Genomic DNA, 56,189 nt, shown 5'->3' on the forward strand with positions numbered 1-56,189 from the left:
AGCACCATCGCATAGGCGGCGCGCTCGCCGCCGATCCGGCCGAGCAGGGTGAGGTACGCGCCGAAGCCCACCACCGACCCGAAGACCGCGAGGTAGAGCAGTGAGCCGGTGTACTTCAGGGTGGGTTGGAACAGCGCGCCGTGCCCGGAGAAGGCCGCGAACGGGGCCATCAGCAGCGCCCCGTACGCCATGGCGTAGCCGGTGCCCTGCACCACCGGGATGCCCGCCGCCTGGGTCTTGCCGGAGACCACGTTGCCCAGGCAGAAGACCAGGGTGCCGATCGCGGACAGGACGATGCCCTGGCCCGAGCCGGAGGACAGGCCGAAGTTCTGGAACTCCGGCCAGAACACCGTGACGATCCCCAGCAGTCCGACGGCCCCGCCGACCAGCATCTTCGCGGCGATCGTGCGCCGGAAGAAGACCCGGGCGAAGACCATGTTCACCAGCAGCGACATGGCGAAGACGATCGAGACCAGTCCGGTGGCCAGATACTGCTCGGCGAAGTAGAAGCAGACGAAGTTGGTGGAGAACATCAGCCCGCCCATCAGGACGAACTGTCCGTGCACCCGCAGCGGATAGCGCAACGGCAGTCCGCGCAGCCTGGCCCAGGCCAGCAGGATCACGGCGGCCAGCGCGAAGCGGTACGCGATCGACGCCGTGGGGTGCACATCCCCCAACTGGCCTTTGATCGCCAGCCAGGTGGAGCCCCAGATCAGCACCGTCACCACGTACAGGACGGCGTTCATCCGCAGCTCCCTTCCAGCAGCCCGACCAGCCGGCGGGCGCCCTCGGCCACCTGATCCGGCGTCAGATAGCTGAGGGAGAGGCGCATCTGGTGACGTCCGCCGTCACCGTCGGGATAGAAGTAGCTCATCGGTGTCCAGATCACTCCGTGTTCGCGGGCGGACTCTTCCAGCAAGGCATTGTCCGCCGGAACCGGCAGGGTCAGGGTCAGGAAGAAGCCGCCCGCCGGCACGTTCCAGCTGATTCCGGCCGCCTCCCGCCGCTCGCGGGGGAGCAGCCGGTCGAGGCTGTCGAGCAGGGTCCGCAGGTTGGACCGGTAGAAGTCCGCGGCGGGCTTGTTGGCCTCCCGCAGCCGGAAGTCGTGGCTGAGCAGCATGCCGCCGATGACCGCCTGGCTGAGCGCCGGGGTGTTCACCGTCACCATGCCCTTGATCTTCGACAGTTCGTCGGCCAGCAACGTGCGACTGCCGTCCGGGGCCTGCACCTGCTGGTCGGCGATCACGTAGCCGACCCGGGCGCCGGGGAAGCAGGTCTTGGCGAACGAACCGAGGTAGACCACCCGCCGCCGCTCGTCCAGGGCCTTGAGCGTGGGCAGGCCGGTGCCGTTCGGGGTGAAGAACCCGTACGGGTTGTCCTCCAGGACGAGCAGGTCCTCGGCCTCCGCCAGTTCCAGCAGCCGGCGGCGCGCGGCGACCGGCAGGCAGGTGCCGGTCGGGTTGGAGAAGTCCGGCACCACGTAGAACGCCCGCGGCCGCTTCCCGGCGGCGCGCAGCTCGGCGACCGTCCGCCGCAGGATGGCCGGATCGCATCCCTCCGGGCCCTCGGGGACGTGGACCGTCTCGATGTCCAGCAGCCGGGCCGCGCCGGTGATGCCGACGTAGCAGGGCGAGGAGACCAGCAGGACGTCGGACGGGTCGGCGAACAGGGCGCGCAGGACGAGGAACATGCCCTCCTGCGCGCCCACCGTGACCACCAGGGACGCCGGGTCGGCGGTGATGCCCTCGTCGTTGTGCAGGGCGCGGGCGACCAGTTCGTGGATCTGCCCGTTGGTGCGCCCGTACTGGAACAGCAGGGTGCGGACCTGGTCCGGGGTGCAGCCCCGCTCCTCGGTGAGGTACCGCTGGTAGGCGGTGAGGTAGTCGCCGATCCGCTCGACCTCGAAGAGCCCTTCGTAGGGGCGGCCGGGGCCGAAGGAGATCGCCTCCGGGTAGCGGGAGGTGACCTCGTTGAGGAAGTTCATCACCTCCATCAGCGGATCGGCGAGCGAGCCGTGCAGGGTCCCGGCCGGCAGCACGGTGGTGGGGGGATCCTGGCTCACCTGGCGTCCTCCCACAGGACCGGGCAGAAGTCGGGGTCGGTGTAGTCGGGGTTGCCGGCCGCGTCCCGGCGGACCAGGACGTCGTTGTTGTAGACCACCAGGTCGCCGGTGGACAGCTCGTAGGGGCGCCACTGGTTGGTGCGGTCCTGGAGGTGGAGGGAGATGGCGCGGCGGGGCCGGTCGCTGACGTTGTGCCCGCTGCCGTGGTAGGTGCGGCAGTGGTGGAAGCTGATGTGCCCCTTGGGGATGGTGACGGGCACCTTGCGGACCTCCGCGCCGTTGAACGCGGCGTTCTCCGCCAGCATCTCGTCCAGTTCGGACCGGTCGCGGTCGGCGAAGTGGCGGCTGGTGGAGTCGTCGCCGCCGATCTCCTTCCAGCGGTGGCTGCCGTCCACCATCGTGATGGTGCCCATCTCCTCACCGCAGTCGTGGAAGGGGACGAACGCGGTGAGCATCTCGTCGGAGGAGCAGGTCTGCCAGTAGTGCCGGTCGAAGTGCCAGGGCACGATGTTGCGCGTGTCGTCCGCACGCGGGGGCTTGTGGATCAGGGTGCTGTTCCACAGGCGTATCTGGCTGGTCCGCGAGATCCGGGCGGCGACCGCCGCGATGATCGGCTTGGCCAGGATGGAGCGGATGGTGTCGTCCTCGTAGAAGATGTAGTCGTTGTGCCGGTGCACATCGCCCTTCTCCGGCTCCCAGTACGCCAGCCGCGGCGGCCGGGTCGGCAGGGTGCGGTCCCGGTGGCCGGTGTAGAAGCGGTCGGCCGCGGAGTCCAGCAGGTCGACCTCTTCGTCGGTGAGCAGCTTGTTCGACAGGTACCAGCCGTGCTCCTGGAAGAACTCCACCTCCTCGTCGGTGGGCAGGAGCTCCCGCTCGGCGGCGGTCAGCGGGAAACGGGTGTCGTCGGTGGTCATGCCGGGTCCTTCGTCTCGGTGGTGTGGGGAGGTGCGGTGATGGTCAGGTGGTGCGGCCGGTCCCCGCAGGGGTGCAGCAGATCGCGGGTGACGGCGTCGAGGCGGGGCCGGCCGGTGAGGGCCATCGCCTCCTCCAGTTCCGCGCGGAGGGTGGTCAGCACCCGCTCCACGCCGGTCTCGCCGTCGACGGCCAGACCCCACAGGACGGGCCGGCCGACCAGGACCGCGCGGGCCCCGAGCGCCAGTGCCTTGAGCACGTCCGTCCCGCGCCGGATCCCGCCGTCGACGAGTACCTCGCACCGGTCGCCGGCGGCCGCGACGACCTCCGGCAGGGCTTCCAACGCCGGTACAGCACCGTCGAGTTGGCGTCCCCCGTGGGTGGAGACGACCAGCCCGGCCACGCCCAGTCCGGCCGCCCGGTCGGCGTCCTCCGCGGTGAGCACGCCCTTGAGCACCAGCGGCAGATCGGTCAGCGACCGGAGCCACGCCAGGTCGTCCCAGGTGAACGTGGCGTCGTGGTGCTGGGCGGCGTGTCCGGCGAGCGTGGAGCTGCCGGAGCGGCCCTGGTGCAGCCCGGCTGTGTGGTCCTGGTCGAGATTGGCCGGGCGGATGTGTGGCGGAAGCCGGAAGCCGTTGCGGAGGTCGCGTTCCCGGCGGGCCATCCGCGGGGTGTCGACGGTGATCACCAGGGCCTGGTAGCCGGCGGCTTCGGCCCGGCGCACCAGGGACGCGGTGACCTCCCGGCGGCGCAGCACGTACAGCTGGAGCCACAGTGGTCCGGTGGCGGCCTCGGCGATCTCCTCCAGCGGTGTGCTGGCGAAGGTGCTGGCGATGGTGAGCGCACCCGCCGTGCCGGCCGCGCGGACGGTGGCGGTCTCGCCGTCGGGGTGGACCAGCCGGTGGTAGGCCATCGGCGCGATGCCCACGGGGAAGGCCACCGGCCGGCCGAGCAGGGTGGCGGTCGGGTCGCAGTGGTCCACGTCGACCAGGGCGCGCGGGCGCAGCCGGTAGCGGCCGTAGGCCGCGCGGTCCTCGCGCAGGGTCACCTCGTCGCCGCTGCCGCCGGCGATGTAGTCCCACACCGGCCGGTCCAGCCGGGCGCGGGCCGCGGTCTCGTAGTCCCGCGGGTTCAGCAGCAGGTCGGGCCGGGTGCCGGGGGAGGCGGCCGGCGCGGTCACTCGCCGGTCCTGGCCGCGGCCCCCGCCGGTACGGCGTTCTCGGCGCGCTCCCGTTCGACGGCCTCGTAGAGGGCCTTGATGTTGCCGCTGCCGAAGGTGCGGGCGTCGAGCCGCTGGATCAGCTCGAAGAACACCGTTCGGCGGGCGTACGGGGACCGGGTGAAGACCTGCACCAGCTGGCCCCACTCGTCCCGGTCGGCGAGCAGCCCCAGGTCCTGGAGGACCGCCGGGTCGACGCCCACCTCGATGCCGCGCTCGGCGAGCGAGGCGTAGTAGCCGGCCGGCGTGCCGAGCAACTCCACGCCGGAGCCGCGGAGTTCGCGTGCGGCGGTGACGATGTCGTCGGTGGCGTAGGCGAGGTGCTGCACGCCCGGGCCGTCGAAGCCGTCGAGGAAGTCGTTGAGCTGCCCGCGGTCGCTGACCGGGTCGGGTTCCACCATGGTGAAGGTGATGCCCCGGGTCTCGTCCTGGACGACCTTGGAGGCCATCGCCTGCCCGCCGACGACGATGTACTCGTCGTAGGTGTGCTTCAGGCCCAGCGCCCGGCCGTAGAAGTCGACCATGGTGTCCAGGGAACCGGGCCGCAGGACGAATGCCAGGTGGTCGACGGACCGCAGCAGCCCGCGGTCGGCCGCGCCGTCGTCGACGGGCAGGAACCGCCCCGGCAGGAATGGGACTGACGGATCGTCACGTTGGATGAAGGTGTGCACCAGGTCGTTGGTCGCGGCGATGGTGGCCCGCACGACCCGGCCGCCCGCGTCCTCGAACGTCTCGGGCCCGGAGACCGGGTCGGCCCCCGCGGCCACCGCACGGGCGAAGTCGCCGGCCGCGTCGGTGGACCGCAGGGCCACGTCGCGGACGCCGTCCCCGTGCCGGCGGACGAAGTGCGAGGCGGCGTGGTCGGCGTGCAGGGCCGAGGTCAGCACCAGGCGCACCCCGCCGTGGGCCAGCACGAGCGAGCGGGCGCCGGCCAGCCCGGTGAGCGGTCCGGCCTCGGCCACCACACGGAATCCGTAGGTGCCGCAGTAGTAGTGGGATGCCTGATTGACGTCCCCGACGAAGAACTCGACATGGTCGACGGAATGGGCGGTCACACTGATCCAATCTCTTGTGCGGAAGGGTGGGGAGGCGCACCGGACCGCCCCGCCGGCGGAACGCCGCGCGGGGGGTGGCCGCGAGGTCAGGGCAAGGGGGTCGCCGGTGCCCCCGCCGCCTCGGCGAGGGTGCGGAAGACGTAGCAGGTCGAGGTGGCGCCCGGATCCTGGTGGCCGATGCTGCGCAGTCCGAGATACGCGGCCCGGCCCTTCCTGGCCTGGAGCGGGACGGTGGCGCGCATACCGTCCTCGGCCGCCCGGGCCGCGGCGCGGGCAGAAGCGGGGAAGCCGGCGCCGGACTCCGCGGCGGCCCGGAAGGCGCTGACCGCGGGGGAGCAGGCGTCGATCATGGTCTTGTCGCCGGGCACGGCCGCGCCGAGCCGCTGCACGGTGGCCAACGCGGCGGTGAGGCCGGCCGCGAACTGCCGGGTGTCGACCTCCGGCGCGGTGCCGAGGGCCTCGCCCAGTGTGCGGAAGGCGCCCCCGTACAGGGGTCCGGAGGCGCCACCCACCACGGACAGGAGGGTCTTGCCCGCGGCGGTCAGCGCGGCGCCGGGGGAGGCCGGTGGACGGGACGGGGCGTCGAGCGTGACGCGTACGGCGGCGAATCCGCGGGCCATGTTGACCCCGTGGTCCCCGTCCCCGATGGCCGAGTCGAGTCGGATGAGGTGGTCCTGCTGCTGGTGCATGGCCGTGCTGACGCGCCGCAGCCAGTCGAGGACGACGGCATGGTCGGCCGTGTCCCGGCCGGGCGTTTCCGCACGGCCCAGTAACGTCTCGGGCTCCCCCGCAGGCTCCCGCATGGCAGGCGCTCCTTCGATCCCCCGTGCCGCAGTGCTGAGCGGCCACCGGATTACCATCGCATTACCGAAAGGCGTTCGGCATTACCGAATGCCGATAGGAAGCAAAACGCAGCGACCCTGACCACGTCAAGGTTTTCCCGCACAAGTGATCGCGGGCTTGACGGTGGGTGGGGTCAACGGTGGCCTGCGGCGGGCACGTTGATGAACCGGCGGTGACGTGCCGGCGGGGCGGGGTGGCGCGGCGAGGACGGGTCCTTCGGACCGTGCGGGGTACGGCCAGGTCGCCAGTCGGCGTCAACCGTGAGCGTGCAGGCCCGCGTTGCGCGGTGCGCCGAGGTCCCGCGACAGGCTGCGGGCGACCTCGCGCACCGCAATGGCGTGTTCCGGGCGGACGTTTTAGGCCATCAGGCGTTCCACCGGGCCCACCAGGCCCAGTCCGCCGACCACTTCGCCGGTGCGGTCGAAGACCGGCGCCGCGATCCCCGCGTCGCCGAGCGTCAATTCGTTCTCGTCCACCGCATATCCGGTCGCCCGCGCCCGTTCCAACTGGGCCTCCAACCGCGTCTGATCGTCGAGGCTGAAGCCGGTGACCGGCGGCAACCCGCCCGCCAGGAGCGCGTCCCGGCCGTCGGCCGGCAGGAAGGCCGCGATCGCCTTCCCCAGCGCGCAGGCGTGCCAGGGCAGACTGGCCCCGGTCTCCAGGACCTGCACCGCCCCGCCCGGCCGGAACGCGTGGTGGACCACCAGGACCTGACCGTCCGCCAGAATGCCGGCCCAGACCGCCGCGTCCGCCTGTGCGGCCAGCCGGTCGGCCCAGGTCACCGCGCGGGTCCGCAACTCGTGCGAGTCCAGGTAGGCGTTGCCCAGCGTCACCAGGCCCGGTCCCAGCTGGTACTTGCCGGTCTCGCGGTCCTGTACGACCAGCCCCTCCGCCTCCAGGGTGCGCAGCAGCGCGTGGGCGGTCGGCTTGGCCACGCCGACCCGGTCGGCGAGCTCCGTCACGCCCAAGCGCGGTGTCGCCGTGGCGAGTTCCCGCAGTACGTGGATCGCCCTGTGCACCGCCTGGACCATGAACCACTCCTTGGTCGGTATTGCTGAACGGCGTTCCGAGCCGTAGGGTCCTCGTTCATGACACCGCTGGTGGGCATCGTACTGGTGCCGCGCCGTGCGGAGTTCGCGCCGAGGGCAGGTCCGTGGGCCGTCGCCCGGGCCGCGGAAGAGGCCCGGGGCATCGGCGAGTTCCGACGGGGCGGCCCGCCGCCGGGGCCGTGCGGTACCGGCGCCCCCTTCCGCTCACGCCGGCCGCCGCTCGCGCCACCGCAGCCCATGGACGGCGCCCATAGACCGCGCCAATAGCCGCCATCGGCACTGCGTCATTGCCCCGCGGGCCACCGTCGATCAAGGTGGAGGGCGTCGTCGTCCACCGCCCGTGCCCCGACCAGAATTGCGGACCGTCACCATGACCTCACCGAGCGCCGAGCAGTACTGCCCTCACACCGTCGTCTTCCGCGACATCCGGCCCTTCGGGGGTCCGCCCGTCGACCTCACCGTCGTCGACGGCGTGATCGACGAGGTCCGCGCCGTGGCCGACGGCGGCGCCGCCGGGCCGGGTCCCTGGTCGGCGGTGGCGGAGGAGGTCGACTGCGGTGGCATGCTCGCGCTGCCCTCGCTCGTCGACGCGCACATCCACCCCGACAAGACCTCCTGGGGCGAGCCCTGGTACACCCGCCGCCGCCCCGCCCACGGCATCGCCGACCACGTGCAACAGGACGTCGAGCTCTACCGGTCCCTGCCCACCCCGGTCGGCGTGCGGGCGCACCGGCTCATGGCCCACGCCGCGGCATCCGGCACCCGTGCCATGCGCGCGCACGCCGACGTGGCCCCCGCCTACGGACTCGAAGCCCTCGCCGGCGTCAACGAGGCGCGCGACGCCCTCGCCGGAGTCCTCGACGTCCAGATCGTCGGCTTCCCCCAGCACGGCCTGCGCCAGGCACCGGGGACCGACGCACTCCTGGACGAGGCCGCCCGCGGCGGCCTGCTCGACCTCGTCGGCGGCATCGACCCCGCGGGCTTCGACGACGATCCCGAGCACCTGGACACCGTCTTCGCCCTCGCCGAACGCCACCGCCTCGGGGTGGACATCCACCTGCACGACCGCGGCGAGCGGGGCCTCGCCCCGCTGCGCGAGATCATCGCGCGCACCCGCGCCCTGGACATGGGCGGCCACGTCACCGTCAGCCATGTCTTCTGCATCCCCGGACTGGGCCCGCGCGAGCTCGACGAACTGGCCGGCGAACTGGCCGCGGCGGGCGTGTCGCTGACCACGGTGGCCGCCGACTCCGTGTCGGTCCTGCCGCACCGGCGACTGCGCGCCCACGGGGTGCGGGTCGGCATCGGCTCCGACGGCGTGCGCGACGCCTGGAGTCCCTTCGGCACCGCGGACATGCTGCACCGCGCCCACCTCCTCGGGTACTGCACCGGCGCCCGCCTCGACGAGGAACTCGACGCGTGCTACCTGGCCGCCGCCCACGACGGGGCCGCGCTCGTCGGGCTGCCCACGGTGGACCTCGCGCCCGGTGCGCCCGCCGACTTCCTCCTCGTCGACGGTGAGTGCCTGGCCCAGGCGGTGGTGGACGTGCCGCGTCGGCGGATGGTCGTCCGGGCCGGCCGGGTGGTCGCCCGCGACGGAGCCCTCTGCCGGTGAGCGGACGGATCGGCCCGGTGCCGACGGGGCCGGCCGAGTGTGACGGGTGGCCGGATCGGCTTCCCTAAAGGACTCCACCACCTACCTCATTTTCCTTAACCTTCCCTATTTGCGTTGCCGATAGGGAAGGTTAAGGTATTTTCATGAGTGATCGTCTGTACTCCGTGGAGCAGGTGGCCGAACGGCTGGGCCTGCACGCACGCACCGTCCGCAACTACGTGCGCGACGGGCGGCTCCCCGCGGTCCGCATCGGCAAGCAGTACCGCATCGCGCACGAGGACCTGGAGACCTTCACCGGGCGACCGGTGGACGCGCCCGAGAGCGGAACGGCGGGGCGGCAGCGCCATACCGAGGTGTCGAGCATCGTGGAGATCGAGGACATCGACCCCCGGACGGTCGACCGGCTGACCGTGCTCCTGATGACCGCGACCGCCGGACGCGGACCGGAGGAGCGACCGCTGCGGATCGAGACGGTCCACGACAAGGACCGGGCCCGGATGAAGGTCATCGTCCTGGGCGGACTGGCCGACACGGCCCGGCTGTTCGACTACATGGAGGGGGTACTCGAGTCATGAACACGAGCGAGGGAACGGGCACCGCAACGGCCGCCGGGACGGGCGCGCTCTACAAGTCCCAGGCCGGGGCGGCGGAGGTCCTGCGGCACTACCAGGAGGCACTGGACGCCTGGCCGGTGCCGGCCGAGCGGATGCGGGTGCCGACCCGGCAGGGCGAGACCTTCGTCGTCGTCTCCGGCCCGCCGGACGCGCCGCCCGTGGTCCTGCTGCACGGCTCGGGTGCCAACGTGACGATGTGGCAGGACGACATCGCGTCCTGGTCGCGGCACTTCCGCACCTACGCCGTGGACGTCATCGGCGAGCCCGGTCTGAGCGCGCCGGTCCGGCTCCCGTTGGCCTCGGACGCCCACGCGCGGTGGATGGACGACGTGTGGGAAGGGCTCGGGATCTCCACCGCGGCCGTGGTGGCGACCTCCCTCGGCGGGTGGCTGGCGCTGGACTACGCCGGCCGCCGGCCGGGGCGGGTGACGCGACTGGCGCTGCTGTGCCCGGGCGGCGTGGGGCGGCAGAAGATGGGCGGCGTGGTCAAGTCGGTGCTGCTGCGTGCCTTCGGCCGCAAGGGGGTCGCCCGCTCGGCGCGCTCGCTGGCGGGCCTGGAGGATCCCGCGCTCCAGCCCGTTCTCGACACCGTGATCCGCAACTTCACGCACTTCAAGCCGCGTACCGAGCGGCTGCCCGTCTTCCCCGACGAGGCGCTGCGTGGACTGGGCATGCCGGTACTGGTGATCGCCGGGGACCGGGACGCCATGTTCGACTCCGCGGAGACCGCTCGGCGGGTGCGCGCCTGCGTACCGCAGGCCACGGTGCACCTCCTGCCCGGGGTCGGCCACGCCGTCTTCGGCCAGACCCGGACGATCGAGGAGTTCCTGCGCGCCTGACGACCCCGACACCGGAGCGCCGCGGGCGGTGCCCTCGGATCCGTGCCCGCCCAGGAGGCGGGCACGGTCCGGTGAGCCGCCCCGGAGCGGGCATCCGGTGCCGGACACACCGGCGGTCGGGCATGCGCCCCCTTGCGCCCCCGCGCACCCCGGGGGGCTCTCTGGACGGCCCCCGGGTCGGGCCTTAGCGTCACGCGTCGTGACGAGCATCCCGCAGGCACCTGACATCCTGTCACCAGAGTTCGCGACCGACCCCTACCCGGCGTACCGCGTACTGCGCGAGCACTACCCGCTGCTGCACCACGAGGGCACCGGCAGCTATCTGATCTCCCGATACGAGGACGTCGAACGGGCCTTCCGTGAGCCCGTGTTCACCAGCGACAACTACGACTGGCAACTCGAACCGGTACACGGCGGCCGCACCCTCCCGCAGATGAGCGGCCGCGAACACGCCGTACGCCGGGCCCTGGTGGCCCCCGCCTTCCGCGGCCGGGAACTGCGCGAGACGTTCCTGCCGATCATCGAACGGAACGCCCGCGAGCTGATCGACGCGTTCCGCGGCGCGGAAGAGGTCGAGCTGGTGGGGCAGTTCGCCACCCGCTTCCCGATCAACGTGATCGTCGACATGCTCGGACTGGACCGCGCCGACCACGACCGCTTCCACGGCTGGTACACCGCGGTCATCGGCTTCATCGCCAACCTCGCCCAGGACCCCGGGGTCGCCGCCGACGGCCGCCGCGCGGGAGAGGAGCTCGCCGCCTACCTGCACCCGGTCATCCGGCAACGCCGTGCCGCGCCCGGCGACGACCTGCTCTCCCGGCTGTGCACCGCCGAGGTCGAGGGCATCCGGATGACCGACCAGGACATCACCGCGTTCGTGAGCCTGCTGCTGTCCGCGGGCGGCGAGACCACGGACAAGGCCATCGCCCTGACCGTCCGCAACCTGCTCGCCCACCCCGACCAGCTCGCCGCGGTCCGCGCCGACCGCTCGCTGATACCCGCCGCCTTCGCCGAGACGCTGCGCCACACCCCGCCGATCCAGATGATCATGCGGCAGCCCGCCGCGGACGTCACCCTCAGCGGCGGCACCGTGCCCGCCGGCGCCACCGTCACCTGCCTGATCGGCGCCGCCAACCGCGACCCCCGCCGCTACGCCCGGCCCGACACGTTCGACGTCTTCCGCCCCGACCTCACCCCGGCCAACGCCTTCAGCGCCGCCGCCCAGCACGTCGCCTTCGGCCTCGGCCGGCACTTCTGCGTGGGCGCCCTGCTGGCCAAGGCCGAGGTCGAGACCGGCGTCAACCAACTCCTCGACAGCTTCCCCAACTTGGGGTTCGCGGACGACACCGCACCGGCCGACGCGGGCGTCTTCACCCGCGGACCGCGGCAGCTCCGGCTACGCCTCGGCAGCGCCCGGGGATGAGCGACTCCGGTGGACTCGGGACACCCGCACCGCCCGCCGCCGGGCAGGGTCACGCCCCCGCGGAGTGGCTGCCCGCCCACGGGTCCACCGGGACCACCCCGGTCACCCTGCCCCGCGTGTCCAGCAGCCGCCCCATCAACTTGGTCTGCCGCAGGACGACCGAGCGGTCGCGCAGGACCAGCTGCGGCAGCCGCTCGCCGAGCTGGGTCTCCAGCCGCTGCACGTCCGCCACGGTGTGCAACCACACCGTGAAGAGGAGGTTCTGCGGACCGGTCACCGAGGAGCACAGCCGGACCTCGGGCAGCGTGAGCAGCACCCGGACCGCCTCCGGCAACCGCTCCGCGGGCACGCTCGCCCACAACGTGGCGGACACCGGCCACTCGGTCAGTTCGCGCGCCACCTCGCAGCGCAACGCCAGATCGTGGTCGGCGATCAGCCGGCCGACCCGGCGGCGGACGGTGGGCGCACTCAGCCCGACCGCCCGGCCCAGAGCGACCGCGCTCGCCCGGCCGTCCCGGGACAGCTCGGGCAGCAGCGCCCGGTCGGTGCCGTCGAGGGGCACCGCCGTGCCGGAGCGCGGCGGCGGCGCGGCGGCGGTCCGCAGCTGCTCGCCCTGGCCGGCGGTCAGCACCCGCAGCCGCCACCGGCTGCCCTCGCCGTAGAGGCGGGTGGCGATCCCCGCGCGGGTGGCGGTGACGCCGGGCAGCACCGCGATCGTGCCCAGCAGCAGCGCGGAGAGTTCGCCGAGGCCGGGCACGAAGGCGGTGATCAGCAGGTCGCGGCCGCCGGCCATGTGCTCGACGGTGGCGACCTGCGGGACGGTGGCCAGCGCCTGGGCGACCGCCTCCACGCTGCCGGACCGGCAGTCGATCTCGATGAAGGCGGTGACCACCCGCTCCAGGAGGCGGCGGCCCGGGTAGCCGGTGACCCAGGCCAGCCCGGAGCCCTCCAGACGACTCCAGCGCCGGGCCGCGGTGACCGGGTCGATGCCGAGGACCGGCGCGACGGTCTGCCAGGACGCCCGTGGGGAGATCTGCAACGCATGGACCAGTCGCGCGTCGAGACCGACCAGGACACCGGTTTCCTGCATGAGTGCCGCCTCGCTGTGTCTTTCCTGCATTCCCAAGGTATTCCGTTTGCCCCGCTCACGGCGGTGCGCAGCATGTCCTCCCAGCCGGGCAGGCAGCCCGGCACGGGCGGCCCAGGGAGGTCCCGGGCCCCGTGGGGAAAGAGGTACGCGATGACTCCAGCGGTCGCCGAAAGCGGTACGCAGACCGGAGGGGCGGCCGCGGAGTTCGCTGAGCTGTACCCGGTGACCGTCAACGACCACGCCGAGGCGGAATTCGCCGCGCACACCGTACGGGAGGCCCTCGGCGAGGAGCGCTTCGCCCCGCTGCCGCAGCCGTTGCACGGTTCGGAGGACTTCTCCCGGGTGCTGGCCGAGGCCCCCGGCGCGATGCTCACCCTGGGCGCCCCGCCGGCCGGCGCCGACCCCGAGCACAGCCCCAACAACCACTCCCCGCTGGCCGAGTTCGACGACGCGGTGCTGGCGGACGGCGCGGCGGTCTACGCGGAACTGGCGGCCCGGCGGCTGACGCACACCGGATGAGGTGCGGGCGCCCGGTCCGCGCCGGCGGAGCGTACCGCCGGCGCGGACCGGGCGCACCCGGTGCCGCAGGTCAGCCGTGCGGTGACCTGCGACGGTGGTCAGCCGTCACACACGGGCACCGCTGTCACGGCGTTCCCGGCGGCCGCCGTGCCGGTGCGGCGCACGGCGGGCCGGCCCTCCGGACGCCGTCCCACCGCGCCGCTCCAGCACGACCGCCAGCGGGGTCGCGGTGCACACCGACGAGTACGTGCCGACCGCGATGCCGATCAGCAGGGCCAGCGCGAAGTCGGTCAGCGCCTCGCCGCCCAGCGCGGCGAGCGCGGCGAGGACGAACACCGCTCCCATACCGGTGTTGACGGTGCGTGGCACGGTTTGCAGCACCGCGGTGTTGGCGAGCTCCGGGAACGGGGTGCCGCCCGCGGCGGCCCGCAGTTCGCGTACCCGGTCGAAGACCACCACCGAGTCGTTGACGGAGTACCCGACGACGGTCAGCAGGGCTGCCAGGAAGACCCCGTCGACCGGCTTGCCGAGCCAGGCGAACACCCCGACCAGGACGAGGACGTCGTGCGCCATGGCCACCACGGCGGACAGCGCGAACGTCCACCGGAAGCGCACCGCGAGGTAGGCCAACTGCGCGGCGAGGGCGAGGCCGAGGGCCAGCAGCGCACCGCGGCGCAGTTCGTCCCCCAGGCTCGGGCCGATCAGCTCGTCCCGCACCTTGCGCGCCCCGCCGCCGAGCTCGTCGACGACCCGGCCCGCCGTGGCCAGCTCCCCGGGGGAGAGCCGTTCGGTGCGCACCGTCAGGGTGCGCTCGCCGGAGGTGGTGACCTGCGCCCGGTCGAGCCCCGCGGTGTCGAGCGCGGCGCGGGCCCGCTCGGCGTCGACCGGCCGGGTGGTGGTGTACTCGACCATCCGGCCGCCGGTGAACTCCACGCCGTATTCCAGCCCGCGGACGGCGATGCCGGACGTGGCCAGGAGCAGGGCGACACCGCTCAGCGCCAACCAGCGGCGCCGGTGGCGCATCAGGTCCGGCCGGCGGCGGGAGAGCCAGGACCGGACCCGGCCGGGACCGGCCAGACCGGTCAGCCGCGGGCGCCGTCGGACCGGCCCGAGCGCGACCGCGCACTCCGCCAGTACCCGGGTGACCAGCAGCGCACTGACCATCGACGCGGCCACCCCGATGCACAGGGTGACGCCGAAGCCGCGCACCGGCCCGGACGCGAAGAAGAACAGCAGCACCGCCGCGAGCAGGGTGGTGACGTTGGAATCGGCGATGGCGCTGAACGCGTTGCGGAAGCCGGCCGCCAGGGCGCTGCGCAGGGTCCGCGGGCGGGCGTCCGGCCCCGCCGCGTACTCCTCCCGGGCGCGCTCGAAGGCCAGCACGTTGGCGTCCACGGCCATCCCGATCGCCAGGACGAAACCGGCGAGGCCGGGGAGGGTGAGGGTGGAGCCCAGAGCCAGCAGCGCCGCGTAGGAGATCAGTGCGTAGCAGGCCAGGGCCAGCGTGGCGAGCCCGCCGAGCAGGCGGTAGACGACCGTGAGGAACACGGCTGTCAACGCGATCCCGATGAGGGCCGCCTGAGCACTGGAGGTGATGGCCAGAGCGCCCAGGGTCGGGCCGACGGCGCGCTGTTCGACGAGGTCCACCGGCACCGGCAGCGCCCCGCCATTGATGAGCAGAGCCAACTCCTGCGCCGTGCGCTGGTCGAAGCCGCCGGTGATCCGGGTGGTCCCCCCGGTGATGCCGACCCCGCAGGCCACGGACGTTTCGACCCGCGGCGACGAGATGATCTCGCGGTCCAGGACGATCGCCGCGCGGCGGGCCGGATCGTGCGGTGCGGCGCAGGCCGCCGTGCCGGTCAGCCGGGCCCAGGCCCGCTCGCCGGTACCGTGCAGACTCAGCCCGACGGACCAGCCGCTGCCGTCCTGCGCGTCGAACTCGGCCTCCGCGCGCTGCACTTCGGCACCGGTCAGGGCCGCGGGGCCCAGTCGCAGCGGGGTGCCCGAGTCGTCGGGCAGGACACTGTCGCGGCCACCGGGACCGGCGGGGGCGGACGGGGATCCGGGGGCGGTGCCCAGGACCGGATGGATGGTGAGTTGGGCGGTGCGTCCGAGGACTTCGGCGGCCTCGTCGGGATCGTCGAGGCCGGGCAGTTCCACGACGATGCGGTGTTCACCGGCCCGGGCGAGGTGGGGTTCGCTCACCCCGAGGGCGTCCACGCGGCGGCGGAGCACTTCGAGGGTGCGGTCGGTAGCGTCCCGGTCGGCCTCGGCGGTGGGGGAGTCGCGGGTTTCCAGGACGAGTCGGGTCCCACCGCGCAGGTCGAGACCGAGCCGTACGGGCTGGGTCAGCGCGAGGAACGTGGAGAGGGCAAGGATCGCGAGCGCGAGCAGCGCCCGCACCCTTGTGGCGCGGGTCAAGGTGCCTCCAGCAGGCAGGGGTGGGCCGCGGGTGCGGCCCCGGCGGGTGGATGTGCTCAGGGGCTGGAGGCACGGGCGGGGCCCGGTCCCGGCACCGGCCGGCGTAGTCGAGGGAGTCGGCGGCGACGGCGCCGGGCGGCGCGGAGAGGCTCGCATGGCGCGGCGGGCCCCCGCCGTGGGACGGGGGCAGGGTGCCGGGTCCCGGTGCGGGAGCGGGGAGGTGACGGGTCGTCGGACCGGTCAGGTGGGGGAGGCCGCGGTCCACGGTGTCCTGGGGCGCCGTGTGGTGTACACAGGCCGTCGCGGACGCAGCGGCCGCCGCGGCCGGAGCGCCGGCGAGCCCCGGCACGAGCAGCGCGACCGCGGCGAGGACGGCGAGCAGGATGGATCGGCGCCGAGGCGCCACGTGAGCACACACAGTACGCAAACCCTCCCTTACCGACACTCTGCCATGTCGGCCGCGCCCGCTGCCCGGCAGGGGCCCCGCTCCCCGGCGGCACGGCGCCGCGGACTTCGGCGCTTCGCGACCGCAGGCGCCAACGCACTAAAGTGACAAGGGAGGTTGCGGGGGCCGTAGAGCAACACGAGTGAAGGGTGAGCAGGGCATGGCGGTGCCGGAGGACTGGATGGGGGCTCCGCCCCGACAGCCGGTCGACCTGGACACGGACCGGCCGCACGCCGCCCGCGTCTACGACGTACTGCTCGGCGGCAAGACCAACTACCCCGCCGACCGAGAGGCGGCGGAGCAGACGCTCGCGGCGCTACCCAACGCCGGCGCGATCGCGCGCCAGAACCGGGCCTTCATGCAGCGCGCGGCCCGTCATCTGGTGTCCGAGGCCGGCATCCGGCAGTTCCTGGACATCGGCACGGGCATACCGACCTCCCCCAACCTCCACGAGATCGTCCAGGCGACGGCCCCGCAGGCCCGCGTCGTCTACGCCGACAACGACCCGATCGTGCTGGCGCATTCACGCGCGCTGCACACCAGCCACCCGCACGGCCGGACCGCCTACATCCAGGCGGACCTCTGCCGTCCCGGGGAGATCCTCCGGAACCCGGCCCTGCGGCAGACGCTGGACCTCTCCCAGCCGGTGGCCCTCACCCTGATCGCCGTACTGCACTGGCTCCCGACGGACTGCGATCCCTACGCCGTCGTGCGGGAGTTGATGGGCGAGTTCGCCGCGGGCAGCTTCCTGGCCCTGACCTACGTCACCGCCGACTTCACGCCGCGGGCCCTGCGGGAGGTCTCGGACAACTTCGAGGCCAAGGGCTCCCACGTGAACGCGCGCAGCAAGGGCGAGGTGCTGCGCTTCTTCCACGGCCTGGACCTGGTCGACCCCGGCCTCACGGTGGCGCACCGCTGGCGCCCGGACACCGTGGAAGTGGGCGCCGCCGGCTGGTCCGACGCGGACATCCCGCTCTACGCCGGTCTCGGCCGCAAGAGCTGACCCGCGTCCCCGCCCCGCCGCGACGGCGCGGGGACCGGGCGTCAATCCGTGGCGGGCAGCGCCGCCCAGACGGCCTTGCCGGCCGCGGTCGGCGTGGTCCAGCCCCATGACGAGCTGAGGCAGTCGATGATGTGCAGCCCGCGCCCGCTCTGGGCCAGGTAGTCGGGCTCCCGCAGCACCGGTACATCCGTGCTGTGGTCGCAGACCGTGCACAGCACGAGGTCCCGGCAGCGCAGCAGTCCCATCCAGAGCTGGTGCGGCGCCGCCCCGCGCGGCTGTCCGGCGGGCTTGGCGAGCCCGTACCGCAGGGCGTTGGAGAGCAACTCCGTGACGACCAGTACGGCGTTGTCGACGAGGGGCTTGAGCTGCCAGTCGCTCAGTGTGGCCCCGGTGAACCGGCGTGCCTCCGAGGCCGCCTTGCCGTCCGCCGAGAGGGCGCGGGTGGCGAGTCCGGCGGGCTGGACGGCATGGGCGTCGAGCCGGATGTCGCGCGGTGCCTGCACGAGCCAGCGGCTGAGGGGCTGGGCGGGGAAGAGCGCGGCCGGTCCTGCCGGGTGGGTTGTCATCACGAACTCCGTGGCGCCTCTCGTGCCTTCGTCACGAACGGGGGATCCGCAACCACTATCCCCGGCGGCCGCTGGCGCTGCAAGTGCATCTGCAATTACATTCGAGTCGAACGTAATTGCATCAGTAAGTGCAGCCGCCCGTGCGGAAGCACGTGATGCCTGGTCAGACGGTGTGTGCGGAGCAAGGAGTGACGGGATGCAGCAGTTCGACAACGGCGTGGCCGCGGATCTGATCGAGGGTGCGGTCTGGAGGAAGAGCCGGCGCAGCGCGCCCGGGGGCGACTGCATCGAGGTCGCCGCACTGGCCGACGGCGGTTTCGCGGTCCGCAACTCCCGCGACCCGCACGGGCCGGCGCTGATCTACACCCATGCGGAAATGGCCGCGTTCGTCGGCGGCGCCAAGGACGGCGACTTCGACGCGATGCTGAGCTGAACGGACGCGGTGCGGGCCCGTCGCGCGGCGGGACCGCCCCTGTCGCCGTCGATGGCGCATTTCTGTACCTGACGGCCGGTAAGTGCGACACTGGGGGTATCAACACTGTCGCTCACGGGAGTTGGGATGACCGCGACCAGCCGGCCGGAAGGCGAGCTGTCGATAGCGCGCTACCTGCAGGAACCGCAGGTGGGGCCCACCGCCGCGCGCATCGTGCTGGGAGCCCAGCTCCGGAAGCTGCGTACCGGCGCCGGCATCTCACGCGAGGCCGCGGGCGAGGCCATCCGTGGCTCCCACGCCAAGATCACCCGTCTCGAACGGGGCCAGGTCGGCTTCAAGAGACCCGACCTGGCCGACCTTTTGACCCTCTATCAGGTCATTGACCCGGAACGCCGGGACGACTACTTCGAGCTGGCGGATCAGGCCAACTCCGCCGGCTGGTGGCACGAGTACAGCGACGTCCTTGAAGACTGGTTCGAACTCCACCTCGGCCTGGAGGAAGCCGCCGCGCTGATCCGGACCTACCAGGTGCAGTTCCTGCCCGGCCTGCTCCAGACCGAGGAGTACGCCCACGCCGTCACCCGCATCGGCTACCCCAGCGCGCCGCAGACCAAGGTGGACCGCCTGGTCGCCCTGCGGATGGAACGCCAGCGGCTGCTGACCCGGCCGGACGCCCCGCGGCTGTGGGCGGTGGTCGACGAGGCGGTGCTGCGCCGGCCGTTCGGCGGCACCGAGGTGATGGTCGCCCAGCTGCGCCACCTCCTGGAGGCGGTGCAGATGCCGAACGTGACCCTGCAGATCGCACCCTTCAGCGTGGGGGCCAACGCGGCCGCCGGCGCGCCGTTCAGTATCCTGCGGTTCGCCGAACCCGAGCTGCCCGACAAGGTCTACCTGGAGCAGCTGACCAGCGCCCTGTACCTGGACAAGCAGGAGTCGGTCGACCAGTACACCGCGGTCATGGACCGCCTGTGCACCGAGGCCGACACCCCCAAGGACACCGCCGACTTCCTCGCCTCGCTGATCGACCAGCTCGCCTGACCCGGCCACCGCGGCCCACCCGCGCGCCGAACGCCCGGACGCCGTCGGTGCTTCGGCGGGTCGCGTGGCGTGGGTGCCGGGGCCTCAGCGGGCCCACCAGATCAACGCGGCGCCCAGGACGAGCAGCAGGCACACGCCGAGATTGACCACCTTGTGCGCCAGGAACACCGCGGCGAACTCCCGGATCGTCGCGCTCGGCCAGAAGTACGCGGCGGTGGGGGAGCCCACCACGTGGCCCTGCACGCCGGTCTTCCGGGCCATCAACGCGGCCCGGAAGGCGTGGTAGTTGTTGGTGACCACCACGCACCGGTAGTCCGGATCCGCCTGCTCCATGAGCGCCCGGCTGAACTCCAGATTCTCCTCCGTGGTCCGCGAACGGTCCTCACGCACGATCCGGTCCGCGGGGAACCCGCGCTCGATGAGGTAGTCCGCCATCGCATGGGACTCCGGAAGCTTCTCGTCCGGCCCCTGGCCCCCGGAGGTCAGCAGCAGCGGCGCGGAACCGCGGGCGACCAGCCGCTCGTACACCGAGCGTCCCCGCTCCAGCCGACTGGCCAGCAGCGGCGGCACCTTGGTCCCGCCGATCAGCCCGGACCCGAGCACCACCACATAGTCGGCATTCCGCCGGACCGGCAACCGCCCGTAGAGGAAGGCGTATCCGACGAAGCAGAGGAAGAGGAACGACACGTAGCCGAGCAGGCCGACGGCGGTCGCCGCGATCACCAGCAGGCCGGCCGAGCGCAGCGCCACCGCGGCGATGAGCAACGCGATCACGCCGACGATGCCGAGACCGGCGAGCAGGGACAGCAGGTTGGCCGGGCGGCGGCCCTCCTTGCGCACCATCGTCACACCGTTGGCGATCAGGAAGCCGGCGAGGACCACCGTCCCCAGCGTGGGCAGTACCAACAGCGCCACGCCGGCGACCAGTCCCAGCAGGGCGTGCGACCGCCCGAGGGTGCCGATCACCGCCAAGAGCGTGAAGACCACGGCCAGTCCCAGATGGACGGCGTTGCCGAACCTGCGGCGGTCACGCAGCACGCCGAAACAGAAGAGCAGGAAGAAAAGGACTGCGGGGACGTAGGCCAACATGCCCGCATGGTAGACAACTTGCGCGGGACCTTGATCCATTCTTTACCCGAAGCGGACCGGTTGCCGCCGACTCGTGACACGGTTGCGCACCGGTCCGATGACCTACCGGCGGACGCTCTTCATTACAGTGAAGGCGTCAGATACCGGTGATCCACGGACCAAGTGAGGTAAACGCCAACCATGCCGACCGAAACGTTTGAGTTCCAGGTAGAGGCCCGTCAGCTGCTCCAGTTGATGATCCACTCGATCTACTCGAACAAGGACGTCTTCCTCCGTGAGCTCGTCTCCAACGCCTCCGACGCGCTGGACAAGCTGCGCCTGGCCGCGCTGCGCGACGACTCACTCGACGCTGACGTCTCCGACCTGCACATCGAGCTGGAGATCGACGAGGACGCCCGTACGCTCACGGTGCGGGACAACGGCATCGGGATGTCGTACGACGAGGTCGGGCAGCTCATCGGCACGATCGCCAACTCGGGGACGGCCGAGTTCCTTCGGGAGCTGCGGGAGGCGAAGGACGCGGCCGGCGCGGAGGGCCTGATCGGCCAGTTCGGCGTCGGCTTCTACTCCGGCTTCATGGTGGCGGACGAGGTCACCCTGCTGACGCGGCGCGCGGGCGAGAACAAGGGCACCCGCTGGACGTCTCGCGGCGAAGGCACGTACACCCTGGAGGAGACCGGCGACGTACCGCAGGGCACCTCGATCACGCTGCACCTCAAGCCGGCCGACCCCAACAACCAGCTGCACGACTACACCTCGGTGTGGAAGATCAAGGAGATCGTCAAGCGCTACTCGGACTTCATCACCTGGCCCGTCAGGCTGGTCGGGCAGCCGGCGGGCGAGGACGACGCGCCGGCCGAGCCCGAGACGCTCAACTCGATGAAGGCGCTGTGGGCGCGTTCCCGCGACGAGGTGTCCGAGGACGAGTACCACGAGCTGTACAAGCACATCAGCCATGACTGGCGCGACCCGCTGGAGACCATCCAGCTGCAGGCCGAGGGGACCTTCGAATACCAGGCCCTGCTGTTCGTCCCGTCGCACGCCCCGCACGACCTGTTCACGCAGGACTACAAGCGCGGGGTGCAGCTGTACGTGAAGCGCGTCTTCATCATGGACGACTGCGAGGCGCTGCTGCCGCCGTACCTCCGCTTCGTCAAGGGCGTGGTCGACGCGCAGGACCTCTCGCTTAACGTGTCCCGCGAGATCCTCCAGCAGGACCGGCACATCCGGATGATGCAGCGACGGCTGACGAAGAAGGTGCTGTCGTCGATCAAGAGCATGCTGGCCGACGACGCCGAGGGCTACGCCACGTTCTGGCGGGAGTTCGGCGCGGTGCTGAAGGAGGGGCTGGTCACCGACTCCGACAACCGCGACGCGGTGCTCGCGGTGTCGTCGTTCGCGACCACGCGCGGCGAGGACGAGACGGTCACGCTGGCGCAGTACGTGGAGCGGATGCGGGACGGGCAGGAGGACATCTACTACATCACCGGCCAGTCCCGGCAGAGCATCGACAACTCCCCGCACGTGGAGGCCCTCCGGGAGCGGGGCATCGAGGTGCTCCTGCTCACGGACCCCGTCGACGAGGTGTGGGTCGACGCGGTGGGCGAGTTCGAGGGCAAGCGGCTGCAGTCGATCGTCAAGGGAGAGATCGACCTCGGTGCGCAGGGGGACGAGAAGTCCGAGGGCGAGCGGGAGAAGCAGGCCGAGGAGTACGCGGGCCTGCTCGACTGGATGAAGGAGCAGCTGGACGAGGACGTCAAGCAGGTGCGCCTGTCGTCGCGCCTGACAGTGTCCCCGGCCTGCATCGTCGCGGACGCGGACGATATGACACCGGCGTTGGAGAACATGTACCGGGCCATGGGCCAGGAGGTGCCGCGCACCAAGCGCATCCTCGAACTCAACGCCGACCACCAGCTGGTGAAGGGCCTGAACCAGGCGTACCGGGAACGCGAGGACCGCTCCGACCTCACCGAGACCGCCGAACTGCTGTACTCCTTGGCCGTCTTGGCGGAGGGCGGCCGGCCGGCCGACCCCGCACGCTTCGTGAAGGCGGTGGCGGACCGCCTGGAACGCACCCTGTGATCATCCCCCGCTCCACGACAGGGGAATGAGGGCGTCCGCCAGTAGGTGGCAGTAGTGGTACGGGGTCGACTCCCCGCTCACGGAGCTCCGCACGCGCTTCGTGACCACTCGGGGTGACCCCGCCCCGATGACCTACTGGCGGCCCCTCGATCGCGGGCCGGCCGACCCGCGGGTGACGGCGCCACAGGGCCCGTCGTCGACCGCCCGCCCGACCGCCCGACCGCCCGCCCGACCGCCCGCCTGGCGGACGGCGGGAGCGTGACGGGACACCACCTAGCCCATGCTCTTGGCGCCGTCCAGGGACTCACGGATGATGTCGGCGTGGCCGGCGTGCTGAGCGGTCTCGGCGATGATGTGCATCAGCACCCGGCGGGCCGACCACTGCGCGTCGCCCTCGAACCAAGGGGCCTTCGGCAGCGGCCACGTACGGCCAAGGTCGGGCAGGGTGGCGACCACGTCGTCGGTCCGGCGGGCCACTTCCTCGTAGTCGGCCAGAACGCCGGCGAGGGTCTCACCTTCCAGCAGCCGGAACTGGTCCGCCCGACTGGCCCAGTCGGACTCGGACATCGCCGTGAAGTCCGGCATCACCGACGGGCCGTGCAGGATGAAGTCCACCCAGGCCCGCTCGGCCGCGGTCACATGCTTGATCAGGCCGCCCAGACACAACTCGCCTGCGGTGGTGCGCTGCCCGGCCTGCTCGTCGGTGAGGTCACGGGTGGTGAAGCGCAGGAAGTGCCGGTGCTTGGCCAGACCCTCAAGCCAGTCGGCGCGCTCGCCGGTGACGGCCGTTTCCGCGCCCAGGTCGCGGGTGGTGGTCGACTCGTTTTCGGTCATGGTCTCCGCCTTTCGGTGTTGCCGTTCCGTCGGTGAAGACCACGCTAAGGGCTATCGAGGTCAGGTTGTGTCCTACATCCCCTGCTTCCCCGAGTTCGTGGAAGAAGCGGAGCCGGTCGCCGCGACGGCCAACTCCCGCCGCCCGCACGACCGTCGGCCGCCGCCCGGCCCCGCGCGGCCGTGCGGCGGCTTGACTCTGACATCCGTGTGAGGCTTTAGCGTCCCGATCACCAGCGAGCGCAGCAGCGCCCGCACCACAGGAGAGGGAGCCACCAGCCATGACCCACCACCCCCGCCCACTCGACGAGAAGATCGCCCTGGTCACCGGCGGGAGCCGGGGGATCGGGCGGGCCATCGCCGAACGACTCGGCCGCGACGGGGCCGTGGTCGCCCTGACCTACGCCCGCGACGCCGCCGCGGCGGACGAGGTGGTCGCGACGATCCGCAAGGGCGGCGCCCGGGCGGTCGCACTGCACGCGCCGCTGGGCCACCGGGGCGACGCCGCCGCCCTCTGGTCGGCCTTCGACGAACGGATCACGGAATGCGCCCCCGGGACGGGGACGGGGCCAGTGGTCGACATCATCGTCAACAACGTGGGAATCGCGATGTCGGCCGCCCTTCCCGCACTGACCGAGGACGACTTCGACAAGGTCTTCGCGGTCAACGTCCGCGCCCCGTTCTTCGTCGTACGGGAGGGGCTCAAGCGTCTGCGCGACGGCGGCCGGATCGTCAACATCTCCAGCGGCGCCGGCCGACTGGCCATGCCCGAGGCCATCGCCTACGGCGCCACCAAGGGCGCGCTGGACAACCTCACCCTCAATCTGGCCAAGGAGCTGGGCCCCCGGGGCATCACCGCCAACGCGGTGGCGCCGGGAATCATCGACACCGACGTGAACGCCGCGTGGCTGCGCGGCAACCCGGCCGCGGAGGCGGACGCCGCCGCACGGGCCGCGCTGGGCCGGGTCGGCCGGCCGGACGACGTGGCCGACGTCGTCGCGTTCCTCGCCTCGCACGACGCCCGATGGGTCACCGGCAAGGTGATCGACGCCACCGGCGGCGTCAGGCTGTGAGAGCAGTCGAAGGGCCAGGAGCGGGCTGACGACCCACCGCGTCGTGGGCGCGGGCGGCCGGGCCCGCCCCTGACCGCCCGGCCCCAACGACACACGCCCGCCATCAAGCCGTCACCCAAGACCGGGAATCGGAAGGCAATCCGGCCTGTTTTCAAGGGACATGACTGTTGGAGTTGCCCTCAACCCGATCGACCCCACCAACCAGATCGAGGCGAGCGTGGAGCTCGCCAAGGAGGCCGCGGACGCCGGACTGCGCTCCGCGTGGTTCGGCCAGACGTTCGGCGCGGACTCGCCCCAGCTCGCCGCGATCGTCGGCCGCGAAGTACCGGAACTACAGGTGGGCACGTCCGCCATCCCCGTCTTCGGACGGCACCCGCTGCTGGTCTCCAGCCAGGCCCAGACCGCGCAGGCGGCCACGCACGGCCGCTACCACCTCGGACTCGCGCTCGGCACCAAACTCCTGACCGAGGCGGGCTTCGGTATCCCCTTCGAGCGGCCCATCGCCCGACTGCGTGAATTCCTCACCGCCATCCGGCAGTTGAACGAAACCGGCAGCGCGGACTTCCACGGCGAACTGCTCACCGCCACCACGCCGATTCCGGCCCGGGTGCCCGGCGCGGAACCCGGCGTCCCGCTGCTCGTCGCCGCCATGGGGCCACAGGCACTGCGGGCCAGCGGCGAGCTGGCCGACGGGATCCTGCCCTACCTCGCCGGGCCCCGCGCCCTCGCCGAACACATCGTCCCGGCCGTCACCGCGGCCGCCGAGGCCGCCGGGCGCCCCGCACCCCGGATCGTGGCACTCGTCCACGGCGTGGTCACCGACGACGTCGACGCCGTCCGGGCCACGGTCACCGAGAATCTGGCCTTCTACGAGCAGGTGCCCTCCTACGCGCGGGCCATCGGACTGTCCGGCGGCCGACGGGCCGTCGACGTCGCAGTGATCGGTGACGAGAAGAAGGTCGCCGCCGAGGTGCGGCGCTACCGCGACGCCGGGGCGACCGAGGTGGTGTTCGCCGGGACGGAGGTCGCCGGCGCCGCCGACCGGCGCCGCACCTGGGCACTCCTGGGCGAGCTGGCGGGCTGACCGGACACCCCGCCCGGAGAAAACCGGATGCGCCGGCCGGCGGCCGCCCGTTACGGTGAGCGCATGTCTACGCCCCGAATTTCCTAGCCGAGGACCCGCTTCCACGCCAGAAGTGTGTCCTCGTGCTTTTTCGGAGCGTTAAACCATGATCACCGTTCGTGATGTCGAGCTGCGCGCCGGCGCCCGCCTGCTGCTGTCCGACGTGTCCTTCACCGTCTCCCCCGGCGACCGCATCGGCCTGGTCGGCCGCAACGGGGCGGGCAAGACCACCCTGATGACCACCCTCGCCGGACGGGCCAGACCCGCCGCCGGGAGCATCACCCACACCGGCCCGGTCGTCCACCTCGCCCAGGACTCCCGTGCGGCCGACCCGGCCGGGACCGTCATCGACCGGATCCTCTCCGCCCGCCACCTGGACACCGCCCTGCGCCGGCTCCGCGCGGCCGAGTCCGCCATGGCGGACGCCGACGGCCCCCGCGGGCTGGAACGGGCGATGGCCGCCTACGCCCGCGCGGAGGCTGCCTTCCAGGCCGGCGGCGGCTACGCGGCGGAGGCCGCGGCCGCCCGGGTGGCCGCGGGCCTCGGCCTGCCGGAACGGGCACTGGCGGGGCCGGTCGGAGCGCTCTCCGGCGGCCAGCGGCGCCGGGTCGAACTGGCCCGCATCCTGTTCGCCGGGCACGACGGAACCCTGCTGCTGGACGAGCCCACCAACCACCTCGACGCCGACTCCCTCGGCTGGCTCCGCACCTTCCTCCGGACCCACCAGGGCGGCCTGGTCGTGATCAGCCACGACACCGGCCTGCTCGCGGACGTCGTCAACCGCGTCTTCCACCTCGACGCAACCCGCGCGAGGATCGACCACCACAACACCGGCTGGACCACGTACCTCGCCCAGCGCGAGACGGACGCCCGACGCCGCACCCGCGAACGGGCCAACGCCGAACGCAAGGCCGCGGCGCTGCACGCCCAGGCGGACAAGATGAAGGCCCGCTCGGCCACCGCCGTGATGGCCAAGAGCATGGCCCGCCGCGCCGACCGCATGCTCGCCGACCTGGAACCGGCCCGCCGGACCGAGAAGGTCGCCAGGATCCGGCTTCCCGAGCCGCAACCCTGCGGCCGGATGCCGCTCGGCGCGATCAACCTCGCTAAGTCCTACGGCGACCACGCGGTCCTCACCGGCGTGGACCTCGCCGTGGACCGGGGCACCCGCTTGGTCGTCCTCGGCTTCAACGGCGCCGGGAAGACCACCCTGCTGCGCCTCCTGGCCGGCGCGGAAACCCCGGACGCCGGCCGGGTGGTGCACGGCCAGGGGCTGCGACTCGGCTACTTCGCCCAGGAACACGACACCCTCGACGGTGCCCGCACGGTCCGGGAGAACCTGGCGGCGGCCGCCCCGCACCTGACGGACCAGGACGCCCGGCGCGTACTGGGCGCGTTCCTGTTCACCGGGGACGACGCCGACAAGTCCGCCGGAGTCCTCTCCGGCGGCGAGAAGACCCGCCTGGCCCTGGCCGGGCTGGTCCACTCCGGAGCCAACGTGCTGCTCCTGGACGAGCCGACCAACAACCTCGACCCCGCCTCCCGCGGCGAGGTCCTGGCCGCGGTCGACTCCTATCCCGGCGCGATCGTGATGGTCACCCACGACGAGGGCGCCCTCGACGCGCTGCGCCCCGACCGCGTGCTGCTCCTGCCGGACGCGGACGAGGACCTGTGGAGCGAGGAATACCGGGACCTGGTCGCCCTCGCCTGACCGAGTCGGATTCATCCGGACTCATCCGGACTCACTCGGATTGAACCGGATTAGCTTGGATCAGCCCGAATCAACTCGGAGAGACCCGGATTCATCCGCACTGATCGGGGGTGATCACCAAGGCGGATCAGGATCGGGGCCAGGATCGGGACCAGGGCCAGGATCAGGATCGAATCGGGCCCCGGGCCGCGTCGGCGGTCCGGGGCCCGGGATTCCGTTTCCCTCAGCTCACGGCGTGGGCGTGGGCGTGGTGGTGGGCGCGGCGCCGGGCTTGGCCGTGGCCGCCACCTGACGCGCCTCCTTGGCCACCAGAGTGGCCAGCTTGCCCGGCGTGAGCTGCGTCGTCGGGTCGGCGAGGGTGCGTCCGTTGATCTGGACGACGGGGACCGGCCCCAGGCCCGCGGCGGCGTAGTCGTCCTGCGACTTCTTCACCCATCCCTGGCGCTGGTTGCGGTCCAGGCACAGGTCGAACGTGTCGTGCTGGATCTTCCCGGCCTTCTTCGCGATCTCCTTGAGGAGCTTGCGGTCCTTGAGGCCGTCGGTCTGCGGCGCCGGCTGGCGCTGCCAGAGCTGGTCCATGAACTCGGGGAAGCGCCCCTGGTCCTGGGCGCAGGCGGCCGCGGCGGCGGCTTCCTTCGCGCCGGTCCCCCCGTATTCCTTGTCGCTCTGGGTCACCAGGCGGTACTCGATCTGGGCCTGGCCGGACGCGAGGAGCTGCGCGAACGTCGTGGCGTACTGCTGGGCGAAATCGCGGGAACGGGGGCTCCGCGGGTCCTCGTACACCGTCAGCGTGACCGGCACGGTCGGCTTGACCGGCAGGGCCAGCTTCGTGGCTTCCGACGTGCCCACGGCGCCGGAGGGTGCCTCGAACGCGGTCGCCTCACTGGCCCGGGAGAACTGGCCGACCACGACGGCCGCCCCGCAGACCACGGCGAGGCCGACGGCGGTCACCGTGTAGGTGCGCCACTTGCCGCCGGAGCTCTTTCTCGTTGCGTCGCCGTTGTTCGTGTTCCCTGCGGAGGCCACCATGCGCACCCTTTCACCAGGCAGTTCGATGTGCTTGCCGACGGCGCCGGTCACCTGACCGCGCCGTCCTCAGCCGCCACCGCGGGGAGCGGGCACAGCTGCGGCACGCACAGTGTGGCAGCATCCGCGGACCTCCCCGGGCTCGGGGCCCGCGCGCCGCTCCGGCCGGGACGGCCGGAGGCGCCGCACCCCGGTCAGGGGGCGGGGACGGTGAGCGGACCGGTGTGCGTGAGCCTGTACAGGGCGAGCACGCCGCCGATGCCGGGGAGACACGCGAGGATAACCGACCGGACTGTGTGGAGCGGATCGCGGGCGACGGCTCCGATGGTGAAGAGGTACGCGCAGCCGTGCAGGGGCCCGGCGAGCGAGGCGACGGCCGGCAGGTGGACCGTCGCGAGGTTGGTCAGCAGCACGATCAGTGAGACCAGCTCGACGGTGGCGGCGGTGCGCAGGGCGTGGCGGGGGTGCGGATCGGGCACGTCAGACTCCTGTGGACGAGCCGGGCCGGACGATCATGAGGATGGTCACGGCCGCCCAGAGAAGGTTGAACAGGCCGGTGAGCATGGCCAGTTGAGAGGTTGCGGCACGGCCGGGCCGACCCCGGCGTACACCCGGCAGATGCGGTGCAGCAGCCGTACGGTGCCCAGCGCCTCCGGTCGGCCGGCGGCCCCGATGCCCCGCGCCCCGGCGCGGCGGACGGCGGGCGGGAACATGCCGGCGGCCACGGTGACCGGGCCGACCGCGATGATCGCGGCCAGTACGTGCAGCGAGAGCAGGATCTTCGCCATCGGGTGGCCACCGTCACAGGGCGGGGGCGGGGATGGCATCGGTCGCCGGCCAGACGGTCCCGCGGTGCTCGTACGCGGGGATCCGCTCGACGGCGCACGCCACCCGGGGGCCGGTCTCCCGCTCGACGAGGCGCGGCGCGAGGCCCAGGCCCGAGGCGACCCCGCCGCCGGTGAGTTCACCGGCGCGGTGCCCAGCCTCGTAGGGCGCGACGACGTCCGAGGGATCGAGCCCGTCGAGCAGGACGAACTGGGCGAGCATGCGGTGCCTCTTCTCCGGTCGTGATCACCAGTGCCCGACCCACGCAAGGAAGATCGACCGAGCCCGCACAGCGGCTGGAATGACCACAATCAACGGCTTCCTGCCAGTGCTTCCACACCGCCCGCCGGCAGCATGGCCGCCGTTGACCTCGGACTACGGCGGCTGGCGGGAACCCGTCTATCGTGTGGCCATGCACACGGTGGCCATCCTCGCCCTCGACCATGTGGTGCCGTTCGACCTGGCGGCCCCCCTGGAGATCTTCGGCCGCGCCCGGCTGCCCGACGGGCGCCGCCCCTACCGGACGCGGATCTGCGCCCCCACCCCACAGGTGCGGACCGACGGCTTCGCCCTGCACGTCGAGCGGGGACTGGAAGCGCTGGCGGAGGCCGACACCGTCATCGTGCCCGGCTGCGCGGAGCAGGCCCCCGCCCCGCCCCCGGAGGCACTGCGCGCGCTCCGTGCCGCGGCGGCCGCCGGCACCCGGATCGCCTCGGTCTGCGCCGGCGCCTTCGTCCTGGCCGAAGCGGGGTTGCTGAACGGCCTGCGCGCCACCACCCACTGGGTGGCGGCGGCCGAACTCGCCCGCCGCTACCCGCGCGTCGACGTCCAGCCCGATGTGCTCTACGTCGACAACGGCCAGATCCTCACCTCGGCCGGCGCCGCGGCGAGCATGGACCTGTGCCTGCACATGATCCGCCGCGACCTCGGCTCGGCGGTCGCCGCGGACGCGGCACGGATGTCCGTCATGCCACTGGAACGGGAGGGCGGCCAGGCCCAGTTCATCGTCCACGAGCATCCGCCGGTGCCGCAGGGCTCCACGCTCCAGCCCGTACTGGACTGGATCGAGGACAACCTCGCCCACGAGATCACCCTCAGGGCCATGGCGCACCGCGCCGGTATGAGCGAGCGGACCTTCAGCCGGCGGTTCCGCGAACAGACCGGCACCACCCCGGTGCAATGGGCGCTCCGGGCCCGGGTCCGCCGCGCCCAGTACCTCCTGGAGAACACCGACCACCCGGTCGAACGCATTGCGCACCAGGCCGGATTCGGCTCGCCGACCGCCTTCCGCGAACGGTTCCGCCGAGTGGTCGGCACCACCCCGCACTCCTACCGCACGGCCTTCCAGGGCCGGTCCGCGGCGGGTCAGGACCGGGGCGGCGACCAGACGTAGGGCGTGGTGGTGGTGACGGCGCGGAAGCCCAGTCGATGCAGGATGGGGGAGCTGTCCGCGGAGGCGTCGACCTGGAGGTACCGGACGCCGCGGGCCACGGCGAGTTCGGCGCGGGCGGCGACCAGCGCTCGGTAGATGCCCCGGCTGCGCCAGGCGGGAACCGTCGAGCCACCCCACAGACTGGCGAACTCGGTGCCCTCACGGAACGCCAACCACGCCGCGCAGACCACCTCGCCGCCCGCCTCGGCCACCAAGACGGCGATCTCGTCCGGGTCCGCCGCGATCCGGCCGATCAGGTCCTCGCCGAGCCAGCTCCAGTCCTGTCCCCAGACCGCCGACTCCATGGCGGCGATGCGGTGCATGTCGGCGTCCGCGGTCACCCGCCGCAGGACGACACCGTCCGGCAGGACCGGAGCCGCGGCCAACTCCTCCGCCCGGCCGATGAGCACCGTCTCCGGCTCCTCGGGGACGAAGCCCGCGGCACGCAGCCGGTCGGTGAGGTCCGCCGGCCGGTCGTGCCCGCGGGTCTTCCACTCGACCGCCTCGCCGCGGGCGGCGAAGTAGTCACGCTGGCGGGCGATCAGCCGGTCCAGTTCGGCACCGCGCACGCCGACGTCCGGCGGGGTGCTCACGAAGCCGCGGAACTGGCCGACGATCCGCAGCACCGGACCGTCCTGTTCGTAGGAGACACCCTGGGGAGGGGTCGGCGGTACGCCCCGCATCTGCTCGTCGTAGGCCGCGAGCAAGCCGTCGATGTCCGTCACACACACGACAGTACGGGTGCCGGCAAGCGGTTTTCCGGGCCCGGCCCATGCGACGGGCCCGGCCGTTGCGGCGGCTATCGTCGTCCGCACCCCCTCGTCGGACCGCACTCGGAGAGGCACCACCATGACGCCGACCATGACCATGGAGACCGTGACGGTGCGGGGTCGGCGACTGGCCTACGCGGATGCCGGCGGGCCGGGGGCGCCGGTGCTGGCCCTGCACGGGCACTTCGGCCGGGCCAGGGCGTTCGCCGGACTGGCCGCCGCGCTGGCACCGGAGTTCCGGGTGATCGCACTGGAGCAGCGCGGCCACGGGCTCAGCGCGCACGCCGACGACATGTCCCCGGACGCCTATGTGGCCGACGCCGCCGCGTTCGTGCGGGCGACCGGGCTGGGTCCGCTGGCGCTGCTCGGCCACTCGATGGGCGGCGTCGTGGCCTTCCAGCTGGCCGCGCGCCATCCGGAACTGGTCCGAGCGCTGATCATCGAGGAGGCCGGCGCACTCAACCGCCGGCCCGAGGTGGCCCATCCGGTCCTGGACGTCCGGGACTGGCCGCGCCGCGCACCGACGCTCGGCGCCGCCAGGTGGAGGACCGCGGGATCCCGGACGCCGGCTACTTCCTGGAGAGCGCCGTCGAACGCCCCGACGGCTGGGGGTTCCTCTTCGACCACGAGGCCATGGTGCGGTCGCAGGAAGCACTGATCGGTGACTGGTGGCCCGACTGGCTGGCCACCGGCTGTCCGGCGCTGTTGCTGCACGGCCTGGACAGCTTCGTCCTCCCGACGTCGATGGCACGGGAGATGGCGGAGCGGCGACCGGCCACCACCCTCCGGGAGTTCCCCGGGCGCGGGCACTGGCTGCACGACGACGATCCGGCCGGATTCGCCGCGGCCGTAAGGGAGTTCCTCACCGCGCTGTGAGGGACCGCCGTGGCCGGCCCGGACCTGTCCCGGACCTGTCGAGCCCCGTACGCGGTCGGCCCCGGCGGCGCGGTGCGTCGGCCGAGCGCCGACAGGCACGGGTTTACGGGCCTAGCAGGCCGTCCAGGATGCGGCCGTACAACCACCGCGCCGACCGGGCCACCACCGGGCGGAGGGCGCCGGGAACCCCGTGCGGGCGCACCTCGCCGCGCCAGACGACGCGACAGCCCCCGTCCCCGGGACCCACCTCGATCTCGGCCCACCCGGCCACCGCCCGCCCGCACTTCACCAGCCGGCACCGGCCCGCCGCCACCGGGGCGGCGGATTCCGGCGGTTCCCACCGCACGACCCGCATCACATCGTCGAACGCGAGCGGGCCGAGGGCGGTACGGGCGACGAACGTGGTTCCCACCCGGGTGGGCGGCGGTGTCGTCACGGTGAGCGTGGTCAGCGGAACGTGCGCGGCGTGGGTTTCCCAGTCCGTCAGCCGTCGCCACACGACGTCGGGGGAGAGGAGCGTTGTACGTTCGATCCGGAACACGGCCACCGGCCCATGCTAGACAGCCGGCGCAGCGCCGGACCTCGCAACGCCCAGGGCACGGAGAAGAGCGTCCGAACGACCCGCGCCCCGCTCCCGGAAGGAACCGACACCACCATGCGCACCACCACTACCGCCACCGCCGCAGCCACCACGGAGGTGTCCCGGTGACCGCCGACGACCCCGTACTGCTGCGCACCGAGGGCCGGGCCGGCTACCTCACCCTCAACCGCCCCCGGGCGCTCAACGCCCTCAACCACGCCATGGTGCGCCGGATAGACCAGGCGCTCACCGCCTGGCAGTCCGACCCGGCCGTCGAGACCGTCGTGCTCACCGGCGCGGGGGAGCGCGGCCTGTGCGCGGGCGGCGACATCCGTGCCATCCACGACGACGTCCGAACCGGCGGCGGGTCGGCCTCGGCCGCCTTCTGGCGCGACGAGTACCGGCTCAACGCGCGCATCGCGCACTACCCCAAGCCGTACGTCGCCGTGATGGACGGCATCGTCATGGGCGGCGGGGTCGGCCTGTCCGGACACGGCAGCGTCCGCATCGTCACCGAACGGTCCCGGGTCGCGATGCCCGAGACCGCCATCGGCTTCGTGCCCGACGTCGGCGGGACCCACCTCCTCGCCCGGGCACCCGGCGAACTCGGCACCCACCTGGCACTGACGGGCACTCAGATCGGCGCCGGGGACGCCCTGTTGTGCGGTCTGGCCGACCGCTTCGTGCCCTCCTCCTCCCTGCCCCGGCTGCTCGCGGACCTCGCCCACGTGCCCGCGCACGAGGCCGTCGGCCGGTACGTCGAGCAGGCACCGCTGGGCGAACTCGCCGCGCGGCGCTCGTGGATCGACGCGTGCTACGCCGCCGACACCGTCGAGGAGATCCTCGAACGGCTGCCGGTCGACGACGACCAGGCGGCCAAGGAGGCCGCGGAAGTCCTGTTCAGCAGGTCGCCGACCTCGCTCAAGGTCACCCTGGCCGCGCTGCGCCGGGCCCGCGAACTGGGCTCCCTGGAACGCGTCCTGGACCAGGAGTACCGCGTCTCCTGCGCGGCCCTGGCCGCTCCCGACCTGGTCGAGGGCATCCGGGCCCAGGTGATCGACAAGGACCGCTCCCCGCGGTGGTCCCCGGCGACCCTTGCCGAGGTGACCGACGGCGACGTCGCCCGCTTCTTCGCGCCGCTCGGCGACCGCGAACTCGGGCTCGCCGCCGGCCCCGAGGTCGGGCCGGTGACCGACGGGGGCTGACCGGACGGGGCCGCGGCGGCTCACTCCGCCTCGGCGGGCGGCTCCGCGACCGGGAACAGGATGGGGCTGAGGAGGTACTGCGACCGGCCGGGCGCCGGGCCGTTCGCCAGCAGTGGCGCGATGGCCCGGCGCAACTCGCCGACCATCGTGAGGAGTTCGTCCTCGCTCAGCCATACGGCGTGCTGCCGGTAGCCCACCGGATCCTTCGCGGGGGCCGCGTGCTCCTGGTCGAGATAGGCGTTGAACTCGGCGAGCAGTGCGGTCATGGCGACCGCGAAACCGCGGCGGTGGTCGTCGGACGTCAGCGCGGCGGCGGTCTCCGCGCTGATCGTCGCCCGCTCCTGGTGCAGTCGGTACCGGCGCTCCACGGCACCGCGCACCCGGCGTTCGTCGGCCACCTCCAGGACGTCGCCCGCGGTGAGCAGTTCGAGGTGCCGGTAGACGGTGGCCTTGGAGACGTCGCGGATCCGTGCGCACAGCTGAGCGGTGGTCAGTAGATGCCCGCCGCGCAAGGCGTGCGCGATGCGCAGGCGAACCGGGTGTCCGAGAAGCTCCAGTGGATCCATACCGCTACGTTCGCACGCCGTGCTACCTTTCGCAAAACTTGAGAAAGGTAGGGGGAGTCATGAGCGGGGAATCCGAAGCCACACCGGAGACGATCGCCAAGTACGTTGCGGAGAAGGCGAGTCGGGGGGAGTTCGCGGCGATCGAGGAGCTCTTCGCACCGCCCCTGCGGGCCCAGGTGTCCGCCGAGGTCGTGCGGACCGCCTGGGACGCACACCTCGCCGGCACCGGCCCGGTCACCGCCATCCGGCAGCCCGTCGCCGAACCGGCGGCGACCGGCCCCGTCAGGGTCAGCGTGCCCCTGACCTGCGCCCACGGCGGCCTCACCCTCATCATGTCGATCGACGACGCAGGTTGGCTCAACGGGCTGCGCCTGGCACCGGCGGACTCCGCGTCCTGGACGCCGCCGCCCTACGCCGACCCGGACGCGTTCACCGAGCACGAACTCGCCGTCGGTGCAGGCCCGCTCGCCGTCCCCGGCACCCTCAGCCTCCCCGGCGCCCGCGGCCCCCGCCCGGCCGTGGTGCTGCTCGGCGGCGGCGGACCCTTCGACCGCGACGGGACGGTCGGGCCCAACAAGCCGCTCAAGGACCTGGCCTGGGGACTGGCCGGCCGCGGCGTGGCGGTCCTGCGGTTCGACAAGGTGACCCACACACACGCCGCCGCGGTGGCCGCCAGGCCCGACTTCACCATGACGGACGAGTACGTCCCGCACGCCGTCGCCGCCGTCCGCGCCCTCCGCGCCCACCCGGCCGTGGACCCCGCACGCGTCTTCGTCCTCGGCCACAGCATGGGCGGCAAGGTCGCCCCGCGCGTCGCCGCAGCCGAACCTTCCGTCGCCGGCCTGGTGATCCTCGCCGGCGACACCCAGCCGATGCACCGGGCCGCGGTCCGCGTCGCCCGCCACCTCGCCGCCCTCGCCCCCGACTCCGGCGCCGGGACCCTCGTCGACACCCTCACCCGCCAGGCCGCCCTCGTCGACAGCCCCCGGCTGTCCCCCGACACGCCGGCCGCCGAACTCCCCTTCGGCCACTCCGGCGCCTACTGGCTGGACCTGCGCGCCTACGACCCCGTCGCCACCGCCGCCGCGCTGGACATCCCCATGCTCATCCTCCAGGGCGGACGCGACTACCAGGTCACCGTCGAACACGACCTGGTGCGCTGGCGGACCGGCCTGGCGCACCGCCCGGACGTCACCCTCCGCGTCCACGACGCCGCCGACCACCTCTTCTTCCCCGGCACCGGACCCGTCACCCCCGCCGCGTACGAACGGGCCCAGCACGTCGACCCGGCCGTCGTCACCGACATCGCCGACTGGCTCACCGCGGCGCCCGCCGCGCGTCAGGCCGGTGCGTAACCGCGACTGCGCACGAGTTCCCGGGCGAGGCGGGTGAAGGCGCGCACCGCGGCGCTCCGGTAGGCGTCGGTGCGGCGCAGCAGGGTGACGGTCCGGGTGGGCAGGGCGGGGGCGAGGGGGAGGGGGGTCAGGTGGGGGTGGTCGTGCGTGATGGCGTCGGGGAGCACCGTCGCGAGTGACGTACGCCGGACGATCTCGGTGAGCGCCTGGATGGAGTTGGCCTCCACCGCGATGCGCGGGCTGACGTGCTGCCGGGCGAAGTAGGCGTCGATATGCGTGCGCGTGGCGAAGTCGCCGCTGAGCAGGGCGAGTTGACGGTCCGCGAGGGCGGTCACCGGCAGTGACTCCGGCTGTCCGGCATCGGGCCCGGGGGCGGCGGTCACCAGGCTCAGGGTCTCGGTGAACAAGGCGGCCGCCTCGATCCCGGCCAGGTGGGGGCCCGCGAAGGCGATGCCGAGATCCAGCTCGTCGTCCAGCAGGGCCGTCTCGACGCGGTCCTGCGGCATCTCCCGGACCGCCAGGGTGACACCGGGGTGCCGCGCGTGGAGTTCGGCGGTGAGCGGACCGACGAGGTAGGCGGTGAACGTCGGGGTGAGCCCCAGGCGCAGATGGCCGCGGGAGAGGTCCTGCACGTCGTGGACGGCCCGCTCGGCGGCGGCCAGGTCGCGCAGGGCGTGCCGGGCGTGCCGGGTGTACGCCTCGCCGGCGTCGGTCAGGCGCACCGTGCGGCCGGTGCGGTCCAGCAGCTGCACTCCCACGGTCCGCTCCAGCTGCTTGATCTGCTGGGAGAGGGTCGGCTGGGAGATGTGCAGGTCCTCGGCGGCACGGGTGAAGCTGCCGTGCTCCGCCACGGCGAGCAGGTAGCGCAGATGACGTAGTTCCAGGGCCATGCCACCACTATAGAACCACCCATAGATGTGATCTATAGGAGACATGGCCAGCGGCTCTTGGACTCTATAGCTCCAGGTCGTGCATGGTGGATCTCGCCGGCCGATCCGGACCGGCTCAGCATCGACCGAAGGGAACGACCATGCCTGACCTCGCCGAGCGCGTCGCACGTTTCCAACGCGACGTCCACCCGGCCAAGGCCGAGCTGTTCGGCCACCTGGCCGGCCACCACCAGCCGCACACCCTCTTCATCAGCTGCTCCGACGCCCGCGTCGTCCCGGAACTGATCACGTCGTGCGAACCGGGCGAACTGTTCGTCGTCCGCACCGCCGGCAACCTCGTCCCGGCCTACGACCGCCGGTCCGGCGACGGGGTCACGGCCAGCATCGAGTACGCCGTCGCCGTACTCGGGGTCACGGACATCGTGGTGTGCGGACACTCGGCGTGCGGCGCGATGACCGCCCTCGCCGAAGGCCACGACCTCTCCGGCACTCCCGCGATAGTCCACTGGCTGCACCACGCGGACGCCTCCCGGGCCCGCGCCACGGCCGACGGCGACGTGGCCGACCTGGTACGGCAGAACGTCCGCGCGCAGCTGGCCAACCTGGTCACCCACCCTTCGGTCGCCCGCGCCCGCAGCGAGAACGCGGTCCGCCTGCACGGCTGGGTCTACGACATCGGCACCGGCGCCGTGGAGCAGACCGAAGCGCCACGCGAGGCGACCCCGGGCGACGCATCCCGCGCCGCCTGACCTCCACACCCCACCTTCCCCCTCTCCTCTCCTCCGAAAGGAAACCCCTCCCATGACGGACACCACGCCCCACGCGCAGTTCCACCCCGCCGCCCGCCAGGCCCTCGCCAACGCCGCGGTCGAGGCCAAGACGCGCAAGGACCTCACCTGGCAGCAGATCGCCGACGCCGCCGAACTGTCGGTCGCCTTCGTCACCGCCGCCGTCCTCGGCCAGCACGCCCTGCCGGCCCGCTCCGCCCAGGCCGTCGCCGAACTGCTGGGCCTCGACGACGACGCGGTGATGCTGCTGCAGACCATCCCCACCCGCGGTTCGATCCCCGGCGGCATCCCCACCGACCCGACCATCTACCGCTTCTACGAGATGCTCCAGGTCTACGGCACCACCCTCAAGGCCCTGGTCCACGAGCAGTTCGGCGACGGCATCATCAGCGCCATCAACTTCAAGCTGGACGTGAAGAAGGTCGCCGACCCCGAGGGCGGCGAGCGCGCCGTCATCACCCTGGACGGCAAGTACCTGCCGACCAAGCCCTTCTGACCCCGGCCGGCGCCCCACCCACCCCCACCCTGAGGAGGCCCCTCCCATGGACTTCGCCCAACGCACCATCGACCTGGCCCGTCAGAACGTCGTCGACGGCGGCCGCCCCTTCGCCACCGTCATCGTCAAGGACGGGAGGATCCTGGCCGAAAGCCCCAACAAGGTCGCCCAGACCAACGACCCCACCGCGCACGCCGAAGTCCTCGCCATTCGCGAGGCGTGCACGAAGCTGGGCACCGAGCACCTGACCGGCACCACCATCTACGTCCTCGCCCACCCCTGCCCGATGTGCCTGGGCGCGCTGTACTACTGCTCCCCGGACGAGGTCGTCTTCCTCACCACCCGCGACGCCTACGAGCCGCACTACGTGGACGACCGCAAGTACTTCGAACTCAGCACCTTCTACGACGAGTTCGCCAAGGACTGGGAGCAGCGCCGCCTGCCGATGCGCTACGTGCCGAGCGACGCGGCAGTGGACGTCTACCGCTTCTGGCAGGACAACAACGGCGGCGAGCGCCGGGCAACCGCGGTGCCCGGCCAGTAGGACCGATCCGCCCGCCCGGCTCCACCCGCCCGATGCCCGGCAGCAGGCGCGCTCCCCGGCGCGCCCGAGCTGCCGGGCGTCGGCCCGTGCGCCGCGGCACTCCCCGCACGGACCGGCCGCAGCGCACCGCTACGCGTCGAAGTCCGTGGAGCGGATCAGCTTCTCCCACGACGCGAACTCCGCCCGGGAGGCATCGAGATGTCCGGAGATCGCGTCGGCGGCGTCGTTGCCCAGCGGCAGCCGCAGCGGGGGGTGCTCGGCGTCGAGGGCGGTGAGGAGGGCGGCGGCCTTGGCCGGATCGCCGGGCTGCTTGCCGTCGCTCTCCGAGAGCGACGCCCGGACCGGGCCGACCGTCTCCTCGTAGGCAGGGAGGGCCGCGGACCGATGGAGGGCGCCGGCACCCGCGAACCCGGTGCGGAACGCGCCCGGTTCGACGATCAGCACCTTGATCCCCAGCGGTGCCACCTCGGCCGCGAGGGCTTCCGACAGCCCTTCCAGGGCGAACTTCGACGCGCAGTAGGCGGAGACACCGGCGAACGCGAACCGGCCGCCCATGCTCGTCATCTGCACGATCGCCCCCGACCGGCGGCGGCGCATGTGCGGGAGCACCGCCCGGGTCAGCGCGGCCGGCCCGAACAGGTGCAGGTCCATCACCTCGCGCAGCTCCTGGTCGGTGGTCTCCTCGACCGCCCCGACGATGCCCCGGCCGGCGTTGTTGACCAGCACGTCGATCCGGCCGTGCCGCTCGACGACCTCCTGCACCGCGGCCTCGACGGCGGCGGCGTCGGTGACGTCCAGGGTCTGCGCCGACACCTGCCCCGGGTACGCCGCGACGAGATCGTCCAGCGCCGCGGTGCGCCGGGCCGCGGCCACCACGACGTCACCGGCGGCGACCGCGGCCTCCACGATCGCCCGCCCGAAGCCGCTGCTCGCCCCGGTCACCAGCCATACCCTGCTCATCCCTGTGCTCCCTCGTTCGCCTGGGCTCTTGTGGAACAAGCCTGCCGCCCCGGCCGGTTGCCCGTCCAAGAGTTGCGGTGATAGCCGATGGTTATCACTGCGCGTCGGCGAGGGTTCAGTGGGCCGCGTGCAGGGCGTGGGCCGGCGCGGTGTGCCGGATCAGTTCGTCGACGACGTCCCGGGCGTCGCCCCGGCGCGCGAATGCGGCCCGCTGCCGTTGCGCTCCACCCCCGCCACCCGCACGCTCCCCATCACCGTCGCCGCCCTCCCCACCGGCGAGCCGGGTCACGGCCTCGGTGACCGCCGCCAGTTCCCCGGCCTCCTCAAGGGCCGGGCGGACGTACGCGAAGAGGTCCCGCAGCAGGTGGCCGGCCGGGACGGGGCGGCCGTTGTGCACATCGAGGGCGTGGTCGGTGCAGCCGTCGCGCGCCGCGCGCCAGTACGCCGCACGCAGCAGAGCCGGGCACACGTCCGGGCCCGGTTCCCCGCGCCGGACCTGCTCCAGGGCCTGCACGACCAGGGCGCGGACCAGGACGGCGAGCACCGCCGCCTGCTCGACGCCCACGGGCACGTCCATGGCGCGGATCTCCACGGTGGGCAGGTGCGCGGACGGCCGCACGTCCCACAGCAGCGTGTGGCCGCCGACCACGGCACCGGCGTCCTCCAGGGTCGCGCACAGCTGCTTGTAGTGGTCGGCGGAGCGGAAGTACGGCGGCGGTCCGGCAACCGGCCACTGGCCCCCGGCGGCGGTCCGCCAGCTCGCGTACCCGGTGTCGCGGCCGTCCCGGAACGGGGAGTTCGCCGACAGCGCGACCAGGACCGGCAGCCACGGCCGCAGGTGGTTGCAGACGAGGACGGCGTGGTCGAGGTCGGGCACCTCGACATGGGTGTGCAGGGCGCAGTGCGTGTGGTTCTCGTTGAGGCCCCGGTACGCGGCGAGCCCGGGGCCGTAGGCGGGGTCGTCGCGCAGGGGCGCCGGGCCGCCCGCGCTCAGCACGGGCGTCCCGGTGGCCGCCATCCGCAGCCCCTCCGCGGCGGCCGCCTCGGCCACCGCGGTCCGCATCCGGTCCAGGTGGCCGCGCAGTTCGCCCAGGCCGGCGCAGGGCGGCGTCTTGGCCTCGATCTGGTACTCGGTCAGCTCGCCGGACACCTGGTCGGCCAGGGTTGTCTCCGCGCGCCGCAGGACCCGGGACCCGGCCGGCACCACCTCGCGGGTCTCGGGGTCGACGAGGAAGTACTCCTCCTCCACGCCCACGGTCGGGATCCGTTCGTCACTGCTCATTCCGGTGTCCTTCGTCGCCCGGTCCGGCCCTGCCGCCACGGCCCGTGGGGCACGTCCGGCCGGGCCGGCCCAGGTCTGCCGGGAGGACCGGGGCGTCCGCGGGGCGGGACCGCCCCTGCCGCCGGAACCTCGTCGATCTCCTGGGCCCCATCGTCGGGCCGCGGCGGAGGCCGTGCCACAGCGGTTCACCCGCTCGGGAGGCGCCGGGGTGCCCCGTCAGCCGCCGCCGTTCACACTGGTGGCGCAGTGTCCCGACCGTTCGAACGAACCCGGAGACCCCGATGCCCCACCCGATATCCGCGTCCGACGCAGGCCGTCCGGCGGTGACCGGCAAGGTCCCCGACGATCTGCTCCGGGTCAGTGACCTGGACCCCGAGACCCTGGCCGAACTGCTGGACCTGGCGGCGGCGATGAAGCAGGAACCGCTGGGCTGGGAGCGTGACCTGCGCGGCGGCGCCATCGGCTGCCTCTTCGAGAAGCCGTCCACCCGGACCCGTGTGTCGCTGGCTACCGCCGCGCACCGCCTGGGGATGACGGCCATCGTCCTGAACCGGGACGAGATGCAGCTCGGCCACGGCGAGACCGTCGCCGACACCGCCCGCGTCCTGTCCTCGTACCTCGACGCCGTCACGGTGCGCACCTACGACCACGCCACGGTCGAGCAGATGGCCGAAGCCGCGGCGATCCCGGTCGTCAACGCCCTGTCCGACACCCACCACCCGTGCCAGTCCCTGGCCGACCTCCTCGCGCTGCGGGAGCACTTCGGCAGCCTGGCGGGCCTGACCGCGGCCTTCCTCGGGGACGGCGCGAGCAACACCTGCAACTCGTTCCTCGCGGCCTGTGCGGCGGCCGGTATGCACCTGACCATCGCCAGTCCGCAGGGCTACCCGACCGATCCGGACATCCTCGGCGAGGCCCGTGAGGTGATGGCCCAGACCGGTGGTTCGGTGGCCCTCACCACCGAGCCCGTCGACGCCGTGCGCACCGCGCAGGCCGTCTACGCCGAGGTGTGGGTGCCCATGGACAAGCCCCTCGAACGCGACGAACGCGCCGTGCGCCTGGCTCCCTACCGGGTGGACGACGCCCTGCTGGCCCACGCCCCGCGCGAGGCGGTGGCCCTGCACTGCCTCCCCGCCGTCCGCGGCGAGGAGATCACCTCGGAGGTGCTCGACGGCCCCCGGTCCCTGGTGTGGAACCAGGCGGCCAACCGTCTCCCCACGGCCCAGGCGGTACTCCACACCCTCGTCACCACCAACCGCCGGCGGATCGCCTGACCGTCGGGCCGCGGCGGGGGAGCGCGCCACGACGCGGGTCGATCCCTCAGCGCGCCACGTCGGACGCGTCGGAACCGGACGTGCCGGAGAGCGCGGCGTACTGCGCCACCCCGTTGCCGAGCGACCAGTCGATCGAGTCGTTCTCGGTCAGCAGGACGAACACGTTCCGCGGCTCGGTGCCCGCGTACTCCTGGGCCAGTTCGGCGATCCGCCGGTAGAGCGCCTGCTTCTGCTCGGGGATGCGTCCGGCGCGCAGGGTGATCGCGATGTACACGATGCCGTCGTCGCGCCGCACGCCGAGGTAATTGCCGTGCCGCAGCGTGCTGTTGACGCCGTCGTGGCCGACGAGGACCTGGAACCGGTCCTCCGGCGGGATGCCGATCGTCTCGATCAGGGCGTCGTGCACGGCTCGGCCGAGCGCGTCGAGCCGCTCGCCGTCGGCCCGCAGTGCGTCGATGCGAACGAAGGGCATGCCGGGTCTCCTCGTGGGGTCGGGGTACGGCGCCGGGTCGGGGCCGGGTCGGCATCGGCGTCGGATGACCGGCGGATGCCTGGACCGCGATCGTACATACTAGTAGGTACAGAAGTGGAGTAGCGGTGGCCTCAGTGCTCCGGCGTGAGCGTGAAGGGGGTGGGGAAGCGGCCCTCCCAGATGAGGCGGGAGGACCGCTCCGGGTAGCGCACGGTCGCCGATGTGGCGTCCAGGACGCGGGTGAGCCGCTGGTCGGGGCGGTGGGCGGCCCAACCGGGGTCGCCGGTGATGGCGAACCGGACCCACGCCCGCTGGAGTTCCCGCGACACCGCGACGGCCTCCGGGGCGGGCGGATCCCCGAGGAGCTGACTGCCCGTGGGGCTGTCCAGGGTGCCGAACGCCAACGGGACGTCGAGGCTGTGGCAGGCCCCCAGGGTCCCGCCGAACCCCGGGGAGGTCAGTGCCAGCTCGAACAGGAACGAGGTGCCGCCGGCCGCGGTGTTCGCCTCGGCCAGGTGCAGTGACGGCATCCGGAACAGGGCGTCGGAGTACACCGTTTCCAGCAGTTCCCCGGAGGTGGCCAGCGGGTGGGCGGCGCGGTAGGCCGCCGCGCCGCCCGGCGCCGGAGCGAACAGGTCCAGGGCGGTGCGCGCGTCCTGCTCGGTGAACCGGCCCAGCCGCCCGCTCAGGACGCTGAACAGCCGGAATTCCTGACGGGTGTGGCCGACGAGCAGTTCGATCCCGTCGGCGCGGCCGTCGGCCAGTGCGGGCCAGGGGGTTGCGGGGAGGATCTGGCCGTCCACGACCGGGCACACGGCGACACCCGTCTGGGCGAGCCGCCCCCACCGCTCGCGGCGGCCGGGGAGCCCGGCGCCGAGGGCGGTGACCGCCTCGGCCAGACGGGCGGGCGGGACGTCGGCGAGGGCCGCGGTGGTGGGCGTCGTGCCGAGCCGGTCCGCGAGCGCGCGGGTGACCTCCTCCGCCAGGGCGCGGGTGCAGTAGTTGCCCGGTACCGAGTGGGCGATGGCGCGCCGGAACAGGCCGCGCACCGGCTTCATCGTCAGCAGCGCGGCGATCGAGCCGGCCCCGGCGGACTGCCCGGCGACGGTGACCTGGTCGGGGTCGCCGCCGAACGCGGCGATGTTCCGCCGCACCCAGTGCAGCGCCGCGATCTGGTCCAGGAGCCCGCGGTTGGGCGGGGCGCCGTCGATGAGCGCGAAACCCTCCGCGCCCACCCGGTAGTTGATGCTCACCACGACGAGGCCCGCCTCGGCGAGCGCCGCCGGGTCGTACATCGGGTCGCTGGCGGCCCCCGCGATGTAGGCGCCCCCGTGGATCCACACCAGTACCGGGAGGCCCGCCGCGCCCGGATCCGGCGTGCAGACGTTGAGGGTCAGCCAGTTGGTGTCCGTCGTCGTGCCGGTTCGGGCCGGTCCGGACTGCGGGGCGGAGGGGCCGAACGTCGTCGCCTGGCGGGCCCCGGTCCAGCGTGCGGGGCGGGCGGGCGCGGCGAAGCGGAGCGTTCCGACGGGCGGTGGTGCGTAGGGCAGGCCGCGGAACTCCGCGTTCCGCTGTCGCCAACGTCCCAGCACGACGCCCTCCGTGGTGCGGACCCTTGGTTGTTCAGGCATGCCATGTCCTTCCTGTGCGGGCCTCCAGCGTTATCGGTCAGCTGTATTATGTCAACTGTATGAAAAAGGGAGCGGGTTGCCGGTCGGGTGGGCGGTCGAGGGGACGGGCGCGGCGAGGAGAGACGGACGCACGGTCTTTCCTGGCGCATAGGGTGAGGCCCTGTGAACCACGCACAGGACCTCTCCGACGATGAACTCGCGAGCGTCGTCTGGGACATGACGGCGCGGCCCGCGTCGCCGGACGACGCCGGACACCTGCGGGAGCTGGGGTCGCTGCTGACCGATCGGCACGCCGCCGCGATGGAGCGCGTCCGGGCGTACGAGCGCAGCCTGGCCCACGTCGTCCGCACCCTCGCGCTCAGCCCCGGCCGGGACAACGTGGCGCAGCTGCTCCACCTCCTCGACGCACAGCGCACCTCCACCGCGCACACCGGCCTCCGGATACCCGCCGTCGCCTCGCTCCTGGCCGAGGGCCAGCGGGTCGCCGACCTCGCCGCCGAGGTCTTCGACCGGCGCGGACACGACCGGTTGGAGGAACTGCGCTCCTGCCTGTTCCACGAACTGGTGCTCCGCGGCGTGGACATCGACGACTTCCCGCCCCTGCGGTACTGGCCCCTCGTGCGACCCGGCTGGCACGCGCTGAGCTGGCTGCCGCCGGACCGCCGTGCCTTCGAGTCCGATGCCGACTTCCCGAGCCGCTCCCTGCGCGGCGGCGCCAAAGGGACGGACACCGGGCTGCCCACCGAGGGACGCGCGGACCCGCCGGTGCCCCGTACGGCCGTGCGCTCCACGCTCCGCGACATCGCCACCCAGGAGGTGCACCAGGACATCGTCTCCGCCGTGACGGCCGGCGGTTGGGGCGATACCGGCGCATGGGTCTTCACCCTGGACGAGCCCACCGCACCCGAGGACGTGCCGGCCCTGCTCCCGACCCTCCCCATGGCCTGCCTCGACGGGCTCGGCCCCACCGACCGCTTCGAGATCGCGCGCCGCCCCCTCGACGCCGTCTGGTGCCTGCTCTTCGCCACCGCGTCGATGGGCGGCATGTACAGCGACGGTGCGCACGGCGCCCACGGCCGGCTCGCGGCATGGCGGTCACTGGCCGGTCTGACGGGGGCGCCGCGGGGCAGTAGCGCGGCGGAAGTCGAACGCCGTGCCCTGCACAGCACGTGGTTCCAGTTCCTGGCCGACGCCGACTGGTTCCACAACGAGATCTACGACTACGGCATCGCCTGCCTCTCCCCGGACCGACGCCGACTCGCGGTGCTCACCGCGACCGACACCGACTGACGCCCGCGGCCGGCCGTGCCGGTTCAGGGAATCAGCCGTTGCTCCTTCGCCGCCGCGACCGCGCCCGCGCGGGTCTCCACACCGAGCTTGGCGTAGATGCGGACCAGGTGTGTCTTGACGGTGGCCTCGCTGATGAACAGGGCGCGGGCGATCTCGCGGTTGCCGAGGCCGCGGGCGAGCTGGCCGAGGATGTCCAACTGGCGCTCGGTGAGCGCGGCATGGGGTTTCCGTACGCGCTCCATCACGCGGTTGGCCGCCAGCGCGGAGAGCACGGCCCGACCCTCCGCGGCGGCGGCGATCGCGGCGAACAACTCCTCGGGCCGCTCGGCCTTGAGGAGGTAGCCGGTCGCGCCGACCTGCACGGCACGGGTGACGTCGGCGTCGGTGTCGTAGGTGGTGAGGACCAGCACGCGGGTGCCGGGTACCTCGGCGACGATGCGGCGGGTGGCCTCGACCCCGTCGATGCCGGCGCCGAGGCTCAGGTCCATGAGCACCACATCGGGACGCTGCCGGGCGGCGACGGCCAGCGCCTCCTCGCCGGTGGCCGCCTCGCCGACGACCTCGATGCCCGGATCGGCGGACAGCAGGGCGCGCAGACCGGCCCGCACCACGGCGTGGTCGTCGCACAGCAGCAGCCGCACCCGCCGGCCGGGCACGGCGCCGGGCACATCGGGGGAGTGGGGTGTACGGGACATGCGGGTCACTCCTCGTCCGGGTCGGTCGCCGGGCCGCTCGCCCGGAGCGGAACGGCCGCGGAGACGACCGTCCCGTCCCCGGGACGGGACTCGATGGTCAGTGTGCCGTCCAGCTGCCGCAGCCGGACCTCCATGGCGCGCAGCCCGTGGCCGCGATGCGCCGCCGCCCCCGGTGCGTCCTCCCGGCCCGGGGTGAAGCCGCAGCCGTTGTCGGCGATGTCGAGGACCACGTCCTCGTCGAGGTAGCTGAGGGTCAGGACGGTATCGCTGGCGTGCGCGTGCTCGCGGACGTTGGCGACGGCGCCCTGGGCCACCCGGAGCAGGCCCGCCTCGACGGCCGGCGGCAGGGGGACGGGATCGCCGTCGATCCGGAAGCGCACGGCCGGGCCCGCGGCCGGCGATGCCGCGCCGGCTCCCGCGGTGGCCGTACCGGCGGCGGTCTCCCGCCGGGCCAGCGCGCGCAGGGCTTCGGGCAGCCCGCCCCCGCCGGAGAGGTCGGCCGGCGCCAGGTCGTGGACGAACCGGCGCGCCTCGACGAGGTTGCGTTCCGCGATGGCCGAGGCGGTGGCCATGTGCCGGTGGGCCGCTTCCGGGTCCGCTTCCCACAGCCGCTCGGCGGCCTGGAGCAGCATCCGCTGGCTCGACAGTGCCTGGGCGAGGGTGTCGTGGATCTCCATCGACAGCCGCTCGCGCTCGGCCAGCACGCCCGCCTGCCGCTGGCTGGAGGCCAGGACGCGGCGGGTCCGCACCAGGTCCTCGATCAGGGAGCGTTGCCGCGCCGACTGCCGCTGCATGTGCGTGAACACCGTCGCGGCCAGGCCCGCGACCACCGGCGGCACCACGATCAGCAGGGGGTCGGGACCGTTGATCCGCACCTGCGCGACCACCACCAGCACCGTCAGCACGGTGATCAGGGCCAGCGCGGCCCGCGCCGGGAGCAGTTGCAACGCCGTGTAGACGATCGCCACCGCGCTCCACGCGAAGCTCGGCGCCTGGAGCACCAGGGCCACCCAGCCCAGGACGAAGACCCCGAGCCAGGCCCGCCGCCACCGCGGCGCGATCGCGCCGTCCACGGCCGGCCGCGCCACGTACGCCACCGCCAGGAGCGTGGTGAGCGCGATCACCCACCACGTGCCGGGGGCACCGGGATGATGGGTCAGATACCGGGCCATCGCGGCGATCAGCAGCAGGACGAACGAGGCAGAGATCACCGCCTCCATCCCGCGCCCGGCCGGACCGACGGCGGGGTCCGTCCGCGGTACGCCGTCCGCCGCCCGGGTCCGGCCACCGCTCACGTGCTTCACGTCCATCCTTGATTCGTAGCCTGGTTTCCGGGCCACGTCCGTCATCCGATCGGTTGACACCGACGTCATCCATCATGCTCCGCGACGCCATCCGCTCCGTCGACCGCGGCCCGCCCGGGGCCGCCAAGGATGGAAACACCGCAACCACTGCGGGACCACGGGGCCCCGGCCCCGGTCGACGAAGAGGAGCACCTCCCATGAAGATGCCGTCCACCCGTACCCGGATCATCGCCGGCGCGGCCGTGCTGGCCGCCGTCGGGGTGACCGCCGTCGGCGCGGTCGCCGTCGCGGCCCCGGACGACGCCAGCCGCAGTGGTGCGGCCACGGCAGCCCAGGCGCAGACCCAGAACGTCGTCACCACCGACCACCTGACCGTCGCCGCGGCGGCCAAGGCGGCCCAGGCCGCGCTGTCCGCAGCGGAGAAGGCCGACCAGCACGTGTCGGTGTCCGTCGTCGACCGCAACGGCAACACCATCGTCACGCTGCGCGGCGACGGTGCCGGCCCGCAGTCGTACAAGGCGGCGGAGGAGAAGGCGTTCACCTCGGTGTCCTGGAACGCGCCCACCTCGGCCCTGGTCAAGCGCCTGGAGCAGGCACCCACCCTGAAGGACATCCCGGGCACGCTGTTCCTCGCCGGCGGCGCCCCCGTCCAGGCCAAGGGCGCCCCGATCGCGGGCGTCGGTGTCGCGGGCGCGCCCAGCGGTGACCTGGACGAGCAGTTCGCCCAGGCCGGCGTGGCCGCGCTCAACGGCTGACCCGGACCCGCCGACCGGCGGGCCGATGGTGTCGACGCAGCCTCCACGGCACCCCCGATATCCTGGGCTTTTCTCCTCAGTGCCCCCGACGTCGGGTGCATCCCACCCAGAAGGGAAGCCGCCCGTGGAGTTCCGGCTGCTCGGCACCGTCTCCGTCGACGCGCTCTCCGGACCGCTGCCGCTCGGCCCCGCCAAACGCCGCAGTCTGCTCGCCGCACTGCTGCTCTCCGCCAACACTCCCGTCTCCGTGGCCCGGCTGACGGACTGCCTGTGGGAGGACGCACCACCGCTGCACGCCCGCAACGTCGTCCAGGGGCACGTCTCCCGGCTCCGCGCCCTCCTCGTCGGCGCGGACGCGGCGGCCTACGGCGTGGAACTGCTCACCCTCGGCGACGCCTACGTGCTGCGGGTACCGGAAACCCTCCTGGACTCCCGGCGGTTCGAGGAACTGCTGACGCTGGCGCGGGAGCAGCGCGACCCCGCCGATGCCGTGCGGATGCTCAACGAGGCGCTGTCGCTGTGGCAGGGCCCGGCGCTCACCGGCGCCTTCGCCGGCCCCCCGCTCCAGGCGGCCGCGCACGCGCTGGAGGAGTCGCGGCTGGCCGCGGTCGAGCATCTGGCCCGCGCGTACACGGCGTCGGGGGAGCACCACCGGGCCGCGGCCGTACTGCGGACGGAAGCCGTCGCGCATCCGCTGCGCGAGTCGCTGGCCGCGGCACTGATGACGGCGCTGTACCGGGCGGGGCGGCAGTCGGAGGCCCTGGACTGGTTCCACCGCACCAGACGGCTGCTCACCGACGAGCTGGGAATCGACCCGGGACGCGAACTCGCCGCCGCCCACGCGCTGATCCTGCGCGGCGACCCCGTGCCGGAGGGGGAAGGAGACCGGGCGGCGGACGGGGAGCGTGCCGGGACGAGAACCGGACGCCGGGCCGCGGCCGACCGGCCCGGAGCGGCGACGCCCGCAGCCGCCCAGCCCGGATTCCGTGCCGACGGCGGCCCCGGCCCCGGATCGCCCCATCCCCTCCCGCTGCCGCCCCTCGCTCACGAACCGCACCCCACCGATCTGCTGCCCCGCGCTCCCCGCGGCTTCCACGGGCGACTCACCGAACTCGCCGCGCTCACCCGGGCCGCCGCGGGCGAGGCACCCGTCTGCCTGGTCACCGGACCGGCCGGCGTGGGGAAGACCGCGCTTGCCCTCCACTGGGCGCACCGCGACGCCGCCGCCTTCCCGGACGGCCGGCTCTTCGCCGATCTGCGCGGATTCAGCGAGACCGGTGAGCCCCCGCTCATCGAGGTCCTGCGGGAGTTCCTGCTCGCGCTCGGTGTCGCACCGCAGCGCGTCCCGGCCTCCGCCCCCGCCGCGGCCGCGCTCTTCCGGTCCCTGACCGACCACCGCCGGCTCCTGGTGGTCCTCGACAACGCCCGCGACTCCGCCACGGTCCGGGCGCTGCTGCCCGGCGGCACCGACTGCGTCACCCTGGTCACCAGCCGGCACCGGCTGGAGGGACTCATCGCCTCCGACGCGGCCCGCCCGGTCCCGCTCGACACCCTCGAACCGCAGGACGGCACCGCCCTGCTGGCCGGAGTGCTCGGCGAGGAACGGGTCCGGGCCGAACCGGCCGCCGCCCGCCGGCTCGCCGAACTCTGCGGCGGCCTGCCGCTCGCCCTGCGCGTCACCGCGGCTCGGCTGGCCGGCCGCCCACAATGGACGCTCGCCGCCCTGGCCGACGAACTGGCCGACGAGCGCAACCGGCTGGCCTACCTCGCGGTGGACGACACCGGCGTCCCGGCCGCACTGGGACTGACCGTGCAGCACCTCCCGCCGGACGCGGTCCACCAGCTGTCCCGGCTCGGCCACCACCCCGGCGCCCACTTCGACGCGTACACGGCTGCTGCACTCGCCGGCACCGACCCGGTCGCCGCGGCGGCGGCGCTGGAACGGCTCACCGCCGCCCACCTCGTCACCGAGACGGCCCCCGGACGCCGGCAGCTGCACGATCTGGTCCGGCTCTACGCCCGCGGTCTCGACCCCGCATCCGGACCGGACGCCCTCCTCGGCGTACTGGACCACTACATCGCCACCGCGCTCGCCGCCGCCGAAACCGCCGAGCCGGGCGGTGAGCCCTGCTTCGCCCTGCCCGACGACTTCCGCCACCCCGCCGCCGTCCGGGACTTCACCGACCGGGCGGCGGCGATGTGCTGGCTCGCCACCGAACGCGACGACCTGGCGCTGGCCGCCGCCGCGGCCCGGACCGCCGGGCTCGACGACCGGGCCTGGCGGATCATCCTGCTCCAGTGGCCGCAGGTGGTGTGGCGGGTGCGGGACAGCTGGGTGCCACCGCTCCAACTGGCACTGGACTCGGCCCGCGCCCGCAACGACCCCTACGCCGAGTCCAGGGTGATCAACCTGCTCGGCTGGGTGCTGAGCGAGGAGGGCCGGGTCGCCGAGGCCGCCGCCCTGCTGGAACGTTCACCCGGGCTCGCCCGGCAGGCCGGTGACCGGCTCGGCGAGGCGACCGCACTGATCAACCTGGCCATCGTCCAGGCCGAACAGGGCGCACTCGACGCCGCGTTGGAAGGCTGCACCCGGGCGGTCGCGCTGGCCCGCGAGGAACCCGACGCGCACACCGAGATGCTCGCCCTGCAGCACCTCGCCCGGATACAGCTCACCGCGAACCGGCCGCAGGAAGCGCTCACCGCCGCCCGCGCCGCGCTCGACCTGGGACCCGAGCACGAGGAGGCCGCCCGCCGGACGCTGCTGCTGACCGTCAGCGGCGAGGCCCGGTTGGCGCTCGGCGAGGAGAGCGAGGGCATCCGGCTGCTGGACCGCGCGGCCGGCGAGGCGGAGCGCGCCGGATACGACGAGGGCGCGGTACGGGCCCTGGAGGCGCTGCTGCGGGTGACCACGCGGCCGGAGTACCGCGCGCGGTTCGAACAGGCGGTGCGGCGGCTCGCCGACGACGGGTGAGCCGGTGCCCGCGGGACCCCGCGGGCACCGGTACCGGACATCAGCGGAGCATCAGCGGGACACCAGCAGGACGTGAGCGGCGGCCCCCAGAATCCTGCATGTCAGCAGGTCAGTGACGTTTCACCAACTGATCCGACGTCCACTTCACCGCATCTCAGCCCTCAGGGAAACGCCATGAGAACCTTCCGTCACCGCACCGCCGCCCTCACCGCCGCGAGCACCGCCGTGCTCGCGCTGGCCCTCACCGCCTGTGGCGGGGACGGAGCCGCCACGAAGTCCGCCGGCCCGGCGCCGAGCGACTCCGCAGCCGCCGGAGACTCCGGGCGGCCCGCCGAGCAGGCCGACACCTCGCAGGGCAACGACGCCGCGAAGGACGGCGCCACCGCGCACACCACCGGGAAGACCGGCGCGGCGAAGGGCTCCGGCACCGGTGGAAACGGATCCGGGGCAGCCCCCGCCTGCAACACCAAGGACGTCGCCATCAGCGCCGCCTACCAGGACGGCCCGCCCTACACCCACATCGTCCTGACCGCGAAGAACACCTCCGGCCACCGCTGCACGCTCAAGGGCTACCCGGAGATCCAGTTCCTCGAAAGCCACCGGGAGAACGTGCCGCCGGTCGCCAAGAGCAAGCCCCAGCTGCCCGTCGTGCTGAACCCCGGCGACCCCGCCTACGCCCTGGTGAAGCTGTCGGACGGCGGCGTCGACGAGAACAACGAGCCGGTCACCGACTTCTCCGTCACCCTCCAGGGCGGCAGCGGCCAGGCCGCCGTGAAGGCGCCCGGCCGCGAGGGCATCGCCGTCGACCCGGCGAAGTGGGCGACCGGCTACTGGACGTACGAACTCCGCAACGGCGCGGACGACTTCTGATCCGTCGGCGCACCCCGGCCGGCCGTCGCCGGCCCGCTCGACCACCGGGGCGGCCTCCTCTCGCGGACCCGCGGATCCGCGAGCGGGAGCCGCCCCGGTCTTCCGTGCCCCGGAACGGCGTGCAAGGGTGTCGAGCAAGATCGTCGCGGCCTTCGCGCCGCCCACCGCTGGAGGACGCCCGATGAAGCGGAACCGGACCGTACTGGTGACCGGAGCGGCGCGCGGCATCGGCCGCGCGATCGCCACCGCCTTCGCCGCCGACGGCGACCGGGTCGCCCTGCACTACGCCTCCCGCCGGGAGGCCGCCGAGGACGCCCTGCACGCCCTGGAGGGCAGCGGCCACGTCCTGGTGCAGGGAGACATCAGTACCCCGGACGGCGCGGCCGCGGTGGTCGCCTCGGCCGTCGACGCGCTCGGCCCGCTCGACGTGCTGGTCAACAACGCGGCGGCGAACGTCGCGCACCCGCTCGACCGCACCTCCTTCGAGGACTGGCAGGACGCCTGGCGGCGCGTCGTCGACGTGAACCTGCTGGGCACGGCCCACGTCACCTACTGCGCCGCCCGCAACATGATCGACCACGGCATCGAGGGCCGGATCGTCAACATCGGCTCCCGCGGCGCCTTCAAGGGCGAGCCGGACCACCCCGCCTACGGGGCGACGAAGGCCGCCGTGCACGCACTGGGCCAGTCGCTCGCCGTCTCCCTCGCCCCCCACGGCATCACGGTCGCGTCCGTCGCCCCCGGCTTCGTCGCCACCGAACGGGTCACCGACCGGATCACCGAGACCGTCGAGCGGCAGAGCCCGTTCGGTCGGGTCGCCGCGCCCGAGGAGATCGCCGCCGCCGTGAAGTACCTCGCCTCGCCGGAGGCCGGCTGGTCCTCGGGGGCCGTGCTCGACGTCAACGGGGCGTCGTACCTGCGGTGAAGCCGTCGAACTTCCGCCGCTGACCGGGGCCGGGCGTCACCGACGCCCGGCCCCGCGTCGCCCTAACGGCCCCCGTTGACGACCGCGCGCTCCACCGCGCCGCCCTCGACGGACCACCGCTTGAGGATCGTCGCGTACTCGCCGCTCTTGATGAGGTGGTCGAGGGCTTGCCGTACGGCGTCGCGCAGGGCCGTGTTGGTCTTGGCGACCGCGATGCCCAAGGGGTACGGATCGATCTGCGCGCCGATGACCTGGAGGGCGCCGCCCGAGCCGGTCGCCACGGTGTAGGCCGCGACCGGGAAGTCGTCGAGGCAGGCCACGGACCGGCCCTGGGCGACGTTGGCGTAGACCTCGGCCGGTGAGTCGAACATCTGGACCTTCACCTGCGCGGGGACCTTCCGGCTCAGCTCGTCCAGGTAGCTCTGGGCCGCCGAGCCGCGCTGGACGGCGACCGGCTTGCCGGACAGGTCCTCGGGCTTCTGGATCCCCTCCGGGCTGCCCCGGCGGACGACGAGCGTCAGCCCGGACCTGAGGTAGTCGACCAGGTCGACGCCGCCGCCGGTCGTCCCGGCGCCGTGCCCGTCCTGCCGGTCCTTGGTGTCGGTCAGCGCCGACATGACGAGGTCGAAGCGGCCCGCGGCCAGCCCGGTGAGGAGGCCGGAGAAGGCGGAGTTGCGGAACTCGCAGCGGACGCCCAGCGCGCGGCCGAGGGCGTCGGCGAGGTCGACGTCGAGACCGGCGGGCGCGCCCGCCTTGAGGAAGTCCATCGGCGAGTAGGTGAGGTCCGAGCCGATGGTGACGATGCCCTTGTCGCGTATCGCCTGCGGCAACTGGGCGGACGGCTTCGTACCGCCGCCGGACCCGCCGCCGGCGACCGTGCCGCCGGCCGGGTCCTTGCCGCCGTCCGGCCACAGCGTCCAGGCGAGCGCCCCGCCGCCGGCCACGACCCCGACGCCGGACAGCGCCGCGAGCAACCGGCGTCGACTCGGGCCCGGCGACGCCGGCTGCCCGGACGGGGGCGGTGGCGCGGTGGGGAGGTCGGAGCGGTGCGGTTCCCGGGGCGGGGCGTCGGGCAGCGGGGGCGCCGGGCTGCTCGCCATCGTGCGGGTCGGCAGTCCCTCGAAGGCGACTTCGGCGGGGCCCGCGGCCGGGGTGTGCGGGGCGGTCTCCCGGGACCTGGGGTCGCCGAGTTGCGTGGACAGCCGGCGCAGCTGCACGGCGAGGGGCTCCGGCAGCCAGTCCTCGTACGGGCCGGGGGCGCCCATCCGCGCCACGAGGGCGGGCAGCGTGGGCCGCCGCTCCGGATCCTTCGCCAGGCACGACCCGGCCAACTCGGCCAGTCCGTCCGGGAGTTCGCCGAACTGCGGCTCCTCGTGCACGGTGCGGTACATCAGGATCTGCGGCTCGGCGTTCCCGTACGGGCCGTCGCCGGTCGTCGCGAAGACGATCACCCCGCCGAGCGCGAAGACGTCCGCCGCGCCCGTGATCCGGGCGCCCGTCATGGCGAGTTGTTCGGGGGCCATGAACCCCGGGGTGCCGAGGGCGGTGCCGGTCATCGTCAGGGCGGTGTCCGCGGCGGAGTGCGCGATGCCGAAGTCGATGACGCGCGGACCGGTGGCGGTGAGCAGGATGTTGGACGGCTTGAGGTCGCGGTGCACCAGGCCGTGCGCATGCACCGCGGTCAGCGCGTGCAGCAGTCCGGTCGTCAGCAGCCGCACCGTCGGCGCGGGCAGCGGCCCGTGGTCGTGCACGGCGGCGCTCAGCGGGACGCCCGGCACGTACTCGGTCGCCATCCACGGCACGTCGTCGTGCGGCGCGGCCTCGACCACCGGCGCCACGAACGGGCCTCCGACCCGCTGGGCCGCGGCCACCTCACGGGCGAAGCGGGTCCGGAAGCCGCGGTCGTCGGCGAGTTCGGAGCGGGCGGTCTTCACCGCCACCGTCCGCCCGTCGGTCGCGCGGCCGAGGTAGACCCGCCCCATGCCGCCGCCCCCGAGCAGCCCGATCACCCGGAACGGTCCGATCTGTTGTGGATCGTTCTTCGCCAGCGGTTGCACCCGTACCCCCACCCGTGCCTGCAGTTGTGTACGGCAGTATCCCGTACGCCCACCGGCGCGCCGGCGCAGGCCACGTGCGGGGCGCGCAACGGCCCCGACCGCTACGTGTGACGGCGTCTGCTGAGTATGTGTCTGTGTCTGCGTAGGTGTCTGTGCTGGTGTCTGCGTCTGTGCGGGGTCACGGCTGTCTCGTCGGGTCCGGGAGGTCGCGCTCATGCTGCCCGACAGGGGCGGGGGGTGGGGAGGGGAGCCCGGTGGGCGGTGCGGCCGAGGGGGCGGGCCAGCGACGGGCGAGGTAGGCGCAGACCACGAGTTGGAGGGTGTGGTAGAGCATCAGGGGCAGGACCGTGATGCCGACCAGGTTTGGTGGGAACAGCACGGTGGCCATCGGCAACCCGCTGGCCAGGCTCTTGTTGGAACCGCAGAAGACGGCCGTGATCCGGTCGGCGCGCGGGAGTCCGATCAGCCGGGCGGTGCCGTGGGCGGCGGACAGTGCGAGGGCCAGCAGCAGTGCGCAGACCACGGCCAGGAGCAGCAGCCGGAGGGGCGGGATCCGGTGCCAGATCCCGGCGGTCATCCCGTGGCTGAACGCCGAGTAGACCACGAGCAGGATCGAACCGCGGTCGCAGAGGGTGGTCAGGGCCCGGTGCCGGCCCAGCCAGTCGGCGATCCAACGCCGCACTGCCTGTCCGGCCAGGAAGGGCAGCAGGAGTTGGACCGCGATGTCGGTGAGCTGGGACGGGGTGACGGGGACGTCGCCGGGCCCGGCACCGCTCTGCCGCAGCAAGGCGACCGCCAGCAGCGGGGTGAGCACCACGCCGAGGACGGTGGAGAACGACGCCGCGCAGATGGCCGCGGCGACGTTGCCGCGGGCCAGGGAGGTGAAGGCGATGGCGGACTGGACGGTGGAGGGCAGCACGGTCAGGAAGAGGACACCGGCGGCCAGTTCGGGGCTGAGCACACTGGGCGGCAACAGCCCGGCCGCCAGGCCCGCCGCCGGGAAGGCGAGGAACGTCAGGGCGAGGACGGGCAGGTGCAGCCGCCAGTGCCGTACGCCGTCGAGGGCGGCCTGCGGGGAGAGCCGGGCGCCGTAGAGGAAGAAGAGCAGTCCGACCGCCAGGCGGGCGGTGAACGAGACGCTCTCGGCGGCGGCCCCGTCGGCCGGGGCGAGTGCGGCCAGGCCGATGACACAGAACAGCGCGACGATGTACCAGTCGACGCGGCGCAGCACCCGGCGCGCGGTGCCGGGGGAGTGGTGCGGCACGGATTCCTCCGGAGGGAGGGGGCGGGGGAGC

At 73.1% G+C, this 56,189-nt stretch carries 53 protein-coding genes and 1 pseudogene; 26 read left to right on the forward strand and 28 right to left on the reverse strand.

Annotation, left to right across the window (positions count from 1 at the left end; translation table 11 throughout):
• From CG747_RS22645 to CG747_RS22675, 7 genes are all read right to left on the reverse strand, one after another.
• Positions 1-746 (reverse strand): DMT family transporter (locus CG747_RS22645; protein WP_100603794.1); only part of this gene is annotated, 746 nt, incomplete at its 3' end.
• Positions 743-2,062 carry a PLP-dependent aminotransferase family protein gene (locus CG747_RS22650; protein WP_100603632.1) on the reverse strand — a complete coding sequence of 440 codons (1,320 nt, stop codon included), beginning with the start codon at positions 2,060-2,062 and terminating at the stop codon, positions 743-745. The genes CG747_RS22645 and CG747_RS22650, both read right to left, overlap by 4 nt.
• Complete coding sequence (locus CG747_RS22655; RefSeq protein WP_100603633.1) at positions 2,059-2,976, reverse strand: phytanoyl-CoA dioxygenase family protein; 918 nt, start codon at positions 2,974-2,976, stop codon at positions 2,059-2,061. Before CG747_RS22655 ends, CG747_RS22650 begins: the two co-directional genes overlap by 4 nt.
• Positions 2,973-4,154, reverse strand: a complete 1,182-nt coding sequence (locus tag CG747_RS22660; RefSeq protein ID WP_100603634.1) for an alpha-hydroxy acid oxidase — start codon at positions 4,152-4,154, stop codon at positions 2,973-2,975. The genes CG747_RS22655 and CG747_RS22660 overlap by 4 nt, the downstream gene beginning before the upstream one ends.
• Positions 4,151-5,248, reverse strand: a complete 1,098-nt coding sequence (hppD, locus tag CG747_RS22665; RefSeq protein WP_100603635.1) for a 4-hydroxyphenylpyruvate dioxygenase — start codon at positions 5,246-5,248, stop codon at positions 4,151-4,153. Before hppD ends, CG747_RS22660 begins: the two co-directional genes overlap by 4 nt.
• Positions 5,249-5,334: 86 nt before the next feature.
• A complete protein-coding gene (gene dhaL, locus CG747_RS22670; protein ID WP_100603636.1) occupies positions 5,335-6,051 on the reverse strand; it encodes a dihydroxyacetone kinase subunit DhaL in 717 nt (238 codons plus the stop codon).
• A gap of 396 nt (positions 6,052-6,447) precedes the next feature.
• Entirely contained in the window at positions 6,448-7,122 is a 675-nt protein-coding gene (locus CG747_RS22675; RefSeq protein WP_257980638.1) for an IclR family transcriptional regulator, read from the reverse strand.
• Positions 7,123-7,510: 388 nt separating this feature from the next.
• Here CG747_RS22675 and CG747_RS22680 point away from each other — a divergent pair, with 388 nt between their 5' ends.
• From CG747_RS22680 to CG747_RS22695, 4 genes are all read left to right on the forward strand, one after another.
• Positions 7,511-8,755 (forward strand): amidohydrolase, encoded by a 1,245-nt coding sequence (locus CG747_RS22680; protein ID WP_100603637.1) that lies wholly within the window; start codon positions 7,511-7,513, stop codon positions 8,753-8,755.
• A 143-nt stretch (positions 8,756-8,898) separates the two neighbouring features.
• The gene (locus CG747_RS22685) at positions 8,899-9,330 is read left to right on the forward strand and encodes a helix-turn-helix domain-containing protein (protein ID WP_100603638.1); all 432 of its coding nucleotides are present in this window, start codon (positions 8,899-8,901) and stop codon (positions 9,328-9,330) included.
• Positions 9,327-10,208, forward strand: a complete 882-nt coding sequence (locus tag CG747_RS22690) for an alpha/beta fold hydrolase (protein WP_100603639.1) — start codon at positions 9,327-9,329, stop codon at positions 10,206-10,208. The genes CG747_RS22685 and CG747_RS22690 overlap by 4 nt, the downstream gene beginning before the upstream one ends.
• A 199-nt stretch (positions 10,209-10,407) precedes the next feature.
• A complete protein-coding gene (locus tag CG747_RS22695) occupies positions 10,408-11,631 on the forward strand; it encodes a cytochrome P450 (protein WP_100603640.1) in 1,224 nt (407 codons plus the stop codon).
• Positions 11,632-11,680: 49 nt separating this feature from the next.
• Here the strand turns inward: CG747_RS22695 and CG747_RS22700 are convergent, their stop codons facing one another.
• Positions 11,681-12,523, reverse strand: coding sequence for an Lrp/AsnC family transcriptional regulator (locus CG747_RS22700; RefSeq protein WP_257980639.1), 843 nt, complete (start codon positions 12,521-12,523; stop codon positions 11,681-11,683).
• Between CG747_RS22700 and CG747_RS47370 the strand changes: the two genes are divergently transcribed.
• Complete coding sequence (locus tag CG747_RS47370; protein ID WP_257980640.1) at positions 12,425-13,240, forward strand: M20/M25/M40 family metallo-hydrolase; 816 nt, start codon at positions 12,425-12,427, stop codon at positions 13,238-13,240. The genes CG747_RS22700 and CG747_RS47370 overlap by 99 nt on opposite strands.
• A gap of 105 nt (positions 13,241-13,345) precedes the next feature.
• Here the strand turns inward: CG747_RS47370 and secD are convergent, their stop codons facing one another.
• On the reverse strand, positions 13,346-15,661 hold the full coding sequence (gene secD / locus CG747_RS22710; protein WP_257980641.1) for a protein translocase subunit SecD: 2,316 nt from the start codon (positions 15,659-15,661) through the stop codon (positions 13,346-13,348).
• A 605-nt stretch (positions 15,662-16,266) separates the two neighbouring features.
• Here secD and CG747_RS22715 point away from each other — a divergent pair.
• The gene (locus CG747_RS22715) at positions 16,267-17,109 is read left to right on the forward strand and encodes an SAM-dependent methyltransferase (protein WP_100603795.1); all 843 of its coding nucleotides are present in this window, start codon (positions 16,267-16,269) and stop codon (positions 17,107-17,109) included.
• Positions 17,110-17,150: 41 nt separating this feature from the next.
• Here CG747_RS22715 and CG747_RS22720 read toward each other — a convergent pair whose 3' ends face one another.
• On the reverse strand, positions 17,151-17,675 hold the full coding sequence (locus tag CG747_RS22720; protein WP_100603643.1) for an ATP-binding protein: 525 nt from the start codon (positions 17,673-17,675) through the stop codon (positions 17,151-17,153).
• Positions 17,676-17,871: 196 nt separating this feature from the next.
• Here CG747_RS22720 and CG747_RS22725 point away from each other — a divergent pair, with 196 nt between their 5' ends.
• Positions 17,872-18,108, forward strand: a complete 237-nt coding sequence (locus tag CG747_RS22725; protein ID WP_100603644.1) for a DUF397 domain-containing protein — start codon at positions 17,872-17,874, stop codon at positions 18,106-18,108.
• 126 nt (positions 18,109-18,234) lie between these two features.
• On the forward strand, positions 18,235-19,146 hold the full coding sequence (locus CG747_RS22730) for a helix-turn-helix transcriptional regulator (protein ID WP_100603645.1): 912 nt from the start codon (positions 18,235-18,237) through the stop codon (positions 19,144-19,146).
• Between the two features lie 84 nt (positions 19,147-19,230).
• On the opposite strand, the gene CG747_RS22735 is transcribed toward CG747_RS22730, so the two are convergent.
• A complete protein-coding gene (locus CG747_RS22735) occupies positions 19,231-20,235 on the reverse strand; it encodes a YdcF family protein (protein WP_100603646.1) in 1,005 nt (334 codons plus the stop codon).
• A gap of 180 nt (positions 20,236-20,415) precedes the next feature.
• On the opposite strand from CG747_RS22735, the gene htpG reads away from it, so the two are divergent.
• Positions 20,416-22,317 (forward strand): molecular chaperone HtpG, encoded by a 1,902-nt coding sequence (htpG, locus tag CG747_RS22740; RefSeq protein WP_100603647.1) that lies wholly within the window; start codon positions 20,416-20,418, stop codon positions 22,315-22,317.
• A 273-nt stretch (positions 22,318-22,590) separates the two neighbouring features.
• On the opposite strand, the gene CG747_RS22745 is transcribed toward htpG, so the two are convergent.
• A complete protein-coding gene (locus CG747_RS22745) occupies positions 22,591-23,151 on the reverse strand; it encodes a DinB family protein (RefSeq protein WP_100603648.1) in 561 nt (186 codons plus the stop codon).
• Between the two features lie 278 nt (positions 23,152-23,429).
• On the opposite strand from CG747_RS22745, the gene CG747_RS22750 reads away from it, so the two are divergent.
• The 3 genes from CG747_RS22750 to CG747_RS22760 all read left to right on the forward strand — a co-directional run bounded on the left by CG747_RS22750 (position 23,430) and on the right by CG747_RS22760 (position 27,055).
• Entirely contained in the window at positions 23,430-24,221 is a 792-nt protein-coding gene (locus CG747_RS22750) for an SDR family oxidoreductase (protein WP_100603649.1), read from the forward strand.
• A 160-nt stretch (positions 24,222-24,381) separates the two neighbouring features.
• Positions 24,382-25,305 carry an LLM class F420-dependent oxidoreductase gene (locus CG747_RS22755; protein WP_100603650.1) on the forward strand — a complete coding sequence of 308 codons (924 nt, stop codon included), beginning with the start codon at positions 24,382-24,384 and terminating at the stop codon, positions 25,303-25,305.
• Positions 25,306-25,450: 145 nt separating this feature from the next.
• Positions 25,451-27,055: an ABC-F family ATP-binding cassette domain-containing protein gene (locus tag CG747_RS22760; protein WP_180985668.1), complete on the forward strand. Its 1,605-nt coding sequence runs from the start codon at positions 25,451-25,453 to the stop codon at positions 27,053-27,055.
• A 228-nt stretch (positions 27,056-27,283) separates the two neighbouring features.
• Here CG747_RS22760 and CG747_RS22765 read toward each other — a convergent pair whose 3' ends face one another.
• The 4 genes and pseudogenes from CG747_RS22765 to CG747_RS22780 form a co-directional block, all read right to left on the reverse strand.
• Complete coding sequence (locus tag CG747_RS22765) at positions 27,284-28,135, reverse strand: DsbA family protein (RefSeq protein ID WP_257980642.1); 852 nt, start codon at positions 28,133-28,135, stop codon at positions 27,284-27,286.
• A 140-nt stretch (positions 28,136-28,275) separates the two neighbouring features.
• Complete coding sequence (locus CG747_RS22770; protein ID WP_100603651.1) at positions 28,276-28,560, reverse strand: DUF3817 domain-containing protein; 285 nt, start codon at positions 28,558-28,560, stop codon at positions 28,276-28,278.
• 1 nt (position 28,561) lies between these two features.
• A pseudogene (locus CG747_RS22775) lies at positions 28,562-28,869 on the reverse strand (hypothetical protein).
• 13 nt (positions 28,870-28,882) lie between these two features.
• A complete protein-coding gene (locus CG747_RS22780) occupies positions 28,883-29,128 on the reverse strand; it encodes a hypothetical protein (RefSeq protein WP_100603652.1) in 246 nt (81 codons plus the stop codon).
• 190 nt (positions 29,129-29,318) lie between these two features.
• Between CG747_RS22780 and CG747_RS22785 the strand changes: the two genes are divergently transcribed.
• Positions 29,319-30,299 (forward strand): GlxA family transcriptional regulator, encoded by a 981-nt coding sequence (locus tag CG747_RS22785; protein ID WP_100603798.1) that lies wholly within the window; start codon positions 29,319-29,321, stop codon positions 30,297-30,299.
• On the opposite strand, the gene CG747_RS22790 is transcribed toward CG747_RS22785, so the two are convergent.
• Complete coding sequence (locus CG747_RS22790) at positions 30,272-31,063, reverse strand: GNAT family N-acetyltransferase (protein WP_100603653.1); 792 nt, start codon at positions 31,061-31,063, stop codon at positions 30,272-30,274. The two genes, CG747_RS22785 and CG747_RS22790, sit on opposite strands and share 28 nt — an antisense overlap.
• Positions 31,064-31,199: 136 nt before the next feature.
• Between CG747_RS22790 and CG747_RS22795 the strand changes: the two genes are divergently transcribed.
• On the forward strand, positions 31,200-31,766 hold the full coding sequence (locus CG747_RS22795; protein ID WP_308303794.1) for an alpha/beta hydrolase: 567 nt from the start codon (positions 31,200-31,202) through the stop codon (positions 31,764-31,766).
• Complete coding sequence (locus CG747_RS50735; protein WP_308303795.1) at positions 31,742-31,984, forward strand: alpha/beta hydrolase; 243 nt, start codon at positions 31,742-31,744, stop codon at positions 31,982-31,984. Before CG747_RS22795 ends, CG747_RS50735 begins: the two co-directional genes overlap by 25 nt.
• A gap of 103 nt (positions 31,985-32,087) precedes the next feature.
• On the opposite strand, the gene CG747_RS22800 is transcribed toward CG747_RS50735, so the two are convergent.
• The gene (locus tag CG747_RS22800; protein ID WP_100603654.1) at positions 32,088-32,531 is read right to left on the reverse strand and encodes an SRPBCC family protein; all 444 of its coding nucleotides are present in this window, start codon (positions 32,529-32,531) and stop codon (positions 32,088-32,090) included.
• A 158-nt stretch (positions 32,532-32,689) separates the two neighbouring features.
• Here CG747_RS22800 and CG747_RS22805 point away from each other — a divergent pair, with 158 nt between their 5' ends.
• Entirely contained in the window at positions 32,690-33,769 is a 1,080-nt protein-coding gene (locus CG747_RS22805) for an enoyl-CoA hydratase/isomerase family protein (RefSeq protein ID WP_100603655.1), read from the forward strand.
• A 20-nt stretch (positions 33,770-33,789) separates the two neighbouring features.
• On the opposite strand, the gene CG747_RS22810 is transcribed toward CG747_RS22805, so the two are convergent.
• Positions 33,790-34,335, reverse strand: a complete 546-nt coding sequence (locus CG747_RS22810; RefSeq protein ID WP_100603656.1) for a helix-turn-helix domain-containing protein — start codon at positions 34,333-34,335, stop codon at positions 33,790-33,792.
• 59 nt (positions 34,336-34,394) lie between these two features.
• On the opposite strand from CG747_RS22810, the gene CG747_RS22815 reads away from it, so the two are divergent.
• Positions 34,395-35,690 carry a S9 family peptidase gene (locus CG747_RS22815; RefSeq protein WP_100603657.1) on the forward strand — a complete coding sequence of 432 codons (1,296 nt, stop codon included), beginning with the start codon at positions 34,395-34,397 and terminating at the stop codon, positions 35,688-35,690.
• Here CG747_RS22815 and cynR read toward each other — a convergent pair.
• Complete coding sequence (gene cynR / locus CG747_RS22820) at positions 35,675-36,580, reverse strand: transcriptional regulator CynR (RefSeq protein ID WP_100603658.1); 906 nt, start codon at positions 36,578-36,580, stop codon at positions 35,675-35,677. The genes CG747_RS22815 and cynR overlap by 16 nt on opposite strands.
• 140 nt (positions 36,581-36,720) lie before the next feature.
• On the opposite strand from cynR, the gene CG747_RS22825 reads away from it, so the two are divergent.
• The 3 genes from CG747_RS22825 to CG747_RS22835 are packed head-to-tail and all read left to right on the forward strand — an operon-like array spanning position 36,721 to position 38,408.
• Entirely contained in the window at positions 36,721-37,329 is a 609-nt protein-coding gene (locus CG747_RS22825) for a carbonic anhydrase (RefSeq protein ID WP_100603659.1), read from the forward strand.
• A 52-nt stretch (positions 37,330-37,381) separates the two neighbouring features.
• Complete coding sequence (cynS, locus tag CG747_RS22830) at positions 37,382-37,864, forward strand: cyanase (protein WP_100603660.1); 483 nt, start codon at positions 37,382-37,384, stop codon at positions 37,862-37,864.
• A gap of 46 nt (positions 37,865-37,910) precedes the next feature.
• Positions 37,911-38,408 (forward strand): nucleoside deaminase, encoded by a 498-nt coding sequence (locus tag CG747_RS22835; protein ID WP_100603661.1) that lies wholly within the window; start codon positions 37,911-37,913, stop codon positions 38,406-38,408.
• Between the two features lie 129 nt (positions 38,409-38,537).
• Here CG747_RS22835 and CG747_RS22840 read toward each other — a convergent pair whose 3' ends face one another.
• Together CG747_RS22840 and CG747_RS22845 are read right to left on the reverse strand one after the other, a co-directional pair.
• The gene (locus CG747_RS22840) at positions 38,538-39,368 is read right to left on the reverse strand and encodes an oxidoreductase (RefSeq protein WP_100603662.1); all 831 of its coding nucleotides are present in this window, start codon (positions 39,366-39,368) and stop codon (positions 38,538-38,540) included.
• A gap of 115 nt (positions 39,369-39,483) precedes the next feature.
• Complete coding sequence (locus CG747_RS22845) at positions 39,484-40,650, reverse strand: glutamate--cysteine ligase (protein ID WP_100603663.1); 1,167 nt, start codon at positions 40,648-40,650, stop codon at positions 39,484-39,486.
• A gap of 281 nt (positions 40,651-40,931) precedes the next feature.
• Between CG747_RS22845 and argF the strand changes: the two genes are divergently transcribed.
• On the forward strand, positions 40,932-41,924 hold the full coding sequence (gene argF / locus CG747_RS22850) for an ornithine carbamoyltransferase (protein WP_100603664.1): 993 nt from the start codon (positions 40,932-40,934) through the stop codon (positions 41,922-41,924).
• Between the two features lie 46 nt (positions 41,925-41,970).
• Here argF and CG747_RS22855 read toward each other — a convergent pair whose 3' ends face one another.
• Complete coding sequence (locus CG747_RS22855; RefSeq protein ID WP_100603665.1) at positions 41,971-42,396, reverse strand: tautomerase family protein; 426 nt, start codon at positions 42,394-42,396, stop codon at positions 41,971-41,973.
• Between the two features lie 131 nt (positions 42,397-42,527).
• Entirely contained in the window at positions 42,528-44,027 is a 1,500-nt protein-coding gene (locus CG747_RS22860; RefSeq protein WP_100603666.1) for a carboxylesterase/lipase family protein, read from the reverse strand.
• Positions 44,028-44,189: 162 nt separating this feature from the next.
• On the opposite strand from CG747_RS22860, the gene CG747_RS22865 reads away from it, so the two are divergent.
• On the forward strand, positions 44,190-45,317 hold the full coding sequence (locus CG747_RS22865) for a DUF6183 family protein (protein WP_100603667.1): 1,128 nt from the start codon (positions 44,190-44,192) through the stop codon (positions 45,315-45,317).
• 23 nt (positions 45,318-45,340) lie between these two features.
• On the opposite strand, the gene CG747_RS22870 is transcribed toward CG747_RS22865, so the two are convergent.
• On the reverse strand, positions 45,341-46,012 hold the full coding sequence (locus CG747_RS22870; RefSeq protein WP_100603668.1) for a response regulator transcription factor: 672 nt from the start codon (positions 46,010-46,012) through the stop codon (positions 45,341-45,343).
• A 5-nt stretch (positions 46,013-46,017) separates the two neighbouring features.
• A complete protein-coding gene (locus CG747_RS22875) occupies positions 46,018-47,322 on the reverse strand; it encodes a sensor histidine kinase (RefSeq protein ID WP_100603669.1) in 1,305 nt (434 codons plus the stop codon).
• Between the two features lie 191 nt (positions 47,323-47,513).
• Here CG747_RS22875 and CG747_RS22880 point away from each other — a divergent pair, with 191 nt between their 5' ends.
• The 4 genes from CG747_RS22880 to CG747_RS22895 all read left to right on the forward strand — a co-directional run bounded on the left by CG747_RS22880 (position 47,514) and on the right by CG747_RS22895 (position 52,837).
• On the forward strand, positions 47,514-48,071 hold the full coding sequence (locus tag CG747_RS22880) for a heme-binding protein (protein WP_100603670.1): 558 nt from the start codon (positions 47,514-47,516) through the stop codon (positions 48,069-48,071).
• Positions 48,072-48,195: 124 nt separating this feature from the next.
• Positions 48,196-51,042 carry a BTAD domain-containing putative transcriptional regulator gene (locus tag CG747_RS22885; RefSeq protein ID WP_100603671.1) on the forward strand — a complete coding sequence of 949 codons (2,847 nt, stop codon included), beginning with the start codon at positions 48,196-48,198 and terminating at the stop codon, positions 51,040-51,042.
• A gap of 174 nt (positions 51,043-51,216) precedes the next feature.
• On the forward strand, positions 51,217-51,912 hold the full coding sequence (locus tag CG747_RS22890; protein WP_100603672.1) for a DUF4232 domain-containing protein: 696 nt from the start codon (positions 51,217-51,219) through the stop codon (positions 51,910-51,912).
• Positions 51,913-52,093: 181 nt separating this feature from the next.
• The gene (locus CG747_RS22895) at positions 52,094-52,837 is read left to right on the forward strand and encodes an SDR family NAD(P)-dependent oxidoreductase (RefSeq protein ID WP_100603673.1); all 744 of its coding nucleotides are present in this window, start codon (positions 52,094-52,096) and stop codon (positions 52,835-52,837) included.
• A gap of 62 nt (positions 52,838-52,899) precedes the next feature.
• Here CG747_RS22895 and CG747_RS22900 read toward each other — a convergent pair whose 3' ends face one another.
• Both CG747_RS22900 and CG747_RS22905 read right to left on the reverse strand, forming a co-directional pair.
• Positions 52,900-54,894: a bifunctional serine/threonine-protein kinase/transporter substrate-binding domain-containing protein gene (locus CG747_RS22900; protein WP_180985669.1), complete on the reverse strand. Its 1,995-nt coding sequence runs from the start codon at positions 54,892-54,894 to the stop codon at positions 52,900-52,902.
• A 178-nt stretch (positions 54,895-55,072) separates the two neighbouring features.
• On the reverse strand, positions 55,073-56,158 hold the full coding sequence (locus CG747_RS22905) for a bile acid:sodium symporter family protein (protein WP_100603675.1): 1,086 nt from the start codon (positions 56,156-56,158) through the stop codon (positions 55,073-55,075).
• Between the last annotated feature and the right edge of the window lie 31 nt (positions 56,159-56,189).

The sequence above is a fragment of the Streptomyces sp. CB02959 genome (genome assembly GCF_002803155.1).
In the GTDB taxonomy this organism is placed as follows: domain Bacteria; phylum Actinomycetota; class Actinomycetes; order Streptomycetales; family Streptomycetaceae; genus Streptomyces.

Excerpts from the sequence above, each read along its gene's own strand:
- CG747_RS22675 (WP_257980638.1), bottom strand. The coding sequence starts at position 7,122 with ATGGTCCAGGCGGTGCACAGGGCGATCCACGTACTGCGGGAACTCGCC.
- CG747_RS50735 (WP_308303795.1), top strand. The coding sequence starts at position 31,742 with ATGGTGCGGTCGCAGGAAGCACTGATCGGTGACTGGTGGCCCGACTGG.
- CG747_RS22750 (WP_100603649.1), top strand. The coding sequence starts at position 23,430 with ATGACCCACCACCCCCGCCCACTCGACGAGAAGATCGCCCTGGTCACC.
- CG747_RS22825 (WP_100603659.1), top strand. The coding sequence starts at position 36,721 with ATGCCTGACCTCGCCGAGCGCGTCGCACGTTTCCAACGCGACGTCCAC.
- CG747_RS22745 (WP_100603648.1), bottom strand. The coding sequence starts at position 23,151 with ATGACCGAAAACGAGTCGACCACCACCCGCGACCTGGGCGCGGAAACG.
- CG747_RS22720 (WP_100603643.1), bottom strand. The coding sequence starts at position 17,675 with ATGACAACCCACCCGGCAGGACCGGCCGCGCTCTTCCCCGCCCAGCCC.
- CG747_RS22715 (WP_100603795.1), top strand. The coding sequence starts at position 16,267 with ATGGCGGTGCCGGAGGACTGGATGGGGGCTCCGCCCCGACAGCCGGTC.
- cynS (WP_100603660.1), top strand. The coding sequence starts at position 37,382 with ATGACGGACACCACGCCCCACGCGCAGTTCCACCCCGCCGCCCGCCAG.
- CG747_RS22875 (WP_100603669.1), bottom strand. The coding sequence starts at position 47,322 with ATGGACGTGAAGCACGTGAGCGGTGGCCGGACCCGGGCGGCGGACGGC.
- CG747_RS22755 (WP_100603650.1), top strand. The coding sequence starts at position 24,382 with ATGACTGTTGGAGTTGCCCTCAACCCGATCGACCCCACCAACCAGATC.
- dhaL (WP_100603636.1), bottom strand. The coding sequence starts at position 6,051 with ATGCGGGAGCCTGCGGGGGAGCCCGAGACGTTACTGGGCCGTGCGGAA.
- CG747_RS22860 (WP_100603666.1), bottom strand. The coding sequence starts at position 44,027 with ATGCCTGAACAACCAAGGGTCCGCACCACGGAGGGCGTCGTGCTGGGA.
- CG747_RS22655 (WP_100603633.1), bottom strand. The coding sequence starts at position 2,976 with ATGACCACCGACGACACCCGTTTCCCGCTGACCGCCGCCGAGCGGGAG.
- CG747_RS22735 (WP_100603646.1), bottom strand. The coding sequence starts at position 20,235 with ATGTTGGCCTACGTCCCCGCAGTCCTTTTCTTCCTGCTCTTCTGTTTC.
- CG747_RS22840 (WP_100603662.1), bottom strand. The coding sequence starts at position 39,368 with ATGAGCAGGGTATGGCTGGTGACCGGGGCGAGCAGCGGCTTCGGGCGG.
- CG747_RS22690 (WP_100603639.1), top strand. The coding sequence starts at position 9,327 with ATGAACACGAGCGAGGGAACGGGCACCGCAACGGCCGCCGGGACGGGC.
- CG747_RS22685 (WP_100603638.1), top strand. The coding sequence starts at position 8,899 with ATGAGTGATCGTCTGTACTCCGTGGAGCAGGTGGCCGAACGGCTGGGC.
- CG747_RS22725 (WP_100603644.1), top strand. The coding sequence starts at position 17,872 with ATGCAGCAGTTCGACAACGGCGTGGCCGCGGATCTGATCGAGGGTGCG.
- CG747_RS22870 (WP_100603668.1), bottom strand. The coding sequence starts at position 46,012 with ATGTCCCGTACACCCCACTCCCCCGATGTGCCCGGCGCCGTGCCCGGC.
- CG747_RS22845 (WP_100603663.1), bottom strand. The coding sequence starts at position 40,650 with ATGAGCAGTGACGAACGGATCCCGACCGTGGGCGTGGAGGAGGAGTAC.
- CG747_RS22890 (WP_100603672.1), top strand. The coding sequence starts at position 51,217 with ATGAGAACCTTCCGTCACCGCACCGCCGCCCTCACCGCCGCGAGCACC.
- CG747_RS22810 (WP_100603656.1), bottom strand. The coding sequence starts at position 34,335 with ATGGATCCACTGGAGCTTCTCGGACACCCGGTTCGCCTGCGCATCGCG.
- CG747_RS22730 (WP_100603645.1), top strand. The coding sequence starts at position 18,235 with ATGACCGCGACCAGCCGGCCGGAAGGCGAGCTGTCGATAGCGCGCTAC.
- CG747_RS22680 (WP_100603637.1), top strand. The coding sequence starts at position 7,511 with ATGACCTCACCGAGCGCCGAGCAGTACTGCCCTCACACCGTCGTCTTC.
- CG747_RS22880 (WP_100603670.1), top strand. The coding sequence starts at position 47,514 with ATGAAGATGCCGTCCACCCGTACCCGGATCATCGCCGGCGCGGCCGTG.
- htpG (WP_100603647.1), top strand. The coding sequence starts at position 20,416 with ATGCCGACCGAAACGTTTGAGTTCCAGGTAGAGGCCCGTCAGCTGCTC.
- CG747_RS22795 (WP_308303794.1), top strand. The coding sequence starts at position 31,200 with ATGACCATGGAGACCGTGACGGTGCGGGGTCGGCGACTGGCCTACGCG.
- argF (WP_100603664.1), top strand. The coding sequence starts at position 40,932 with ATGCCCCACCCGATATCCGCGTCCGACGCAGGCCGTCCGGCGGTGACC.
- CG747_RS22815 (WP_100603657.1), top strand. The coding sequence starts at position 34,395 with ATGAGCGGGGAATCCGAAGCCACACCGGAGACGATCGCCAAGTACGTT.
- CG747_RS22780 (WP_100603652.1), bottom strand. The coding sequence starts at position 29,128 with ATGCTCGCCCAGTTCGTCCTGCTCGACGGGCTCGATCCCTCGGACGTC.
- CG747_RS22895 (WP_100603673.1), top strand. The coding sequence starts at position 52,094 with ATGAAGCGGAACCGGACCGTACTGGTGACCGGAGCGGCGCGCGGCATC.
- cynR (WP_100603658.1), bottom strand. The coding sequence starts at position 36,580 with ATGGCCCTGGAACTACGTCATCTGCGCTACCTGCTCGCCGTGGCGGAG.
- CG747_RS22835 (WP_100603661.1), top strand. The coding sequence starts at position 37,911 with ATGGACTTCGCCCAACGCACCATCGACCTGGCCCGTCAGAACGTCGTC.
- CG747_RS22855 (WP_100603665.1), bottom strand. The coding sequence starts at position 42,396 with ATGCCCTTCGTTCGCATCGACGCACTGCGGGCCGACGGCGAGCGGCTC.
- CG747_RS22760 (WP_180985668.1), top strand. The coding sequence starts at position 25,451 with ATGATCACCGTTCGTGATGTCGAGCTGCGCGCCGGCGCCCGCCTGCTG.
- CG747_RS22785 (WP_100603798.1), top strand. The coding sequence starts at position 29,319 with ATGCACACGGTGGCCATCCTCGCCCTCGACCATGTGGTGCCGTTCGAC.